This is a genomic window from Rothia sp. HMSC065C03 (genome assembly GCF_001837295.1).
Taxonomy (GTDB): domain Bacteria; phylum Actinomycetota; class Actinomycetes; order Actinomycetales; family Micrococcaceae; genus Rothia.
This window is the reverse complement of sequence record NZ_KV832006.1, coordinates 253331-294160: the sequence shown is the minus strand read 5'-3', so window position 1 is coordinate 294160 and position 40830 is coordinate 253331. Positions and strand designations below refer to the sequence as shown.

At 60.3% G+C, this 40830-nt stretch carries 30 protein-coding genes, 2 tRNA genes, 1 other RNA gene and 1 riboswitch; of the genes, 9 read left to right on the top strand and 24 right to left on the bottom strand.

What is annotated here, in order from left to right; genetic code table 11:
* Positions 1-121: 121 nt before the first annotated feature.
* The 21 genes from trpC to HMPREF2605_RS06795 form a co-directional block, all read right to left on the bottom strand.
* Positions 122-937: an indole-3-glycerol phosphate synthase TrpC gene (gene trpC / locus HMPREF2605_RS06890; protein ID WP_070634359.1), complete on the bottom strand. Its 816-nt coding sequence runs from the start codon at positions 935-937 to the stop codon at positions 122-124.
* 14 nt (positions 938-951) lie between these two features.
* The gene (locus HMPREF2605_RS06885; RefSeq protein ID WP_049354762.1) at positions 952-2562 is read right to left on the bottom strand and encodes an anthranilate synthase component I; all 1611 of its coding nucleotides are present in this window, start codon (positions 2560-2562) and stop codon (positions 952-954) included.
* A 316-nt stretch (positions 2563-2878) separates the two neighbouring features.
* A complete protein-coding gene (gene ribH / locus HMPREF2605_RS06880) occupies positions 2879-3355 on the bottom strand; it encodes a 6,7-dimethyl-8-ribityllumazine synthase (protein WP_005506244.1) in 477 nt (158 codons plus the stop codon).
* A gap of 56 nt (positions 3356-3411) precedes the next feature.
* A complete protein-coding gene (locus HMPREF2605_RS06875) occupies positions 3412-4248 on the bottom strand; it encodes a GTP cyclohydrolase II (protein WP_141762286.1) in 837 nt (278 codons plus the stop codon).
* An 8-nt stretch (positions 4249-4256) separates the two neighbouring features.
* Entirely contained in the window at positions 4257-5537 is a 1281-nt protein-coding gene (gene ribB, locus HMPREF2605_RS06870) for a 3,4-dihydroxy-2-butanone-4-phosphate synthase (RefSeq protein ID WP_070847518.1), read from the bottom strand.
* Positions 5538-5699: 162 nt separating this feature from the next.
* On the bottom strand, positions 5700-7010 hold the full coding sequence (ribD, locus tag HMPREF2605_RS06865; RefSeq protein WP_070847515.1) for a bifunctional diaminohydroxyphosphoribosylaminopyrimidine deaminase/5-amino-6-(5-phosphoribosylamino)uracil reductase RibD: 1311 nt from the start codon (positions 7008-7010) through the stop codon (positions 5700-5702).
* Positions 7011-7742, bottom strand: coding sequence for a nicotinamide riboside transporter PnuC (pnuC, locus tag HMPREF2605_RS06860; protein WP_049337701.1), 732 nt, complete (start codon positions 7740-7742; stop codon positions 7011-7013).
* A 361-nt stretch (positions 7743-8103) separates the two neighbouring features.
* Positions 8104-8301, bottom strand: a riboswitch (FMN riboswitch).
* A gap of 1333 nt (positions 8302-9634) precedes the next feature.
* Complete coding sequence (fabF, locus tag HMPREF2605_RS06855) at positions 9635-10906, bottom strand: beta-ketoacyl-ACP synthase II (RefSeq protein WP_070847513.1); 1272 nt, start codon at positions 10904-10906, stop codon at positions 9635-9637.
* A 219-nt stretch (positions 10907-11125) separates the two neighbouring features.
* Entirely contained in the window at positions 11126-11368 is a 243-nt protein-coding gene (locus tag HMPREF2605_RS06850) for an acyl carrier protein (RefSeq protein ID WP_005507475.1), read from the bottom strand.
* A gap of 204 nt (positions 11369-11572) precedes the next feature.
* Complete coding sequence (locus HMPREF2605_RS06845) at positions 11573-12598, bottom strand: beta-ketoacyl-ACP synthase III (RefSeq protein ID WP_070847511.1); 1026 nt, start codon at positions 12596-12598, stop codon at positions 11573-11575.
* 116 nt (positions 12599-12714) lie between these two features.
* Entirely contained in the window at positions 12715-13614 is a 900-nt protein-coding gene (locus HMPREF2605_RS06840) for an ACP S-malonyltransferase (RefSeq protein ID WP_070543125.1), read from the bottom strand.
* Between the two features lie 251 nt (positions 13615-13865).
* A complete protein-coding gene (locus HMPREF2605_RS06835) occupies positions 13866-14969 on the bottom strand; it encodes a tyrosine recombinase XerC (RefSeq protein WP_070847509.1) in 1104 nt (367 codons plus the stop codon).
* A 271-nt stretch (positions 14970-15240) separates the two neighbouring features.
* The gene (locus tag HMPREF2605_RS09655) at positions 15241-15585 is read right to left on the bottom strand and encodes a DprA-like winged helix domain-containing protein (RefSeq protein ID WP_246828179.1); all 345 of its coding nucleotides are present in this window, start codon (positions 15583-15585) and stop codon (positions 15241-15243) included.
* Complete coding sequence (locus HMPREF2605_RS06830; protein WP_246828178.1) at positions 15552-16952, bottom strand: DNA-processing protein DprA; 1401 nt, start codon at positions 16950-16952, stop codon at positions 15552-15554. Before HMPREF2605_RS06830 ends, HMPREF2605_RS09655 begins: the two co-directional genes overlap by 34 nt.
* A 177-nt stretch (positions 16953-17129) precedes the next feature.
* Positions 17130-18668 carry a YifB family Mg chelatase-like AAA ATPase gene (locus HMPREF2605_RS06825; RefSeq protein WP_049337706.1) on the bottom strand — a complete coding sequence of 513 codons (1539 nt, stop codon included), beginning with the start codon at positions 18666-18668 and terminating at the stop codon, positions 17130-17132.
* Positions 18668-19123, bottom strand: coding sequence for a YraN family protein (locus HMPREF2605_RS06820; protein ID WP_083324859.1), 456 nt, complete (start codon positions 19121-19123; stop codon positions 18668-18670). The genes HMPREF2605_RS06825 and HMPREF2605_RS06820 overlap by 1 nt, the downstream gene beginning before the upstream one ends.
* A gap of 304 nt (positions 19124-19427) precedes the next feature.
* Positions 19428-19754 (bottom strand): DUF2469 domain-containing protein, encoded by a 327-nt coding sequence (locus HMPREF2605_RS06815; RefSeq protein WP_005506259.1) that lies wholly within the window; start codon positions 19752-19754, stop codon positions 19428-19430.
* 80 nt (positions 19755-19834) lie between these two features.
* The gene (locus HMPREF2605_RS06810) at positions 19835-20662 is read right to left on the bottom strand and encodes a ribonuclease HII (protein ID WP_070847506.1); all 828 of its coding nucleotides are present in this window, start codon (positions 20660-20662) and stop codon (positions 19835-19837) included.
* Positions 20663-20677: 15 nt separating this feature from the next.
* Positions 20678-21847, bottom strand: coding sequence for a signal peptidase I (gene lepB, locus HMPREF2605_RS06805; RefSeq protein ID WP_070847503.1), 1170 nt, complete (start codon positions 21845-21847; stop codon positions 20678-20680).
* Positions 21848-22056: 209 nt separating this feature from the next.
* On the bottom strand, positions 22057-22404 hold the full coding sequence (gene rplS / locus HMPREF2605_RS06800; protein WP_049337710.1) for a 50S ribosomal protein L19: 348 nt from the start codon (positions 22402-22404) through the stop codon (positions 22057-22059).
* A 217-nt stretch (positions 22405-22621) separates the two neighbouring features.
* Complete coding sequence (locus HMPREF2605_RS06795; protein WP_070688165.1) at positions 22622-23200, bottom strand: single-stranded DNA-binding protein; 579 nt, start codon at positions 23198-23200, stop codon at positions 22622-22624.
* 396 nt (positions 23201-23596) lie between these two features.
* On the opposite strand from HMPREF2605_RS06795, the gene HMPREF2605_RS06790 reads away from it, so the two are divergent.
* Positions 23597-24493: an HNH endonuclease family protein gene (locus HMPREF2605_RS06790; protein WP_070688167.1), complete on the top strand. Its 897-nt coding sequence runs from the start codon at positions 23597-23599 to the stop codon at positions 24491-24493.
* A 107-nt stretch (positions 24494-24600) separates the two neighbouring features.
* Here the strand turns inward: HMPREF2605_RS06790 and HMPREF2605_RS06785 are convergent.
* A tRNA-Arg gene (locus HMPREF2605_RS06785) sits at positions 24601-24676 on the bottom strand.
* Between the two features lie 147 nt (positions 24677-24823).
* The gene (gene mptB, locus HMPREF2605_RS06780; protein WP_070688169.1) at positions 24824-26497 is read right to left on the bottom strand and encodes a polyprenol phosphomannose-dependent alpha 1,6 mannosyltransferase MptB; all 1674 of its coding nucleotides are present in this window, start codon (positions 26495-26497) and stop codon (positions 24824-24826) included.
* Between the two features lie 175 nt (positions 26498-26672).
* Between mptB and orn the strand changes: the two genes are divergently transcribed.
* From orn to def, 3 genes are all read left to right on the top strand, one after another.
* The gene (gene orn, locus HMPREF2605_RS06775; protein WP_070688171.1) at positions 26673-27359 is read left to right on the top strand and encodes an oligoribonuclease; all 687 of its coding nucleotides are present in this window, start codon (positions 26673-26675) and stop codon (positions 27357-27359) included.
* Between the two features lie 106 nt (positions 27360-27465).
* Positions 27466-27538 (top strand) — tRNA-His (locus HMPREF2605_RS06770).
* Positions 27539-27670: 132 nt separating this feature from the next.
* Positions 27671-28243 carry a peptide deformylase gene (gene def / locus HMPREF2605_RS06765; protein ID WP_049334074.1) on the top strand — a complete coding sequence of 191 codons (573 nt, stop codon included), beginning with the start codon at positions 27671-27673 and terminating at the stop codon, positions 28241-28243.
* 133 nt (positions 28244-28376) lie between these two features.
* Here the strand turns inward: def and rnpB are convergent.
* An RNA gene (rnpB, locus tag HMPREF2605_RS06760) (RNase P RNA component class A) lies at positions 28377-28769 on the bottom strand.
* A 111-nt stretch (positions 28770-28880) separates the two neighbouring features.
* Here rnpB and HMPREF2605_RS06755 point away from each other — a divergent pair.
* The 5 genes from HMPREF2605_RS06755 (at position 28881) to HMPREF2605_RS06735 (ending at position 40652) form a co-directional block, all read left to right on the top strand.
* Positions 28881-29672 carry a YaaA family protein gene (locus HMPREF2605_RS06755; protein WP_070688172.1) on the top strand — a complete coding sequence of 264 codons (792 nt, stop codon included), beginning with the start codon at positions 28881-28883 and terminating at the stop codon, positions 29670-29672.
* A 376-nt stretch (positions 29673-30048) separates the two neighbouring features.
* Positions 30049-31119 carry an S-layer homology domain-containing protein gene (locus HMPREF2605_RS06750; protein ID WP_070688174.1) on the top strand — a complete coding sequence of 357 codons (1071 nt, stop codon included), beginning with the start codon at positions 30049-30051 and terminating at the stop codon, positions 31117-31119.
* A 509-nt stretch (positions 31120-31628) separates the two neighbouring features.
* Entirely contained in the window at positions 31629-34814 is a 3186-nt protein-coding gene (locus tag HMPREF2605_RS06745; RefSeq protein WP_246828177.1) for a siroheme synthase, read from the top strand.
* Between the two features lie 251 nt (positions 34815-35065).
* Positions 35066-37129, top strand: a complete 2064-nt coding sequence (locus HMPREF2605_RS06740) for a superoxide dismutase (RefSeq protein WP_049354781.1) — start codon at positions 35066-35068, stop codon at positions 37127-37129.
* Positions 37130-37376: 247 nt separating this feature from the next.
* Entirely contained in the window at positions 37377-40652 is a 3276-nt protein-coding gene (locus HMPREF2605_RS06735; protein ID WP_070847499.1) for an S-layer homology domain-containing protein, read from the top strand.
* Positions 40653-40830 lie beyond the last annotated feature (178 nt).

Here is a 40830-nt window from a genome sequence, read left to right as displayed (position 1 = left end):
CCCAGCGCCGCAGAGGGGGCACTCCCCCGCAAGCGTTGTCCGATACGCCATCTCAAACAACTAGCCCACGGAAGCCTCACTCCCCCGCGAGCGTTGTCCGGCCGCCTTCTCTTAGCACCCCCTATCGGCTCACGGGCACCTTGGAGAATTCGCGCACGGTACCTTCCGGGTCGCCGGAGCGTACCAGCGCTTCACCGATGAGGATTGCATCCGCACCGGCGCCGGCGTAGGCGCGCACATCCTCGATGCCGGCGACACCGGACTCGGCAACCTTAATCACCGAGTTGGGCAGGTGCGCCGCGAGGGATGCGTAGTGCTCGTTATTGACCTCAAGGGTCTTGAGGTTGCGCACGTTGATGCCCACAATCTTGGCGCCGATGCGCTGGGCGACCTCAATCTCTTCGGGGGTGTGGGTCTCGACCAGCGCGTTCATGCCGAGCGACTCGGTGAGTTCGAGGAACTCGCGCAGGGTCTTCTCATCGAGGGCCGCGACGATGAGCAGCACCAGGTCGGCGCCGTGCGCGCGGGCCTCCCAAATCTGGTACTCGTCGACGGTGAAGTCCTTACGCAGCACGGGGATGTTCACGGCGGCGCGGACTGCATCGAGGTCGGCGAGGGAGCCGTTGAATCGGCGCTGCTCGGTGAGCACGGAGATTGCTGCGGCGCCACCTGCCTCGTAGCGTGCGGCAAGCGCAGCGGGGTCCGGAATCTCGCCGAGGGCACCCTTGGAGGGTGAGGAGCGCTTCACCTCAGAGATGATGCGTGCGGTTGCGCCGTTGCCGCCGCCGGGTACTTCACCGCGTAGGGAGGCAAGCGCGTCACGGGCGGGTGCGGCTGCGAGGGCGCGCTTCTTCATTTCTTCGAGGGGAACCTGCTGTACGCGGGCGGCGAGGTCTTCGCGGACGCCGACGATGATCTCGTCGAGAACGGTGCTCATGGTGTCTCCTTGGGTTACTTGGTGGCGTTGACGGCTGCGTCTGCGTCCAGGGGTGCCAGGCCGGAGGCGGTCAGCACGGCGCGCAACGGGGCGGCGGACTTGTTGACGGTTTCGAGGGTTTCGGAGTCCGGGTTGGAGTCCATGACGAGGCCCGCACCTGCCTGTACGTAGGCGGTGCCTTCCTTGAGTACGGCGGTGCGGATGGCGATTGCCATGTCCATGTTGCCGGCGAAGTCGAAGTAGCCACATACGCCGCCGTAGACGCCGCGGCGGGTGGGTTCGTATTCGTCGATGAGCTGCATGGCGCGCGGCTTGGGGGCACCGGAGAGGGTGCCTGCCGGGAAGGCGACGCGCAGCACGTCGTAGGCGCTGAACTGCGGGTCGAGTTCGGCGCTGACGGCGGAGGAAATGTGCATGATGTGGCTGAATCGCTCAATAATCATGAACTGGTCGACGGATACGGTTCCGGGCTTGGCGATGCGCGAGAGGTCGTTGCGTGCCAGGTCGACGAGCATGAGGTGTTCGGAGCGTTCCTTCTGGTCGGCGAGCAGTTCCTCGGCGAGTGCGAGGTCTTCTTCGCGGGTTGCGCCGCGCGGGCGGGAACCGGCGATGGGGTGGGTGCTGGCGATGCCGTCCTTGAGGGTGACGAGCGCCTCCGGGGAGGAGCCGACGATGTGGAAGGGGGTGCCGTTGCTGTCTTCAAAGTTGAAGAGGTACATGTACGGCGAGGGGTTGGACTGGCGCAGTACACGGTACACGTCGAGTGCCTTGGCGTTGGTTTCGGCTTCGAATCGGCGTGAGAGCACGATCTGGAAGACGTCGCCGTCGATGATGTTCTTCTTGGAGCGGTCGATGGCGTCCTTGAAGCCCTGTTCGCTCCAGGTGAGGGTGACGTCTTCGCGGACCTTACGGTCAACGTCTGCCACGCCGGAGAGAGTGGAGGTGGTTGCGGTGGCGCCGCGCTGTAGGCGGCGGAGCATGCTGTGCAGGCGCGCGACGGCATCCTCGTAGGCGCCGTCAACGTTTTCGCTGGTGCCGTTGAAGTTGATGGCGTTGGCGACGAGCAGGACGGTGCCGTCCTTGTTGTCGTGAATTGCCATGTCGGAGACCATGTTGAGCGCGAATTCGGGCAGGTTCACGTCATCGGCGGGCGGGAACGGCAGGTGCTCCCAGTGGCGCACGACGTCCCAGCCGAGGTAGCCAACCAGGCCGGAGGTGAGCGGCGGCAGGGTCGGGTCGGGTTCGGTGTAGAGCATCTGCAGGGTCTTTGCGATGGCTTCTACGGGGTCGCCGTCGACGGGTGCGCCGGCGGGGGTGCGGCCCTGCCAGTGGACTGCGCCGTCAACGGTGGTGAGGGTGGAGCGGGAGGACGCGCCGATGAAGGAGTAGCGGTCCCAGGCTGCGGATTCGCCTTCTGCGGAGATTTTGGCGGATTCGAGCAGGAAGGTGCCGTGGGCTGCATCGACGGGTTCGCCCTGGTCGTTTTGGAGTACGAGGGATCGGTAGATGCCGATGGGGGTGAGTGAGTCGGCGAGGATTTTGATGTGTACGGGAATGACGCGGGTGCCGGCTGCGCGGGCGCGGAATTCTTCGAGGCTGGGGGTGATGGTGCCCAAATCCTGCATTGCTGTACTCCTTGGTGTTGGTTTGGGAGCGCGTCGGTGCGCTGTGTCCCTTAGCTGCTGCGCGGGGTTTTTACCGGTACATGGGGTTTTACCGGTACATGGGGTTTTACCGGTACATGGGGTACCGGGACATATGTTCCGGTGTGTATCTCTCTGGCGCATACTTGCCAGATCCATAGACGCCCGATAATGCCTGATAAATCCCGGTAAGCCCGGTGCGCGGGTTGTTTCAGTTTAACCGGTACTACGGCCCAGTTCCACGGTGAAGATCAGAACGTTCTCTTCGTGAAACTGAGCCGCGTACCGTTCAGCCGTGTTAGTTGCTGAACTGCTTGAGGGTTGCTGCGGTCTGCAGTGCCGCCGCGGTCGCCTCGTAGCCCTTGTCTTCGTTGGAGCCTTCCAGGCCTGCACGGTCGAGTGCCTGCTGCTCGTTATCGCAGGTGAGCACGCCGAAGCCGATGGGGCGGCCGGTCAGCACGGACACGTCGGTCAGGCCGTTGGTTGCGCCCTGGCAGACGTAGTCGAAGTGGGGGGTGCCGCCACGGATAACCACGCCGAGCGCGACGATTGCGTCGAACTTCTCAGCGAGGCGGGTTGCTGCGACGGGCAGCTCGAAGGTGCCGGGAACGCGCACGAGGGTCGGCTCGATGCCTGCATCGCGTGCTGCACGCTGTGCACCGTCGATGAGGCCGTCCATGACCTGGGTGTGCCAGCTTGCCGCTACGATTGCGAGCTTGAAGCCCTTGTAGTCTTCGGGGTTGAGGGTGGTGTCTGCTGCGCCTACGCCGCTCATTGTGTTCTCCTTGTGGGGTTCTGGGTTTGTGAAAAGTTTAGTTTGCAGGGGTGCCGCTACGCGCTTTTGAGCACGTGGCGCATGCGCTCACGCTTGGTCTGCAGGTAGTGAGCGTTCTCAACTCGGGAGGGAATTTCATCCGGGATGAGTTCGGCGACCTGCAGACCGAGGCTTTCGAGCGCCTCCTGCTTGGCGGGGTTGTTGGTCACGAGCCTCAGCTCGTTCACACCGAGTTCCTGCAGGATCAGTGCCGCCTGCGAGTAGTCGCGCATGTCGCCGTCCAGGCCGAGCGCCAGGTTCGCGTCGAGGGTGTCGAGCCCGGCATCCTGCAGCGCGTAGGCGCGGAGCTTGTTGACCAAGCCGATACCGCGTCCTTCATGGTTGCGCACGTAGATGAGGTACCCGCCGGTGCGGCCAATGATGCGCAGGCCGTTCTCCAGCTGGGGGCCGCAATCGCATCGGAATGAACCGAAAATATCGCCGGTGGCGCATTCGGAGTGGATGCGCACCGCGGGCGCTCCCCCGTCCTCGGCGGGTACGGGGGTGCCGTCACGGTCGAGGGCACGGGCACTGAGGTGCTCGGCGCCGTCTGCGAATCGCCAGGCGCGCAAACCGAACACACCCTGCGGGGTGGGTACGGCGACCTCTTCGGTGCTTTCTACCAGCAGCGGGCTGGGGTTGGGCACCATGTCGAGGGGGCTGACTCGGTAGCCTTCAGCGAGCTGGGAGGCGATGCGCAGGGATTCGGCGCTGAGCTCTTCAACCTGCGCCTCAACCGACTCGACCAAGGTGTCCGCTGAGGGGGTGCCCGGCTCTGCCAAGGTGACAGCCGCGGGGGTGCTCAGCTCTGCGGGAGTGCCTGGCGTTGCTTGGGTGTTAGGGGTTTCGCTCATGCGTTCTCCTACGCCTTAGCTACGTACTTGATGAGGTCTTCGATAGAGATCATGGGCAGGTTGTGCTCGGTTGCGAAGGCGCGCAGGGCATCAAAACGCATCATGGAGCCGTCGTCGTGCACGACCTCGGCGATAACGCCCACGCCGGACAGGCCCGCCGCGAGGGAGAGTTCCACTGCGGCTTCGGTGTGGCCGGGGCGCTCCGCCACGCCGCCGTCAACGGCGCGCAGCGGGAAGATGTGGCCGGGGCGGGTAATATCCGCCGGGGTGGAGGATGCGTCCGCGAGGATCTGCACGGTGCGTGCGCGGTCCGCCGCGGAAATGCCGGTGCTCACGCTGGAGGCCGCATCGCAGGAGACGGTGTAGGCGGTGCCCTTGGGGTCCTCGTTGTTGGTGACCATGGGCGGCAGGTTCATCTCGTCGGCACGCTTGTTGCTCATGGGCGCGCACACGACGCCGGAGGTGTAGCGAATCATGAAGCCCATCAGCTCGGGGGTTGCGTGCTCGGCAGCGAAGATGATGTCACCTTCGTTTTCGCGGTCCTCATCGTCAACGACGACTACGGCGCGACCGGCGGCGATAGCGTCCACCGCGGTCTGCACGCTGTCGAGAACGCTTGCGGCGTCGGCGCGGCGGGGTGCAACCTGCTCAGAAGCAGTCTGCGGCACGCCAGCAAACGCGGTCAGGCGCTGCACGTACTTAGCGAGCGCATCGGTCTCAAGGTTCACGCTGTCGCCGACCTTGAGCGCGCCGAGGTTGGTTGCCTTCAGGGTTTCGGGAATCAGACCGACCTCGAACCATGCGGGGGTAACACCGGGCTCAGAAACGGCGGTGACGGTCAGGGACACGCCAGAAACAGCGATGGAGCCCTTCTCCGCGAGCAGGGGTGCCAGCTCGGCGGGCAGGTTGAAACGCAGGGTGCTCCACGCCTCGTGCGCGGTGACGGATGCGAGGGTGCCCACCGCATCCACGTGGCCCTGCACGACGTGACCGTCGAGGCGACCACCGGCGGGCAGGCAACGCTCCAGGTTGACGGTGTCGCCGGGGTTCAGGTTGCCGAGGTTGGTGCGGCGCAGGGTCTCGCCCATGGCGTAGGCGCGGAACTGGCCGGGCTGCAGCTGGTCAAGGTCAATAGCGGTGAGGCATACACCGTTGACGGCGAGGGAGCCGCCGTGTTCGAGGTCGGCGACGATGTCTCCGGCGTTGAGGGTCAGATAGGCTGCGTCGCTACCTTCGATGGGGGTGATGGATTCTACGGTGCCGAGGGCGCCAATGATTCCGGTAAACATGTGTGCTTTCCTTTTCTCGCCGTGTCCGCCGGGGCGTCGTCGTTGAGGGCGACGGGCGGCGATGGTTTGTTCGTCGGTATAACTATACGTATTTTTCGAATATTCCCCGTGACGGGGAGTTTTTGTGCCAGCATGCGAACCATCCAGCACTGCCCGTCGCGGCTAATCCAGTCTTGGTTCGGGCGCGTGGCAGGCATCCAGCTTCGGCAGGGTCCGCCGTTTGCCGGGTTCCTGCACCGTTCCGCGAGGTGCCGGCACCAGGTGCGTTGCGGTGTCATTGCCGAGCACGCGCACCGCCGGGAACATGCCCAGGTCGTCCAGCTGCAGGCGCGGTGCCTGCGCGAGGGTGTCCACGAGCAGACGGTACACGGCGCTCTTGCCTCGACCCATAATCATGGGCGCGCGGTACCAGACCATCTCGTCGATGAGGTCCTCACCTGCGAAGAGGCCGATCATGCCGGGGCCGCCCTCAATCATGAGGTGCCGCACGCCGCGGGCGTACAGCTCATCGAGCAGTTCACGCGGGTCGTGGGTGAAAATCTGCAGGAAGTTCTGCGGGTCTGCCTCCACGCCTTCGGGCGGGTTCAGGCCGCGAATCCGGTAGTTCTCCGTAATCTCGGTCTTGCCCATGACCACGCGCAGCGGCTGCTTCTCAAAGCGTTCCCCGTTGGCATCGCGCGCGTCCAGGGTCGGGTCGTCCATGAGGGTGGTTCGGGTGCCAATCATGACGGCGTCAGCGCGGTGACGAATCAGATGCCCGTCAATGCGCGCGGCGGGGCCGGTAATCCACTTGCTCGTTCCGTCAGCAGCCGCAATGAACCCATCCAGGGTAGAAGCGCTCTTTGCGGTGATGAAGGGGCGGCGTTCGGCGGCGGCAATGAACCAGCGCTCGTTCAGCAGGTAGGATGCGTTCGCGAACTCCTCCATGGCGTGCACGGTGACGCCCTGCGAGCGCAGGTAGGCGGCGCCTCCGGCTGCGTTTTCGGTGTCGTCGCTGTAGGCGTAGTAGAGTTCGCTAATGCCCGCCTCGGCGACGGCGTGGGAGCAGGGGCCGGTGCGTCCGGTGTGGTTGCAGGGCTCGAGGCTCACGTACATGCGGGCGCCGGTGAGGTCGGTTCCCGTGGCTCGGGCGGCGGCGAGGGCGTCTGCTTCGGCGTGCGGGGTGCCTGCGCCTCGGTGGTAGCCCACGTGCAGCAGGTGCCCGTGCGCGTCAGTGATGACGGCGCCGACGAGGGGATTCGCGCCGCGAATACCCTGGCGTGCCGCCTGCAGTGCCAGGGTCATGGCTTCTGCGTGGCTGAGCTCCTGCTCGGGGCTGGGCAGCTGGAGGGTGCGTGCGGCGGGCAGCCCGGCGAGGTGGCCGTACTCCGCGGCAGAATAGTCCACATCGTTGCGCGGCGAAGATACGCTCGGGGTGACGGTTACGGGCAGGTGCGCGCTCGCCAGCACCTGCTGCGAGGGGTTCTGCGGCATTTATGCACGGCCCTTCTGCACGTCGGTTACTTCAACGGTCACGTCGGGGAACTGGGTCTGCACCTGGGTTTTCTGTGCCTCCAGGTTGCGGGTGCGCCACCAGACGAAGAAACCAACCAGGGTGAAGCACCCGTAGAACACGTACATGAAGGAGGTCGCGTAGTAGCCTGCACTCCACAGCAGCGGCACGCCGACCAGGTCGACGGCAACCCAGATGAGCCAGAATTCAACCCAGCCGCGCGCCATGCCGTAGGTGGCGAGCAGCGAGCCGGTGAAGATCCAGGCGTCGGACCAGACGGGTTCGTAGGAGCCGAGGGCGCGGAAGATGGGGGTGAGTAGCAGGGTGCCTGCGACCATGGCGACAACCAGGCCTGCGCGTTCGGTGTTGGTAGCCCACTTGGGGATCACCGCGGCACCTTCGGAGGCGTCACCACCGGCGGCGCGGGTGGCGCGCCAACGATGCCAGCCCCAGATGGACACGGCAATAAACATGATCTGGCGGCCTGCCTGGCCGAGCATGGTGACGGGGTGCGGGCTGCCGACGAGGGCGCCCAGGAAGACGGTGAGGAGCAGTAGGTTGCCGAGAATGCCGACGGGCCACGCCCATACTTTGCGTCGCATTCCGCCGAGCGCCGATGCCAGGCCGAATGCGTTTCCGAGAACTTCGCGCACGAGGAGGGACTGATCCCCCACGTGAATTTGTGCGTCGAAGAGCCACCGCAGGATGTCCATTGTTTCTTTCCTCTCTGAGTTGGACCGTGTGTCGGATGCGCTGGGTGCGCATCTGCGGCGGCTCCGGGGAGAGGAACAGAAAAGGGCGGCTACCGCGGGCATCTTATGGGGTGCCCGATTTATGGGATGGCCGGTATCCGTGGTGAGGCGGGAGCGGCGATTCAGCCAACCGTAGCTGAAAACCGCAGCTGACACCAGCCGGCTGCGGTCGAGGGGAATAACGTACCGGCACCTACGAAAGATGCCTCTCCCCTGTCTCACAAAAAGCTGATGCTCTCTGAAACAACTGCGTTGGGTGCGCGATGCAAGCTGTCCCAAGGTTTCTCGGGCGGCTCGACAGAGTGCGCTCCTGCCTTTTTCTGCTCGTGCTACCTTCCATCCAGACTGTACTGTCGGCACCGGATTTTCACCGGTTCGGCCTCTCTTGCGGGCGGGCTTCTCTAGCGGAGTCTTGCATCCTGTGCGGATGCGAAGATTCGTACGATTTTTGCCTGCCTGCGAGAGTGGTTCGCGGGCTGTGACCGCCGGTTCGGAATTTCACCGACCCCGGAGCACGATGTTGATACTGATTATGCCACAGCGCACGCAGGGGGTTTAATTTGTTTTCTCTGGGATAACTTCCGTGACAAGATGACGTTTTATGACTGTACTCTCAGCGCGCCTTCAAGACCCTCTCAACAAGCCCTCGCGGTAGTCACTTGCGGGACCGTTTTGGAACCCGATTCTTCAAGTTTTCGGGGATGATTTATCACGGTTTCATAACGGTGGAGAGCACCAAACAGACCAAAGAGTTATGAGGACCTTCTGAGGGGTTACCCAGAACACATTGAACACCCGTCAATACCTTTATGACAAGGAATTATAACAATAAGGTTAAATTATTGGTTTAAGGTTTACTCCAGGGGTGATTTAAGGTTATTCTTATCTACAGGAGCTCCCATCACCGATAAACCGGTTCCGTTGAGAGCGACATGATTCGGACCATCCGAGCACTCACATCAAACCCTTAAGCTTCTGCCATTTGAAGCTGGAAGACTACTCCGTGGACTGCATTCTTTGGATAGTTTTCGACGCAGCATCTGCGCGCACTAAACTGCGCGGTTTATGCGGCACACGATGCTGAGGTGCTTCACCATCGGGAGGCAACCACACCGAATTGTTTTCTCAACGGAGCCGGCGTGGGGGCCCCGTCGAAATACTTCCGGAAGATCGTACATTGTGTACCCCTTTGTGTGGGGTGTTGTGCGTGTCGAACGGTCATAGACTCCCGTTCTTCTGTCGTCGCCTACCGTGGTGCGCGATGGGGGTTACGGGAACCTTGCGGGATGGTTGATCCCGCGCGCTCTGCATTGTCTTGTGGAGTGTGGTGTGTTTGGGTGGCGTATTCGCAGTGCCGGAGCGAATACGCCACCCGTTTTTAACCTGTGAAACCCTGCCCACCCCAAACTCGGGCAAGCTGCGCACGAAACTCAGCCCCAGACCAGCCTCATATACCCCAGACTGAGGCAAACTACCCCGAGAAGGAAACCCCGTACCAAGCCACCTATATTCCCTACCTCAAGGGATAGGCGACCTAGAGTGCGTACCGGACACGCGAAGCGGGGGCTCCGTCCTCAAGGCGCCCCAGCGCCGCAGAGGGGGCACTCCCCCGCGAGCGGCGTCCGGTTATGCCTTCTCAAACAACTAACCCACGGGTAAAACTTCATACGCAAACAGGGTCGCCCGCGATAGCTAACTATCACAGGCGACCCTGTACGTATCAAAACCGGTGAGGGTGCGTCGGGAATGCGTAGCGGGGGCTCCGTCCTCAAGGCGCCCCAGCGCCGCAGAGGGGGCACTCCCCCGCTAGCATTGTCCGACGTGCCCTTACCTATAAGGCTGTCGAAGAGTTTTTAGTCCTCTACGGAGCGGAATGCTACAACCGCGTTGTGGCCGCCGAAACCGAAGGAGTTCGACAGTGCCACAATCTCACCGGCGGGCAGCTCGCGTGCCTCGGTCACCACGTCCAGGTCAATCTGGGGGTCCTTGTTGTCCAGGTTGATGGTGCAGGGTGCGGTGCGGTGGTGCAGTGCCAGTACGGTGAGTACGGCTTCGAGTGCGCCCGCGCCGCCGAGCAGGTGGCCGGTCATGGACTTGGTTGCGGAGACGGCAATGTTCTTGGTGTGCTCGCCGAAGGTTTCGTGCATTGCGGTTGCTTCGGGCAGGTCACCGGCGGGGGTGCTGGTGGCGTGCGCGTTGATGTGCACGACGGTCTTCGGGTCGATGTTGCCGTCTTCGAGGGCTTCGCGCAGTGCGCGGGTTGCGCCGAGTGCTGCGGGGTCCGGTGCGGTGATGTGGTAGGAGTCGGCGGATACGCCGGTGCCTGCCAGTTCCGCGTAGACGCGTGCGCCGCGTGCCTTGGCGTGCTCTTCGGATTCGAGGATGAGGGCTGCTGCGCCTTCACCCATGACGAAGCCGTCGCGGTCGACGTCGTAGGGGCGGGATGCCTTTTCGGGTTCGTCGCTGCGGGAGGAGAGTGCCTGCATCTTGGCGAATGCTGCCATGGGAAGCGGGTGGATTGCTGCTTCGGCACCGCCGACGATAACGACGTCTGCCTTGCCGCTGCGGATCATTTCAGCACCGAGCTGCATGGCTTCGGTGGAGGATGCGCATGCGGAGACGACGGTCTGTGCTGCGGCGCGTGCCTTGAGGTTCATGGAGACGGCTGCTGCGTTGCCGTTGGGCATGAGCATGGGAACGGTCATAGGGAGGACGCGGCGGGGGCCCTTTTCGCGGAGGGTGTCCCATGCGTCGAGAAGGGTCCACACGCCGCCGATACCGGTGCCGAAGGCTACGCCGGTGCGTTCGGGGTCGACTTCTTCTGCGGATTCGGCGTCGGGGCCGGAGAATCCTGCGTCTTCCCATGCTTCGCGTGCGGCGATGAGGGCGAGCTGGCCCGAGGGATCCAGGCGCTTTGCTTCTACCTTGGTGAGGCGGCCGGATTCGAGGGCGGGCACAGCGAGCTGGCCTGCAATGTATACGGGCAGGTCGTATTCCTTGACCCAGGGGTGGTCGAGGGTGGATACACCAGATACGCCCTTGGTTGCGTTTTCCCAGGTGGTGGGGACGTCGCCGCCAATGGGGGTGGTCGCGCCGAGGCCGGTCACCAGCACTTTTCGAGACATTGTGGCACTTTCTCTTCGGTGGTCGATTTGGTGGTTTATCCGGTGGTGTGTGGATAAAAACCTGTTGGACCCGGGGTTTACAGTGGGCGTTTTCACGCCGTGGAGAGTGCAGTCATCGCACCCTGTGTGTTCCCGGGGGTATGTTGGATTGAAAGCTGAGTGAATAGCGATGCGGCGCGGGCCGGTGAGAGCCCGCGCCGCCTCGTTATTGGTTATAGCTTAGGCAGCGTTCGCGATGAACTCGACTGCGTCGCCAACGGTCTTGAGGTTCTTGACCTCTTCGTCCGGGATGGTCACCTCGAACTTCTCCTCAGCGTTCACGACGATGGTCATCATCGAGATGGAGTCGATGTCCAGGTCCTCGGTGAAGGACTTGTCCAGCTGAACGTCCTCAACCTCAACGCCGGTCTCTTCGTTAACGATTTCTGCCAGACCTGCGAGGATCTCTTCCTTGTTAGCCATTCAGGGGCTCCTTTGTTTTTTCGATGGTCATCGCACCCGCCGGGTGGGGGTACGCGTGCATTACCGAGTTTATCGTGTCTGCGTGGTGTACGCATGCGTCAACTCGGAGTTTGTGGGGATGCTTTCCCGCTTTCTTTTCTTTCTCGCGCACCGGCGCTGTGCCGGTCGTGAGGGGCGGGGAGCATCGGGCTCTGGTGGTTTTCCTTAGGGAAGGACGACTACCTGAGCTGCGAATGCCAGGCCGGCACCGAAACCAATCTGCAGGGCGAGCTTGCCGGAGAGTTCCGGGTTCTCCTTGAGCAGGCGGTGCGCGGCGAGGGGGACCGATGCGGCGGAGGTGTTACCGGCATCGACGATGTCGCGTGCCACTGCCACCGTGTCGGGAAGTTTGAGGGTCTTGACCATCTGGTCAATGATGCGGGCGTTTGCCTGGTGCGGGATGAGCGCGCCGAGCTCGTCGGGGGTGATGCCGGCGGTTTCGAGTGCCTGCTTGGCGACCTTCGCCATTTCCCATACTGCCCAGCGGAAGACGGAGGGGCCGTCCTGACGCAGGGTGGGCCAAATCTTTTCGCCTTCTTCGACGGGGTTTGCGACGAAGTCGCGGTTGCGGATGTCCAGCAGGGAGTGGGTCATGCCGACGGTGCCCCAGCGGGAACCGTCCGAACCCCATACGGTCGGGGCAATGCCGGGTTCGTCGGAGACGCCTACGACTGCTGCGCCTGCGCCGTCTCCGAGCAGGAAGGAGATGGTGCGTTCGGTGTTGTCGATGAAGTCGGAGAGCTTCTCAACGCCGATGACCAGCACGTGTTTTGCGGTGCCGGCGCGGACGAGGGCGTCTGCCTGGGCGATGCCGTAGCAGAAACCTGCACACGCTGCAGAGATGTCGTATGCGGGGCACTTGGAGCCGATTGCGTCGGCGACCAGGGTTGCCAGGGAGGGGGTTGCGTAGGGGTGCGAGATGGTCGAGATGATGACCGCCTCAATGTCCTCACCGGCTACACCGGATGCTTCGAGGGCGTCCTTGGCGGCACCGATGGCAAGGTCGGTTACCGACTGGTTTTCGCTGGCGCGGTGGCGAGTTGCGATGCCGGTGCGCTGTTTGATCCACTCGTCGGAGGAGTCGATTGCCTCAACGATGTCGTCGTTGGGGACGATGACCTCACCGCGGGCTGCGCCGTAACCGAGGATGCGGGAGTAGCGGTTGATTTCGTACTGCTTGAGGGTAGTCACGTATTCAATCCTTAGTGCTGATGCTCGCAAGGCACTGTGTGCCTTGCATGTCTAAAGTGCATGTCTAGTGTGAAGGGTTCCCATTGCGGGGAGGGCGGGGCGCTCTCCCCCAGTGTTTAGCCCTTCAGCGAGGCGAGATCCTCGGGAGTGTTGATGGAGGTGCCGGGCACGCCGCGCATCGCGCGCTTTGCCAGGCCGATCAGGGTGCCTGCGGGAGCGACCTCAATAATGCCGGCGACCTCACGCTCAAGCAGGGTTGCCATGCACAGATCCCAGCGGACGGGGCTGGTGACCTGGGAGACGAGGGTCTTGACGAACTCTTCACCGGATGCCACGGCGGAACCGTCGCGGTTGGTCAGCAGTGCAGAGGTCGGGTCGGAGACCTGCAGGGATGCGGCGAACTCTTCCAGTGCGGGCACGGCGGGTGCCATTGCCTCGGTGTGGAATGCGCCAGCGACCTTCAGGGGGATGACGCGAGCGCGTGCGGGCGGGTTCGCGGCGAATGCTTCGATGGCGGGGATGGGGCCTGCGGCTACGATTTGGCCGCCGCCATTGGAGTTTGCTGCGACGAGGCCTGCTGCGTCGATGGCTTCGCGGACGTTTTCTTCAACGCCGCCGAGTACTGCAGCCATGCCGGTCGGGGAGGCGGCTGCCGCCTCCGCCATGCCGTTAGCGCGCACGCGCACGAAACGCATTGCGTCTTCGTCGCTGAGTACGCCTGCGAGGGCTGCTGCGGTGATTTCGCCGACGGAGTGGCCCGCGAAGATGAGCTCTTCACCGTCGAGTTCGCGCAGTGCGAGGCGACCGGTGACGATGCCTGCAGCCACGATGAGGGGCTGGGCGATTGCGGTGTCCTTGATGGTTTCTTCTTCGGCTTCGGTGCCGTAGTGAATCAGGTCGATGCCTGCCGCTTCAGAGAGTCGTTCCAGGTGCTCACGCACACCTTCAATCTCGAGCCAGGGGCTCAGGAAGCCCTTCTTCTGGGAGCCCTGTCCGGGGCAAACGAGTGCGCGCATGCGGTGCGACCTTTCTGGTTTTTAGTACTCGTACGCGGTGCCATTATAGAGACGGAGACCACGGTTAGTCTGTTACCTATGCTACCTTGTTCAGCCGCCCTGTATAAACATCACTGTGCAGAAACTTTGGGCTGCGCGGGATATTTAGGCAGACATTGAACAGTGTATAGCTTAGATTGAACTCGTCCATTCGTACAACCCGAACGGGCAAGGTTCAAATAGAGAGACAGCTAATTTTCGGGGTGTCACCCCTATGCTCGCGGATGCGCCCGCGCGTACGTCTCCGCCAGACGCTTCATCGACACGTGCGTGTAAATCTGCGTGGTCGCCAACGACGAATGCCCCAGAAGCTCCTGCACCGAACGAATATCGGCGCCACCATCCACCAGGTGAGTTGCCGCCGAATGACGCAAAACGTGCGCGCCCGACGCCTGAGTGTTCTCCACCGTGCGCAGCAGGCGGGTCAGGTCCTCACGAATCTGGCGGGTATTCGCACGCCCGCCCCGAGGGCCAATAAACAGCGCCGTCACGCCCTGCGCACCCTCCGGAATCCACTGCGGACGACCATAGGACACCCAACGATTCAACGCCTTAAGCGCCGGGGTACCCAGCGGCACCACGCGCTCCTTATTGCCCTTACCCAGCACGCGCACCGTCTTATTCGCCCGGTCCACGCTCTGCAAATCCAGGCCGGTCAGCTCAGAAATACGCATGCCCGAGGCGTACAGAACCTCAACCACGGCTTCCAGGCGCAGCAGGCGCGCATCCCGAGGATCCTGCGCCCGACGCTCCTGCAGGGTAGTCAGCAGCTGGTTCATCTGCTCACGGCTCAGCACCGGCGGCAGGTGATTCTCCCGCTTGGGGGTGCGCATACCGCGGGTCGGGTTGGCCTGCACCAGCTCCTCCTCCTGAGCCCAGGTGAAGAACGTGCGCAGGGTCGAACCGCGGCGCGCCACCGTAGAACGAGCCGCCTGCCGCAGATGTAGTGAACCCAACCACTCACGAATCAGGGACGCATCAATGCTGTCCAGATGCCGCACACCGCGGCGCGCCATATAGCCGAAGAAGCCCTCCAAATCCGAAATATAGGAACGAATCGTCTCTTCGGAACGGTGCTTCTCATAGCGCAAAAAACGCTCAAAACGGTCCAGGACGGGGCGGAATACCTCACCGGAAACGCCCAGTGCCGACTCGGGCAGGGCAGAGTCGGGTAGGGCGGAGCTCTCTACTTGCTCCGGCGCAAGCGTGCGGGTGTAGGTCACCGGCAGGGTCGTGGAGGGAGCATCATCCCGGTACTCTTCCCGGTTTTCGTTCCGGTTTTCAGCTCGGTTTTCGTGCTGGCGGGTGGCGGTCATGCGTCCCTCCTTTCGTGATTCAGGTTCCTGACTCTAGCGGCGTTGATGCTTCTCGACGTTGTATTTCTGTCCCCCGGCACCTCTACCGATAGGGCGGCGGGGTAGGGTCCGCGCCAGTGCGCGCAAGCCTACCCCAATTGTAGAGAGGTTCTACGCTCTCCACGCACCGCCCCGTCATGACGTGCCGTCCCGTCATGACCGACCGGCGTATCCCGCTATAGCCGGGGTGTTCGGCTGAGGTGTTCAGCTGAGGTGTTCAGCGGGGGCTCTCCTAGGCTGCGACAGCCGGGCGGACCTTCCTCCAGCTCGTTCCGCTGCTCTCCGCAAGACCGCAACGGCCCAGGTGGAACAGGTCAGCCATCACGTCGCGAGCGCTCAAACCGAGAGCGGCGGCAATCTCGTCCACGCCACGGTAGGAACGCGGGCTCAAATCGTCCCAGACCCTACCCTGTCGCTCGGTCAGCTCATCCAGCGCGCTGGAGGAGGCAGCCTGATCCCACTCGCTCTCGTGCTCGGTGCCCAGCTCAAACCCTGCGGCGGCATCGTACTCGAGGATGTCGGCGGCCTCGGTGAGTGTTTGCGCTAGTCCATCGCGCAGCAGACGGTTCGTGCCCACCGAGTTCGGCGAATTAATCTGCCCCGGAACCGCCCAGAGGGTACGCCCAATCTCCATCGCGTGACGAGCCGGTTCAGGGCACCGGAACGCCAGCGTGCCTCCACCACAATGGTGTGCCGCGCCAACGCCGCAATCAGGCGGTTACGCTCCAGAAAACGCCAACGCGTCGGGGTGTTACCCACACTCACCTCGCTCATGATGAGCCCGCGGTCAACAATCATATTCAACGCATCCGAGTTCTGCGCCGGGTACAGCCGATCCAGCCCACCCGCCATGAAGGCAATGGTCGGCAGGTCACTACCCTGCTGGGTCAGCGCCGCCCGATGCGCCGCAATATCGATGCCCATCGCACCGCCAGAAATCACCGTGTACCCGCGGCGTGCCAGCTCGGCGGCAAGGTGGGTCGTCGCCTCCGTACCGTAGATGCTCGGGTCACGCGAACCGACCAGCGCCACGCTCGGGGCAGAGGCCACATCCAGCAGGTGCCGCGAATCGCCTCGGCACCACAGCCCGTACGGTCGAGCAGGCCCCAAATCGTTCAGCTGCGGCGGCCACAGCGGATCGGCGGGAGTGACCAGCCACGCCCCGCAGGTTGCCGCCATGTGCGCCTCCGCGTTCAGGGTGCGTTCCATGCGGCGGTTCCAGCGCAGGCGGCGGGTCGCGAGCGCCTTGCCGAACTTATCGCGGCTCATCTGATGCTCACCCGGCGTGTAGTAGCCATTCGCGCTACAGAACAGGGCGGACTCCCCTTCCGCGGGTGCGCCCACCGAGTGCAAATAATCGCTGAGCTGCGTATCCGGTTCGCCGTGCTCCCAGGTGTGCGCATCGGGGATGTGCCCGGTCAGCAGGTAGTGCAGGGTCAGCGGCGCTCCCAGGGTGGTGAGGGATTCGACCACGAGCTCATCGGCGGGTTCGGCGTAGCGCATCAGCTGGGCGGTGCAGCAGCGGATGTACTCGCGGCACGCCGCCTCAACCTGCTCCGCGCTGAGGGCGGGGTTGAACAGGGGTGCTGGATTGAGCAGAGGCACAGGGTCAGAACCGCTGGAGGCTGTACCCGCCGCAGGTTCGGGGTGCTCACCCTGTGGCACCTCGCTCTGCTGTTCCTCCCCCGGCTGCTCTTCCCGGCTCAGGTCCTGCAGGTTCATCTGTTCCAGGTACACCGGGTTCAGGCAGGAGGTGAGGAAACCCGGCAACCGCGCCGCGTTATAGGGGCTCGGTGAGGGTTCGTTCCCCAGCGACAGAATATGCGCCACCCTCTCACGCACCAGGGCGTGCGCATCCAGGGTGCGGCCTGGCAGGCGGATCTGCAGTTCCTCCTGCACAAAATCCTCCGCCGCGCGCTCTTCTGGCACATGCTCTTCAGGCACGCTCACTTCTGGCACACACTCGTCCGGCGCTGTTTCTCTCAGCCCATTTTCTTTCAATTCGGCCTCTTCAGCTCGTTTTCTGAGCTTCTTCTCACTCATGACGTTCTTCTCCTCTCGTGAGTGATTCCTTCTATAAACCGGCACGCTATGTCAGCTGGCCCTATTTCAGCTGGCGCATTATTTCAATTGCCCCTGCTGCCGCAGAAAAAGCGCCACATCCAGGTGCTCCCGGCTCGGGTAGGCGGCCCCCTCCAAATCGGCGAGAGTCCAGGCGATACGCAGCACCCGGTCGTAGCCGCGAGCCGTCAGCGTTCCGCGGTCCACGGCGGCGTTCAGTTCGCCGGTGAGCTTCGCATCCAGACGCAACGGACCGCGCAAAATCTTGCCGTTCATCTCCGCATTCGTCTTCAACCCGTACGGCTCCAGACGCTCCCGCTGAGCCTGTCGCGCCGCCATGACGCGCTCACGAATCTGCGCCGAACTCTCGTTCACCTGACCGCCCGCAAGCTCCGTGGACGACACCTTCGGAACCGTCACATTCACGTCAATGCGGTCCACCAGCGGGCCGGACAGCCGCCCAAAATAGGCGCGACGCTCACGCGGGGCGCACGTGCACTCCGTACCGGTGCCCACGTTCATGCCGCAGGGGCACGGGTTCGCCGCCAGGATCAGCTGAAACCGCGCCGGATAGGTCGCCGACGCGCTCGAACGATCCAAGGTCACGGTCCCCGACTCCAGGGGCTGACGGAGCGAATCGAGCACCGTGCGTTTGAACTCCGGCGCCTCGTCGAGAAAGAGCACGCCGCGGTGCGCTTTAGACACACAGCCCGGGCGGGGAATGCCGCTGCCGCCACCAAGAATCGCCGGCGCGGAGGCGCTATGATGCGGCGCCTCAAAGGGCGGCTGACGCACCAGCTCGCTCAGGTGCTCCCCCGCCGAGCAGAGGGAACGAATAGCGGTCACTTCCATCGCGGCATCATTATCGAGGGTCGGCAGGATGCTCGGCAGGCGCTCCGCCAGCATGGTTTTACCCGAGCCGGGCGGGCCTGTCAGCAGCATATGGTGGCCGCCGGCAGCTGCAATTTCCAGGGCGAAACGGCCCTGTGACTGACCGGCAACATCGCTCATATCGGAGGGAATTTCAGTCGGTTTCGCTACCGGTGCGCTCGCCTCCGTCTGCGGGGCGGGCGGGTAGGTCAGCTTCTGACTCTCCGCGCCGAGCGCGGCAAAAACCTCAGCCAGGCAGCGGAAACCGCTCACCTGCGCGCCGGGAATGAGCGCCGCCTCCTCAGCGTTTTCGGCGGGCACAATCACGCGGTGGTGTCCGGCGTCCACGGCGGCTTTAACTGCCGGCAGGATGCCCGGCACGGGGCGTAGCGTTCCGTCCAGGCCCAGCTCACCCAGGAAGACGCTATCGCCGCTGGGGTGCAGTTTCTTCTCCGCCTGTAGCGCCGCCACCACGATGGCAAGGTCGAACGCCGAGCCGCGTTTGGGCAGGGTCGCCGGGGTCAGGTTCACGGTGAGTCGGTGCTGAGTGAGGGTGATGCCGGTGTTCTTCGCCGCGGAGCGCACACGCTCTTTCGACTCGTTGAGGGCGGTGTCCGGCAGGCCCAGTAGCACGAAGCCGGGCAGGCCCTGCGAAATGTCCGCCTCAACGTCAACGATGTGCCCGCGCAGGCCAACCAGCGCCACGGAATAGGTGCGTGCGAACCCCATTACGCCACCGCCTTCAGGTGCTCGAAGGTGAAGGTTTCACAGGTTCCGGTCACCGCAATTGCGTCAATGCGAAAGCGCGGAAAATCCAGGTTCTCGCGTAGCCTGCACCAGAGAATCGCCAGGGAGCGCGTGCGGCGCGCCTTATCGCGGTCAATGGACGCGAACGGGTGCCCAAAGTCTTCGCTGCTGCGGGTCTTGACCTCAACGAAAACCAGTTCATCCTCGGGGTCGATGGCAATCAGATCGAGCTCCCCGCGGATCTGTTCGTGTTCCAGTCCGGCGGGCGGTCGCCAGTTCCTCTCCAGGATGCGGTAGCCGTTCGCCTCCAGGATGCGGGCGGTCAGCTCCTCACCCCAACGCCCGACGCTGTGGGCGCGGGGCAGGGCGTTCTGAGGCTGGTTTCTGCGGGGCGCGCTTCGGGTCGCGGCGCGGGCTGTTATTCGGGCTGTTGTCATGGGTCTCTCCCCCGGTAGATAGCGGTTGTGCTTCTACTGTGCCCGCCGCGCGCGTGCCCGGATGCGGTCAACGAAAAACTGTGGATAACCTCGGCTCCCGGAGAGAATTAGAGGTTATCCACAGTCGTTTATTTGAAATTTTGGGGCATATTTTTCAAAAATACCGCCCGTGCGCCGATTCGGCACGTCATATTTGCGCAGGTTCGCCGCCTGGTTCTGCGCGCACTTTCATCATTCAATCCCGCCGCCCGGCAACTTGGGCACCGGCGCGCCTACCCCGGCAAGGCATTGAATTGGGCTTGAGCTAAGCGTTGAAGTCCGGCATTTCCGGCACGGTGAATTCCTGGTTGGGCAGGCGCTCCTCCACGTTCACATCGCGCACCGAGTAGGCGTGCACCTTCTTCACAAAGCGGTTGGAGCGGAACACATCCCACACCCATACATCGCTCATGCTCACCTCAAAGTAGAGGGTGCCGTCCTGCACGTGCGGGGTGACGTCCACCTGGTTCGCCAGGTAGAAGCGTCGGTCGGTTTCTACCGCGTAGCTAAAGAGCGACATGACGTCTTTGTATTCGCGGTAGAGCGCCATTTGGGCGTCGGTCTCGTAGTTTTCGAGGTCTTCTGCGCTCACTACTCTTCCTTTCCTGGGCTTTCTTAGTACTCTGATTCAGCGGTGGCATACGGGCTCACGAGGGTGCCGCATCCTGCGCCTTAGTCGCGCTGTGCCGCCGCAGCCTCAATCTGCTCGGCAGTCGCCGGAAGCGACCATGATAGGCGATGCTGCGGGCTGGGGCCCTGCACGCTAATCGCCTCGCGGTGAGCGGCAGATCCGTAGCCCTTGTTCTTTGCCCAGCCGTACCCCGGGTAGCGGGTATCCAGCTGAACCATCAGTTCGTCACGTTCCACCTTCGCAACCACCGATGCGGCGGCGATGGAGGCGCACTTGTAGTCACCCTTAATGACCATGGTCACCGGCATCTGCGCGGGCTCATCTGCACCACCCTCACCTGCGCCTTCCCACGCCTGGGCGAGCAGTGCGTTGTAGTGTGCCTGCGCCGGGTCCGGTGCCAGCGCGCTGAACAGGTCTTCCTGCGGAGGGGTGAACCAGTCGTGCTTGCCGTCCAGCAGGGCGGCGTCGGCACGGTATCCGCGGCGCGCCAGCTCGGCGAGCGCACGCTGGGCGGCAAGCCTCAACGAGAGGGTCATGCCGAGCCGGTCAATATCTGCCGGTTCCACGTGCCCGACCGCCACGGCGCACCACTGGCGGATTTCGGGAACCATGGATTCGCGGCGTGCCGGTGAGAGCGCCTTGGAGTCGATCAGCCCGCCCACCTCGAGGGTGGCGTCCGGGGTGAGGATTGCGACGCCCACAGTGACCGGGCCCGCCATGGAGCCGCGGCCTACCTCGTCGATTCCGGCAACTGTGCGGGCACCGGAGGCGAAGAGCTGCTGCTCGTACTCAAGGTCGGCGGCGGGCGGGGTTGTCTTCGCGGGCTTAGCTTGAGTGGGTTTCGTTGCGCTCTTCTGGGCACTCACCATCATTCCCACGCTCGCTTATTCGCTCGGGGTGGAGGTCGGCTCAGGAATCGAGGAGAACACCGAGCTCTGATCCTGCAGCAGACCGAAGTGGTTCAGCGGCCACGCCACCACGAACACGTTACCCTGCACGTCGTCCTTGGAGATGAACGCGGTGCCGTCGCTAATGTGGTAGCGGGAGTCGGCGGAGTTGCTGCGGTGGTCGCCCATCACGAAGTACTTGCCGGCGGGCACGGTCACCTTGAAGGGCATCTCCGAGGGCGGGTTGCCGGGGTACAGGTACGGTTCGGTGATTTCTACGCCGTTGACCTTGATCTTGCCGTTGCCGTCGCTTTCGACCACGTCACCGGGGGTACCGATAACGCGCTTGACCAGGAAGTTCGAGGAGGTATCCGGCAGAATACCCGCGAAGGACAGGGCGTCCTTGAGCGGGCTGCTGGTCTTCTGGGTGGAAGGAATCCAGCCCTGAGAGTCCTTGAAGACGATGACGTCGCCGCGCTTAGGCTCGCTAAAGTAAGAGCCCGCCACGTTAATGAACACGCGGTCGTTGACCTGCAGGGTCTGCTCCATGGAGCCGGAAGGAATGTAGAAGCCGCGCAGCAGGAAGGTCTTGACCAGGAATGCGATGACCAGCGCGTACAGGATGACGGTGCCGCCTTCGCGTGCCTGCACCCAGAGCCATTCGCCGAGGCGGCCTTCTTCCTGCGCCTGGGAGTAGGTCAGCTCTGCCTGTTCGGCGCGCTTTGCCTTGCGGCGTTCCTTGGGGGTCATTTCGGAGAAGTCCTTGGTGGTTTCCACGTCTGCGGCACTCTCCTCATCTGCGATAGTCTCCTCGTTTGCGGTTTCTTCGCGCTTAGTGTTCTTTGCGGCGGAAGAAGTCGCGACGGCGGCATCTGCGGAGGCGGCGCTCGCCTCGGCGCTAGCTACCACCTCGTGATCACGCTCAGATGCACCCTTGGTATCGCTTTCGGTCGCCTCAGTAGCGCCCGCGGATGCCACCCAGGGGGCCGCCTTCTCTGTGCCCGCATTCTCTGCGGCACTCTGCTCGGCAGCAGCCTTCTCAGCTGCTGCCTTTTCGGCGGCGAGGCGCGCGAAGTATTCTTCCATTTCCCGGCGCTCGCGGCGGCTTTGAGGCTGGTATCCCTCAGGGAAGGGGCTGGTGTTCGCAGTGTTCTTGTCGTCTGCCATGCTGGAGTGAGCCTTTCGTTTGAGAGATACCTAGCTCGAGTGAAACGGTACCTAGCTATTGTATCGAGAGTGTTTGCGCTCTTGGGCTTTTATTTTCTGAGAGCGGCAAGGTTCTCAGAAAACGAGGTCTCAGAATATGCAAAAACCGCTCCTCTCCCGCGGAATGCGGTTGGGGAGCGGTTTGCAACAGAATTCTGTATCTATAAAGATTAGAACTCGCGCTTCTCGCGGATACGAGCAGCCTTACCGTGGCGGTCGCGCATGTAGTACAGCTTTGCACGACGGACGTCACCGCGGGTCACAACCTCGATCTTCTCGATGGAGGGAGAGTGAACGGGGAAGGTACGCTCAACACCAACACCGAAGGAAACCTTGCGGACGGTGAAGGTCTCGCGAACGCCTGCACCCTGGCGGCCAACGACGAAGCCCTTGAAGACCTGGATACGGTGGTTCTTACCTTCAACGATCTTAACGTGAACGTTCAGGGTGTCACCGGGGCCGAATGCGGGGATGTCGTCACGGAGGGACTTCTTGTCGAGGAAGTCAAGAGTCTGCATAGTTGTAGATCTCCAGAGCCATCTGCCGCAGGTCAAATAGACTCAGATTGCTCTGCCCCGCTGCGGGACAGAAAACTTCATGCTTCGGACAGGATTGGTGCCCGAAGGTTGACATCGTTGGTCGCTCTTCCCCCTGCGGCAGGGGCGTGCCCGATGTCAACACAATGCTCCATTATCCCAATGCACCCGCGTTTATGCAAGCATCCGGGGAGCACTTTTAGAAGGGGGGTTCGTCACTCTGCGCTCCCCCGCCCTGGGATGCGCCGTTCTGGGATGCACCGCTCTGCGCCGGAGCACCCGGAGCGGCCACACCCGACGCCTCCGCGTTCTGCTGGGGTGCGTGCGGCGGGGCATACTGCTGCGTGTACTGAGACATACCCAGCTGAGGTGCGCCCTGCTGAGGCGCGCCCTGCATGGATCCCTCGTTGACCGTGCGCTTCTCCACGGTGCGGGCGAAGGTGCTCGTACCGTAGTTCAGGTCGTGACCGATACCGAGGGCATCCACCTCTACGGTAGTGCCCTGCGTGCCGTCTTCGCGGTTCCAGCGGCTAATGCGCTGGCGGCCACTCACGACCAGCGGTTGCCCCTTCTCAATGGAGGTGGCGATGTTCTGGGCGAGACGGCGGTAGGCTTTCACGGTGTACCAGTTGGTGGTGCCTTCTTTCCAGGTGCCAGTGGCGTCCTGCCAGCGCGGGGTGCTGGCGAGGCGAAAGTTCACGACGGGCACCCCGTTGGGCAGGGTGCTCAGTGCCGGGTCGGAGGCGGTGAATCCGCGGATCAGGATGGTGTCACTCATGGTTTCTCCTTAGAACTAGTGAGTGGGTTCCTTCACCTTGCCAGCGCTGAGCCGACCCTGCACCCGGCGGTTACCGCTTCTGTGGATAACCTCGCGTTTTGCGGTTTTGGGTGCCGCCTGTGGATAGAGTTTTTGAACTTTTCGCCTCGTTTTTTCAAAATTTGCTCGCGGTAGCACGCTCCCCGCAGAAATATGACGGCCGCTCCCCCACGGCTAAGACCCCCATCCCCCCTCACCAATACCTCCGCAACCCCTACCCCACCCGGCATGGTGACAGGTATCTCAGCGTCGGGGCGACTATTTTTACCCTCAAGTTCACTATTTCAGCCCCGCGCCCTCTATCCTTGATGATGCGGTGCACTCAGCCGCATCCCGTCTACCCGCCTTGGAGAATCCGTGAGCAAAAAGCCCGCGAACAACAACCTGCCTTCTTTACAGGAACTTCAGCAGCTACAGCGCAACCTGCCCAAGCTGCCCGACTCGATGGACCCGCAGAAGAAGCGCCTCATTTACGGTCTGCTCGCTGTGCTTGCCGTGATCGTGCTGATTATTGGCCTGGTCTATGTGAGCAAAAACGGTGTGGACGGCCTGCTCGGTTCGGATGCGACGACCTCCGCCACCGACGAGGAAGAAACCACCGTTGCCACGGAAACCCTCGCTGAGGTCAAGAACCCGTACAAGGCAGTTGACCCCGCGACCGCGCTCGCACCGGATCTGGCGACCGCGAAGAGCGAGCTGGCATCCCTGCAGGTGAAGGAACGCGCGTCGAAGGCTGGCTACTCTCGTGAACAGTTCGGCCCCGCCTGGGATGACGTTGACGGTAACAAGTGCAACACTCGCGACGACATTCTGCGCCGCGACCTGACCAATCTTCGTTTCAAGGTCAGGACCCACGCATGCACCGTAATTAGCGGCACGCTGGATGACCCGTACACCGGCAAGACCATCGAGTTCAAGCGCGGCAAGAAGACCTCCTCGGCCGTGCAGATTGACCACGTGGTGGCTCTTTCGAACGCATGGCAGACCGGCGCGCAGGATCTGACCGCAGAGCAGCGCCGCCAGCTGGCGAACGACCCGGAGAACCTGCTCGCCGCGGACGGTCCGGCGAACCAGCAGAAGTCCGATGCGGACGCCTCCGAGTGGTTGCCGAGCAACACCGCCTACCGCTGCACCTACGTGGCACGCCAGGTGCACGTGAAGGCGAAGTACAAGCTGTGGGTTACCGCGGACGAGAAGAAGGTCATGGAGCGTACCCTTAACTCCTGCAAGGACACCAACCCGGCTAAGAAGTAATCCCAGCCAAGAAATAGCCTCCCGGCACCTCGCGGCACACCAACGCAAAAAGCATAAAGAAAACCGCCTCGCACCCTGAGTTTTGGGTGCGAGGCGGCTTTCTTATGTGGCGCCCCAGGAGGGAATCGAACCCCCGACCAAGAGATTAGAAGGCTCCTGCTCTATCCTCTGAGCTACTGAGGCCTTCCTCTAGGGTACATGAGAATTTATGCTTCTCATGCACCGCGCCTCTCACGCGGGGGCTGTTCCGTTGGGCAGCTCATCCGGCTGGCGCGGCATCCATCGAGCGCGCCGGGAGCTTACACCGGGAGTTCGCGCTGGGAATTCACGCTAGGAGCCTACCTTGGCGGCTTCCCTCTCTGCCTTCTTCACATCGCGGCGGCGTGCACGGCGGCTTGATGCGCCGGGGAACAGCTGCCACCACAGGCGGATGGTGGTGCGGCGAATCTGCGTGGGGTGCAGGCTCACGTACACCAGGCGGCGGGTTGCCGGGTCGAGGGCGACCAGGTAGATGATGTAGCCCAGGCAGATGACCGTCGCGATGAGTCGGCCCATGTCCTGGTTGAAATCGCGCAGGTAGGGCGACACGTTCAGCTGGTCGCTCACACCGTACGCCATGAAGAACAGCGTGGTGATGAAGTACCACATGAGCTGGAAGTGCGAGCGCAGACCGGTTGCGGCGAGCATCGGGATGGCCCAGAGCAGGTACCAGGGCTGAATCATGGGGCTGCACAGGAGCATGAACAGAATCGCGAGGCCGGCGTGGCGCACGATGTTGCGGTCGCGTCCGACGAATGCCATTGCCACGGCGCCAAGCATGCCGATGCCCTTGCCGACGGTTTCGATGAGCTTGCGGATGACTTCGAAGGTGTCGCCCTGAACGAACAGGGAGGCGGCGCCAATGACCAGGCCGAAGGGGGTGTACCAGATGTACTGACCGCCGGTGGTGGACAGTGCCTTAATCCAGCCGAATTCCAGTCCGGTCACCCAGCCCATAAGCGCCATTTCAGCGAACAGTAGCACGCCGGAGAGGCCCCAGAAGATGAACTTGCGCGGCCAGGAGGCGTTCTTACCTGCCCAGAGCAGACCCACGAAGGGCAGCACCACGAGGGCGAGCGGCTTGACGGCAACGCCGAGGGCTACGAAGGTCACACCGAGCGGGCCACCCCACCAGGTGTCGCGGTAGCGCTTAGCGTAGTAGAGGCCGCCGAGCATGAACATGGTCATGAGCGAGTCGTTGTGGCCGCTGGCGATGAACGATGCGATGAACAGCGGGTTCGGGCCGATCTGCCAGAGGGCGCGGACCTGGTTGAAGCCGTGTGCCTTGGCAAGTTTTGCCACGTAGAAGAGGATGCCGATGACCGCGAGCACGGAGAGCAGGCGGAAGTAGAAGAGGGAGAGGTCGATGTTCTCCCCCGCCAGGCGCACAATCCACTCTTCGAGCTTGAGGGAGACCGGGCCGTACGGGGGCGGGGATTCCGCCCACATGGGGTCCGCGCCGTTCTGCATGAAGTTTGAGATTTCGGAGACACCGTGCTTGTACGGGTTGAGGCCGTGCGCCATGACCATGCCCTGACCGTAGTAGGAGAACATGTCACGGCTGTAGATGGTGAAGGCGAAGACCTGCGGCAGGGACCAGCTGGTGATGACTGCAATCATCCAACGCATGGTGTTGGGTTCGTTCCAGTCGCCCATTTTCTGGTAGATGCGCAGCCATTCGCGGCACATAATCATGGCGCCGAGGGCGAGCATAATAATGCCGGTGATGACCCATGCGGCTTCGAATCGGATGGCGCGGATAATGTCGTAGCGCCAGAAGCTGGAGCTGTCGGCGAGCCAGCCGACGGCGTAGGAGCCGAGGGTGACCATGATAGAGCCGATGGTGCCAATAATTACCGTGCGCAGACGGTGATTATTGACGTAGTCCAAGAGTTTGGGTGAGAGAGGTGCGTCGTGTGCGCTGGGGGTGGTGAGCCGGTGTGTTAGCTCCTTTGGTGCGCGCATAACTCCCTTTCTGTCTGCATCGTCGTTCTGGCTTTTATCATACCGGAGCCCTTGGATGCACTTGTGAGAATCACTGTTGCGAAAGCGCTTGTGGACACGCATCGACTCCCCTACCTGTGTGTTTTTATGACATCGTGGGAGTCCGGTCGGCGGCGTTTAGGGGTAGAGTGGGAGGGTGAGTATTTCTAGTGAACGTATTGTATGGATTGACTGCGAGATGACCGGCCTGGACGTGGAGAACGACGCTCTCGTCGAGGTGGGCGTCCTGGTCACGGATGCCGATTTGAACATTCTGGGTTCTGGCGTTGAGTTCGTCATTAAGCCCGGTGATGAGTCTCCTGCCGGTGCGCTGGAGAACATGAATGATTTTGTGCGTTCGATGCATGAGGCGTCGGGTCTGCTGCCCGATATTGAGCACGGTGTGTCGATGGATTACGCGCAGGAGCAGGTGCTTCGTTACATCAAGAAGTATGTTCCGGTGGCGGGCAAGGCGCAGCTGGGCGGCAACTCGGTGGGCATGGATAAGCGCTTCTTGGAGCGTTACATGCCAGAGGTCATGGCGCACCTTCACTACCGCGTGATTGACGTGTCCACCATTAAGGAGCTGGCGTCGCGCTGGTATCCGGCGGCTCGTCATAGTGCCCCGGCGAAGACCGGTAACCACCGCGCGCTGGGCGATATCAAGGATTCGATTGATGAGTTGAAGTATTACCGCCGCGCCATTTTTGTGCCGCAGGGCCCGGATGCAATTGCTTCGGCGCAGATTGCGCGTGAGGTGGAGGCGGAGCGTGCCGCACGTGAAGCGGCTGAGCGTGAGGCTGAGGCGTCCTCTTCTGAGGCGACTGAGGCATCCAAGGCGTAAGCACAGTATGTAACGAGCATCACAGCTTTTCAACTTGGCAGGTTTCTGAATCTCCTGTACAGTAGTATCCGTTGCATATCGCAAGGGAAACCAAGCGAAGCACATGGTGGTCGTAGCTCAGTTGGCAGAGCGCCTGGTTGTGGTCCAGGAGGTCGCGGGTTCAACCCCCGTCGATCACCCCGATGGAAAGGGTCGTTATGGTTATCCGTAACGACCCTTTCGCTTACCCTCAATCCGGTTCACCTACGCACGGTGTACCCGGCAAGTTCCCGTTCAACAGTTCCCATTCAACACAAGCAAAGGATAATTCCGTGGCTATTCGCCCCATCGTTATTCACGGCAACCCCGTTCTGCACCGCCCCGCGGCACCCGTCACCGAGTTTAATGATGAGCTCAAGGAGCTCGTGGCTGACATGTACGAGACCATGGACGCATCCAACGGTGTGGGCCTGGCGGCACCGCAGATTGGTGTGGGTCTGCGCATCTTCACCTACAAGATGGAGAATGAGGACGGCGTTCCCCCGCGCGGCTGCATCATCAACCCGGTGCTGACCCTGGGCAAGATTTCTACCGCTGACCCGGACCCGTACGAGGAGGAAGAGGGCTGCCTGTCCTTCCCCGGTTACGGCTTCCCCCTCAAGCGCGCCGAGTGGGTGACCGTGAACGGTCTTGATGAGCACGGCAACCCCGTCCACTTTGAGGCGACCGGCTGGTTCGCACGCTGCATGCAGCACGAGACCGATCACCTGGACGGCAAGCTGTACGTGAACCGCCTGAACAAGAAGTGGACCAGCAAGATGAAGAAGGTCGTGAAGAAGGAAGGCTGGACCGTCGACGGTAACTCGTGGATGCCCGGCGTGGATCCGGATCCGTTCGGCCACTAGACACGAGCTCTTCTGAAGGTCAGAGACCTTTCGAGAAGTTTAAAACGAAGACCGCGAATGCACTCTCAAGGCGCATTCGCGGTCTTCGTTTTCCCATCAGCCGATGATGTTTTCCATCAGCCAACGGTAGCGTGAAACGGGTCATCCTATGAGCCGGGTTCTGTCTAAAACGCCGCCCGAAGGGGCGTTTCGAGGCAATCATCTATCTAGAACGTACGTTGCCGCACGTCTCAAGCAGCCTACCCGAATACGCACCCCGATTAAGCGGGGATCGGGCGCACTACCCTACCATGGCGTATTCTGTTTGACCTTGCTCCGAATGGGGTTTACCTAGCCGGGCACGTCACCGCGCCCGCTGGTGGTCTCTTACACCACCCTTTCACCCTTACCGCGGCGAACCGCGGCGGTTTACTTTCTGTGGCACTGGCCTGCGGGTTACCCCGAGTGGATGTTATCCACCATCCTGTGCTGTGGAGCCCGGACTTTCCTCGAAGCACGTGTGCCTCGCGATTGCCCGGACGGCCCGTTTCACCTCACCCATTATACGCATACCCCTGGCGGTGGCTATTTCGCGGGTTCCCTCACGGTCACGCCGAAGCCTCGCAGGTACACTGCGCCTCGCGGGTACACTGGAGAGATGCTGATTCTTCTTCCCCCTTCCGAAGGTAAGACCCCCGCCCCGGCTGGCAATGCGCCAGTTTCTTTCGCTGACCTTTCGTTCCCTGAGCTGACTGCCGAGCGTGAGAGCGTCCTGGAGGAGCTGACTGCGGTCAGCTCTAGCCCCGGCGCCCTGGCAGAGCTCAAGGTGGGCGCATCCCTCGAGGCAGAGGTGGAACGCAACACGCGCCTGCTCACCGAACCGGCGCAGCCCGCGATTCACACCTACACGGGTGTGCTGTTCGAGGCGCTGGATTATGCGAGCTTCTCCCCCGCCGAACGCGACGCCGCGCACTGGTCGCTGCTGATTTCTTCGGCGCTGTGGGGTATTCTGCGCCCCGAGGACGCGATCCCCGCCTATCGCCTGTCCATGGGCGTGAAGCTGGGTTCGATTGGTGCGCTCGCCTCCTTCTGGAAGGGCGCGCTGGGTACTGCTCTGGAGTCGACTGCGAAGGACCAGCTGATTCTGGACTGCCGTTCTGCCGCCTACGCGAAGTCGTGGGTGACTCCCCCGTCGCAGACTCTGGCGGTTCGTGTGGAGCGTGTCGCGGCTGATGGGTCGCGTAAGGTTGTCTCGCACATGGCGAAGCATTACCGTGGCTTGTTTGCGCGCTACCTGATTCAGTCGGGTTTGGCGGCTCGTCCTATTGATGGCTCCACGGCGGGTATTGCCGAATTTTTGGAGGCGGTCAGCGAGGACTGGTCGGTGGAGTGCACCCTGCCGACGGCGCGTAAGGCGGGTGTTTTGACGCTGCTGGTGCATGAGCAGTAGGTTGCCCAACTATTTATTTCCTCTTATTTTTTGCATCATATTGAAAATTTTTTAACTATTTTTCTAGGGGCTTAAATCTGTATTACCCCTTGTAAAACCACATTTCCCCACATTTTAGGGGTAGCTTTTGATGAGCAGAGAAGGCGGTTAGTGTCTAGCTATCCGCCTTCTTTTTGCGAGTAAAAATGTTTATAGTATTAAACGTCTCGCCATTGGTGGCGGGTATTTCACTCACTAACATTCACATTTTCAACTCAACACACATGGAAACACGTCACGCCACGTACGTATAGCAAACGACTAGAGGCTTACCCAATGGTTATTGGTTTGCTAGCGTAGAAGTAACCACTCAGAAACACATCGATGGGACAACGTTATGTCTACTTTTTCCTCTCGTCGCGCCCTCATTAAGGGTGCGGCAGCACTAACAGTCGCCGGCGCGTTGGGCGCACACCACGCCGGTGAGCAGGGCGCTCAGGCTGCCACCTTGGACGTTAAGACCACCCCGCTGACCTTCAAGGTTACCGAGGCGTCGTTTGATATTAGCGGCTTCAACCTCAGCTACGAGATTACCGGCCTGCAGGCTGTGCTTGATACCGGTCTGTACACCCCGTACATTGAGGTTGGCTACTACACCAAGGAGAAGGGCTTCACCCAGTTCTATTTCTTCTCTCTTGAGCCGAAGAAGCGCATCGAGAATGATGTCTACATTAGGCATCACGTCATTGATTCTGAGATCACCGGTGGCCCGAATGGAAACTACGGGGTTCGCTTGTCTCTTCGTCCGCGCCGTCAGCAGTACACCATTCTGCGCACTCTTGAAGTTCGCCCCAAGATTGACACGGAGTTCGCGTGGGCACCTTTCATTGTGGACATTGATATGGATGGCGAGTACGCCCCCGATATCTACAGGTCATGTAAGGCAAAGGTTCTGCTGCTCGATAAGGAACGTTGCTTCTACCCTAAGCGTGCGGTGACCCGCGGCGACCTGATGGATGCAATCTACCGAGGCGCCTGCTCGCCGAAGGTGAAGCTTCCTGCGCGTTCTCCTTTCCCGGATTTGTCCCCGAAGGATGAGCGTTACCCGGCGTATATTTGGGCGTATCAGAACGGTCTGACTTCCGGCTGGTCTGACGGTAAGATGCACCCGGAGGCGGTGGCTAGCCGCGCTACGATGGCTGCGTTCTTCTACCGTTACTTTATGCTTACCCCCGGTCGTCGTTCTTATTGGTTCCGTCCCACTACCCCGCAGGATATGAAGCCGGGTGCCCCGTTCTACACCGAGTCGGTGTGGCTGCACTCGTCGGTGAATATCGATACGAGCTATCACTATAAGAGCAAGGATTTCCGTCCGACCAAGACTGCTACCCGCGAGGAGCTGGCTCGTGTCCTGTCAATGCTCGACATGCTTGACACCATCCCCAACAGCCCCTATATCGATGACTAAGATTCGGCAGGTGCCTTGAACCGGGTGGTTGAGCCCGCGTGTTTTAGCTTGGGTTGACCTCTGCGAACAGCAGCTGAAGATAGTGGCCTATAGCCTATAGAAGGGGCGGTGAGAGTTTTTCTTTCACCGCCCCTTTTCGTGTGCCCGTTTTCTGGTGCGGGCGCTGCTGGTGCAGTCGCTGCTGGGTGCCGTTTTAGTGCTGGTGATGTTTCCAGTTTTTATTTCTCTATGTGTGGTCTTTTTGGGGGGTTTGGGCTTTATACAAAGCCGGGGCGTAGTTTTTGATTTTTTTGTCTTATAACTCTCATCGGCATGTTTTTCTCGTGTTTTCATTGAATGTTTAAGGGGCGGGTTGGTAGGCTGAAATTGCACTTCAGCATGCCGCCGCTACGGCTCTTCTACGATATGGATTCGGGGCGAGTTCGGTGCGGTGGACTGTCACTCATTTATCCTCTCAACTTCTTTTCTCATTCGCCCTCTTTCATGCAGAAAATTCAGATTGGATAATGATGTCCTCGTTCTTTAAGCCTGCTCGTGGCACGCGCCGAAAGGTTGCGGGTGCTTCCCTGGTTTTGGGTTTGTCTCCGCTGCTGGCTTTGACGCCGGTGGCGGCTCAGCAGGCGGCACCTCAAGAAAAACCCGCGCAGAACGCACCCGTACAGAACGAACCTGCGCAGGGCAATCAGCAGGATGCTTCCCTGCCGACCCTGCGCGTATCCAGCGGCTCCCTCGACATTCTTCACGGCGGTACCGTGCACGTGGATGGTACCGGGCTGTCCCCCGAGTTCTTGGCGCATCATGAGCTGCGTAGCCTCACGGTCGCGCCGAAGGGCTCTTCAACCTACGCTAACCCCTACCAGAAGCTTGATCACCGCGGCCTTGTCTTTGACGCCCCGAAACCGGCTGCTGACGGCAGTTTCAGTGCCGACCTGACGGTTCCAGCGAATAGCCTGCCAGCAAACCTGGAGTATGAGGTTATTCTGACCTACCGCCCCGTAGATGATGCGCACCCCTATGCGTGGAACACTGAGGACCGCGTCCGTACGGCGCTGCCGGTGGAGTTCAATCTCCCGAAGGCGCAGCTCCCCTCCATCACCTATGATGTTTCGGCTATTTCTGAGGAGCAGATTGCTTCCGGCCAGCCGATTGAGGTGACGCTGACGGGTACCGGTTTTCAGGATGTCAGCTCTGTAAAATTCACCTTGTCCGAGCATGATGAGCAGGGAAAGGTCACGAACTCTAATGTGGCTTCGCTTGGTGAATTGAGGGCATCAGATACGGAAGAGAATCAGCGCATTTTCAAGGGCCTGATTCCGAACGGCTATTTCCAGAAGAAGATCACGATCCCTGCGGGAGTTCTGAAGTCCGGCAAGGGGTATTCCCTGGGTGTTTCCGGTGTAGAAACCCACGGGTGGAATAAGCTGACGCGTAAGTTCCCCTTTGTCCCTGTGGGCAATAACCCTGCGCGCATGGCGTATCAGGATAATTCGTTCAGGAATACCCTGCCGAAAGTATCTGTTGCCGCGCAGGATTTTGATCCGGGTCAGGACCGCGTCTATAAGGTGACTATTTCTAATATTTCACCCGAGGTTGACCTGGGGTACTACCTTGACTCTGTGTCGATTTATAACGCTACCTCTGGTGAGCAGGCATATTTTGCGAGGAATGATGTAGCGGGCCAATACTATAAGCGTGACGAGCTGGTAACCCGCAATGCTGACGGTACTCTGACCGTGGAGGTTGAGTATAAGGTTCACGGCGATTCCTCCTACAGGCCTTCTTCCCGCGGTTCAGTGGCTGAAGTGCGGGCGGTGTTCTCGGACTCTGAGTATTCGTACGGTAGCCATAAGTTCACGGTGAGCGCGCAGCTTCCGATGGCCCCTCTTGCCGCTGATGCTGTTGATTCGGAGAACCCGGGGAATGTTGAGTTGAAGGTGACTTCGGGAACCCTCAATATTTCTCAGGGTGGCACGGTGTCGGTGACGACTTCCCCGTTGAGCCCCGAGTTCCGTAAGAAGTACACTTTCTACGAGCTGGCTCTGGTGCAGCGCGGGTCGGTGTACGTGTATGCGGAGCACAATAGTTATGAGCCTCTCGACGAGTACGGCGGAATGCTCAAGGATTTGGTGCATCAGGTGCGGGAGAACCCGGACGGTAGCCTCACCTACACGTTTAAGGTTCCCCCGCAGTACGTTGAGGCTGCCGAAGGTGAGCTCTTCGATGTGGTGATGACGTACTACCCGTCGGATGAATTTGAGCCGGAACCTTCGAGTAGGTCGAACCGTTTGTATGCCCGCGCGCATATTGATACGGTTCAGGATGCGCAGCCGACCCGTGGAACCTACACCTTCAGTCAATCCGCTATCGATGACCCGTGGAAGGATACGACGCTGCGGGTTGAGGGACGCCATATCCTCTCCCAGGCTAGTGAAATGGTTGGTAATGATTGGCCGGTCATCGCTATCTATGAGGCTGACCCTGCAACGGGAAAGATGGTGGGTGAGCCTGTGTTCACTCAGCGGGATGACTACACGTACTACGGGGTTAACACCAGGTGGTTCCGCAATAACTATTTCAGTGCGGAGCTGAAGATTCCTGCGGGTACGTTGAAGCCGGGCAAGCTCTACTTTATTGGTATGTATGGGAACGGGTTGCCTTACCCCGGCATGGAAGATTCTCCGGGTTCTATGCTGAATGATGTTGCGGAGTTCCTTCCGGTGCATTCTCCCGAGCAGGACTCTGCGGGGCCCACGCTGCACCTTGGGTCGGTGGGCCTGAGCCCTTATGCGCAGACGAACTTGTTTACGGCGCGCGCTACCGGGCTTTCTGATCCGGGTGAAGGATCGTACCGTCTCTCGGTGCAGCATGTTGATGAGCAGGGGCGTTTGACCGGTCAGACGGTGTTCCAGCAGGCGATTCCGGCTGACCTCATCAAGGATGGCAGGGTGGAGCTGAATCTGACGATCGCTCAGCAGCTGAACTATTCGGGTGCTTATCGTCTGGTCTTGGAGAAGGTCACCCCCGGTAAGGATGGTGCCGGCGAGTCGGTGGAGCAGCTTGCTTTCGAGGATATTCCTCTGAAGCTGACGCGTGAGGATGAGTTGCAGGCGGCTGAGCAGTGGTTTGCTGATCGTGATATTTTGCCTAATCCTTCGCCGATGTCCTGGCATAGCGGTATGACGCGCCACGATGTGACGGTGTCGCTGTACCGCCTGGCGGGTTCCCCGAAGGTTGAGCTACCTGCTTTTAGCCCGTATGCGGATGTGGCAACGAACGACCCGGACTACGCCGCGTACATTTGGGCTCGTCAGAAGGGTATTACCTTCGGCTGGGCGGACGGCAAGTTCCACCCGGAGGCGAAGCTTTCGACCCCGTCGACGGTGGCGTTCATGTACAGGTACCAGAAGGCGATGGGTCAGGTCACGCCGAAGGCGCCGACCTCTGCCTCGTTGCCGCGTAGCTTGTCTGTGCCGGGTAACCAGGATGCGCCTCGGAGTGCTAGCGGCTGGCAGCATAAGGTTCGTCAGGGTAGCGCTTTTTGGCGTGAGGCTCAGTGGGCTGTTGATCACCGCATGTGGGGTTACCGCGTTGATGGGGAATACGTCTATGAGGACTTTGATAGGTCTTTCGTTTCCTCTGGTGATTTGAAGTTGATGCTGTACCGCTTGGCGCACGGCGGCAGCCACCTCAAGTAGCGCCGGGTCGTGGTGAGTGAGGTAACCGGTGGGCTGGGATGCTCGACGTAGTTCGACTTTTCAGCCTGCCGGTGCCACCCCGGTTTTTCTTCCCTGCCTCTGCGAGTTCTTTTGCCTAGCACCAGGCTTTACGGGGCTACTTCTCCTCTGTTTTTTTGGGGGGGTCTTTTCAGGCTTTATCCGCTCAACTTTTTCACTCACTTCATCTACTCACTCGTTTCAATCACCGTATAAATTTTGTAGATGGGATAATGATGTCTTCATTCTTCACACCACGAGGCGCCCGGCGCTGTTCCACCTCTCCGCGCCATCCGGCAAGCGCCCGTGCGCTCAGCCTGTCGTTGCTGCTGGGTTTGAGCCCGCTTGCCGGTATCACCCCGGCGGCGCTGGCGGCTCCCGAACACCCGGCACAACCGGCACAGGTTGCACCTGCTCATGCAGACCCGGAACAGGCGACCCCCGCCTCCCCCGCCGCAGCTCAAGAAGATGCTGACGAAGCCACGTCTTCGCTTCCGAAGGTAGATGAATCTCGCCATCCTGAAATGGAAGGGTTTAAAGTCTCTCCTGAGACTCTCAACATTTCTCGAGGCGGCACAGTAACGCTGACGACGCCTCCGCTCAGTGCTGAATTCCGCCAGAATTACGAATTCTACGAATTTTCTCTGGTTGACCGCGGTTCTTCGTACTTCAAAGCCGCGTATGCCCGCATTGACGGATATGCCTACTTTGGCTACCTCTTTGACCGTGATCCCAACCCGAAGCAGATGGTAGAAAACCCAGACGGGAGCTACACCTTCTTTCTCAATATTGGGCCGTACATTATTGAGGCTAATGAAGGCACTCTTTTCGACGTCATTTTGACGTACCACAAGAAGGGCCACCGGGAGGATTCTTGGCCGTCCGAATTCCGTTTTGTGGCGCGTGCACCTATTAATGTTGTGCAGGACCCTAAGCCGACTGAGACGACGTACATTTTCAGTGTGCCCGCAATTGATGACCCGTGGAAGGATACGACTCTGACGATTGAGGGGTTCCATATCCTTACGAGCGGTAGTCGAGAGGGCAAGGATGGCCCCGCGCTTCTGGCTTTTTATGAAGTCGACCCGAAGACCGGAAAGATTGTAGGCGAACCAGAATTCACCACTCGGATTCCGTACCCGGCTTCCCGTAGTGGAGAGCGCGTTTATTTCCTGAATTGGCATTTTAAGACGTCTATTACGATTCCTGGGGGAACGCTTAAGCCGGGTAAGGTCTATAAGATTGGTTTCTACGGTAAAGACCGTCCGGAGGATGAGAATTACCCCGGTGAGTTGCTGAATGATGTTGCAGATTTCATTCCGGTACGTTCGCTTAATAAGGAATCGGCTAGCCCTGAGATGTTTCTGAAGGCTACGACGGTGAGCCCTTATGATGAGGAAAATATCTTGCCGGTACGCGCCGTCGGTTTGAAGAAGCAGCCTGGGGTCTCTTACCGTTTCTCGGTACAACATGTTGATGAGCAGGGACATCTGACCGGTCAGAAGACGCTGGTGCAGGAGATTGCTGCTGAGAGCATCCATGACGGCACGATGGATGAGAAGCTGACCATCTCCGGTGCGCCGCTGAATTATGACGGCTCGTACAGGCTCTTCTTGGAAAAGGTGACTGCCGGCAAGGACGGTACGGTTGAGTCGGTTGAGCAGCTTACTTCGAAGGATCTACAGCTGCAGTTTACGAAGAATAAGGAGGTCAACGCCGCCTGGGCATGGTTTAAGCGCCGTCAGGTTCTTCCTGAGTTTTCTGATTCAGGTAGGAACAGCTATATGACGCGCCGCGATGTGACGGTGGCGCTGTACCGTCTTGCGGGTTCGCCGAGAGTGGAGCTTCCGGCGACGAGTCCTTATGGAGATATCACTCCGGATGATCCGGACTACGCCGCGTATATTTGGGCTCGTCAGAAGGGCATTACGTTCGGTTGGGCGGATGGGAATTTCCACCCGGAGATGAACATGCACAATTATTCGACGGCGGCGTTCCTGTACAGGTATCAGCGTTCGCGCGGTATGATGTCTCCCGGCTTGCCGACTGCCGCACCGCAGTCTCGTAACGGTAGCCTGCCGGGGTCGGATGAATCTGAGGTGAGCGCTAACCCATGGGTTCTGGATTTGGAGGAGGGTAGTGCTTTTTGGCGTGAATCTCGGTGGGCTGTGCAGCAACGCATTTGGGGCTACACCAGGGGTTGGGAACACGAACGCTTTTTCATGGAGACAACGTCTGTCTATGACTTGGCGTTGATGCTCTACCGCATGGAGCACGGCGGTAGCCATCTCAAGTAGCGCCCAGTTGTGGTGAGGGGTAACCGGTGGGCTGGAATGTTCGGATTAGTTCGACTTTTCAGCCCGCCGGTACCGTCCCGATTTTTCTTCCCTGCCTTCTGCGAGTTCTTTTGCCCGGCACCAGGCTTTACGGGGCTTCTTCTCCCCTGTTCGGGGTTTTCTTTTCACGTTTTATCCGCTCGACTTCTTCGCTCGCTTCATCTACTCGCTCGCTTCAATCACCGCACAGTTTTTTGTAGATGGGATAATGATGTCTTCATTCTTCACGCCACGAGGCGCCCCGCGCCACCCGGCGAGCGCCCGCGCGCTCAGCCTGTCGCTACTGTTGGGTTTGAGTCCGCTGGCCGGTATCACCCCGGCGGCACTCGCAACACCGACCCAGGCGGCACCTGAGCAGCAGGCGCAGGCGACCCCAGCCTCCCCCGCTGCAGCTTTGGTTCAGAAACAAGCAGACAATCAGCAGAATCCTGTAGCCCAGGGCGAGCAGACCAGTTCGCTACCGACTTTGCGTGTCACCAGTGGCACGTTAAAAATTGAGACTGGTGGCACGGTGCATGTTGAGGGTGCCGGCTTCACTCCCGAATTCTTGGCACACCATGAGCTACGTAGCCTCATTATTGCGCCCAAGGGTTCCTCTACCTACGTGGGTCCTCACCAGGAGCCAACATACCAGGGGCCGCGCTTTGACGTTCCGGCGCCTGCCCCAGACGGGACTTTCAGCGCTGACTTGGAAGTATCTTCCAACGGCATACCTGCGGGCATGGAGTACGAAGTTATTTTGACCTACCGCCCGCTAGATGAAGCGCACCCCTATCAGTGGAATACTGAGGATCGTATTCGTACGGCGCTCCCTGTGACGAATGATTTTCCGGCGTCTGTTCTGCCTTCTATTACCTATGATGTGGATTCTATTTCGGAGGAGCAGATTAATTCCGGAAAACCGATTGAAATCAATATGACGGGTTCGGGTTTTGACGGGATGAATAAGCTAAGTTTTACTCTCGTAGAATATGACCCGTCTGCAAATGTTACCCATAAATATATCAAGGAGCTGGAACCTTTTGACCCTTCGGATTCTCCGTATTCTAAGCGTGTTTTTCATGACCTAATTCCTAACGGTCATTTTCAGCATAAAATTACGATTCCTGCCGGTCTTTTGAAATCAGGCAAGGGTTATTATCTGTCGGTACAGGGAGACTCTCCTTCAGGCCCGATTGCTATGAGGCGTGCCTTCCCCTTCGTTCCTGTGGGCAAGAACCCCATGAAAATGCCTTACCAGAGCAATACGTACCGCAATACCCTTCCGAAGGTTTCGCTGTCTCCTCAGACGCTTGATCCGTACCATGCAGGGAAATATAAAGTTACTATTTCTAACATTTCTCCGGAAGTTGATTTGGGGTATTACGTCAAATCCGTCGACATTTATAGTAAAACCGCTCGAAAGACTATCGTCGGAATTACTGACATTCCTTACTTTGATTATGACATTATTGTTGTCCGTAACCCTGACGGTACCCGCACCGTAGAACTTGAAATTGACTCTGCAGTCATCAAGGAGTTGCAGAATGTGTACCTTGGTTCTGAGGCAGAGCTGAGGGTAGCTTTCTCAGATTCTCTTTATCAGAAGGGTAGTCACATTTTTACGGTCACTGCGCCCGTGCAGCTGGCTGCTCCTCCGACCCCGATAAATCCTCCCGCATCTGATGAAGTGCGTTTGAGGGTCACTTCAGGTACCCTCAATATTTCTGAGGGCGGCACTGTCTCTGTGACGACTGCACCGCTGAGTGCTGAGTTCCGCAAGAAGTACACGCTCTTCGAGTTCGGCATTGTGGAGCGAGGGAAGGACTACGAGTGGTCAAGCTACGGCAGTAAGCTACCTGAAGCCCAGTACGGTAAGAGAGTCGCTACCCTTCGAAATCAGGGGAAGGTTCATGAAAACCCTGATGGAAGCATTACGTTCACCTTTGATGTTCGCAAGCAAATCTTTGATGTACCCGAGGGCACTCTCTTCGATGTCGTGTTGACGTTCTACCCGTCTGATGAAGCTGAGCCGGATTTGCGTTGGGAGTCGACAGACCGCCGTCTTACGGCACGAGCTTCTCTGCCGGTAGTGCGTGACCCTGAGCCTGTTCAGCCAACGTACCGCTACAGCATTTCGGCGATCGATAAGCCGTGGCAGGATACCACTCTGACAGTTGAGGGCTACCATATCCTCGATCCTCATGCGGTAGGTGGTCATGAATCGGTTGCGCACCTCACCCTCTACGAGGCTGACCCGGCCACCGGAAAGATTATGGGACGCCCTGTTTTCTCCGACATGATTCCGCTGACAAGTTGCGGACAACTTTGCGGCGGATTCCATAATCGTTACTTCAGCACGGAGATGACGATTCCGGCGGGTACGTTGAAGCCGGGCAGGCTCTACATGATTGGTATCTACGGTTCTAATCTGCCTCGTCCTGGCGAAGAGGAGTACAGCGGTAGCCTGCTGACCAGTGTCGCTGAGTTCCTTCCCGTCCGGTCTACGCAGCCTAACCCTGACCAGCCTGTAGCGCGTCCGGACTTGTACATTCTGAATAAGCGCATCAGCCCGTACCAGGAGATGAATACCCTCACCGCACGCGTCTCGAATCTTCCGAAGCTTACCGATGGCCATTACCGTTTCTCGGTTCAAGCGACGGATGATTCTGGCGAGCCAACCGGCGAGAAGGCTCTGGAACAGGTTATCCCTGCTGAACACCTTCTGAATGGTTCTACGGATGAGAAGCTGAATATTCCCGGTAGCGCGCTGAATTATGAGGGGTCTTACAGGGTTGTTCTGGAGAAGGTAATCCCTGGTAAGGACGGTGCCGCGGATGCGGTCGAGCAGGTCACTTCTGAGGGCCTTGAGCTCTTTGTAAGCTACACTGCGGAGCGGGAAGCGGCTGTTGAGTGGGTTAAGCAGCAGGTTCTTCTGGATGAGCATAAGGCTGTGCTGAGTCGCCGCGATGTCACGGTGGCGCTGTACCATCTTGCGGGCGCGCCTCATGTTGAGTTGCCTGCAACCAGTCCTTATGCGGATGTAACCCCGGATGATCCAGACTATACCGCGTACATTTGGGCTCGTCAGAAGGGTATTACGTTCGGTTGGGTCGATGGTAAGTTCCACCCGGAGGCGAACCTTTCGATTGCCTCGACGGTGGCATTCCTGTACAGGTACCAACGAGCGCTAGCCCCTGCGTCTTCGCCGGAGTCGAGCAGTTTGCCGTCTTCATCTGTACCGAAGAGCGATACGTCAGATAGCAGTAATGTACCGGAGGAGTCTCCCACACGGGATTCACGTTCGCGCGTACACTGGCCCGAGTATGAGCGTATGGATACTGCATTCTGGCGGGAATCATTGTGGGCTACCCAGCAGATTATCTGGGGATACGCAGAATATTATCGAGGCCACGGTGAGAATTTCAGCTCGGATACTGTTTCCTCTTGGGAGTTCTCACTGATGCTCTACCGCATGGAGCACGGCGGCAGCCGCCTCAAGTAGTTGCCCTGAAATAGTTATTCCTGAAGTAGCTATTTGAGAGTCGTCCCCTGCGGCCACACGGCATGTTGTTGTGTTGCTTTACAATCGGTGTGATGGCGGGCTGAAAATTTCGGGCTAATTCGCCCGGCTTTTCAGCCCGCCAACACTTTCACTAAGGCCCCTGGTGCCCCCCCCCCCC

Coding starts and splice junctions, on each gene's coding strand:
- trpC (WP_070634359.1), bottom strand. CDS start 937: ATGAGCACCGTTCTCGACGAGATCATCGTCGGCGTCCGCGAAGACCTC.
- HMPREF2605_RS06885 (WP_049354762.1), bottom strand. CDS start 2,562: ATGCAGGATTTGGGCACCATCACCCCCAGCCTCGAAGAATTCCGCGCC.
- ribH (WP_005506244.1), bottom strand. CDS start 3,355: ATGAGCGGCGTAGGCGCAGCAGACACCACCCTCAACCCCGAAGACTAC.
- HMPREF2605_RS06875 (WP_141762286.1), bottom strand. CDS start 4,248: ATGAGCGAAACCCCTAACACCCAAGCAACGCCAGGCACTCCCGCAGAG.
- ribB (WP_070847518.1), bottom strand. CDS start 5,537: ATGTTTACCGGAATCATTGGCGCCCTCGGCACCGTAGAATCCATCACC.
- ribD (WP_070847515.1), bottom strand. CDS start 7,010: ATGCCGCAGAACCCCTCGCAGCAGGTGCTGGCGAGCGCGCACCTGCCC.
- pnuC (WP_049337701.1), bottom strand. CDS start 7,742: ATGGACATCCTGCGGTGGCTCTTCGACGCACAAATTCACGTGGGGGAT.
- fabF (WP_070847513.1), bottom strand. CDS start 10,906: ATGTCTCGAAAAGTGCTGGTGACCGGCCTCGGCGCGACCACCCCCATT.
- HMPREF2605_RS06850 (WP_005507475.1), bottom strand. CDS start 11,368: ATGGCTAACAAGGAAGAGATCCTCGCAGGTCTGGCAGAAATCGTTAAC.
- HMPREF2605_RS06840 (WP_070543125.1), bottom strand. CDS start 13,614: ATGCGCGCACTCGTTTGCCCCGGACAGGGCTCCCAGAAGAAGGGCTTC.
- HMPREF2605_RS06835 (WP_070847509.1), bottom strand. CDS start 14,969: ATGACCGCCACCCGCCAGCACGAAAACCGAGCTGAAAACCGGAACGAA.
- HMPREF2605_RS06825 (WP_049337706.1), bottom strand. CDS start 18,668: ATGGGGTTCGCACGCACCTATTCCGTGGCGCTGGTTGGCCTGCGCGGG.
- HMPREF2605_RS06820 (WP_083324859.1), bottom strand. CDS start 19,123: ATGACAACAGCCCGAATAACAGCCCGCGCCGCGACCCGAAGCGCGCCC.
- HMPREF2605_RS06810 (WP_070847506.1), bottom strand. CDS start 20,662: ATGGTGAGTGCCCAGAAGAGCGCAACGAAACCCACTCAAGCTAAGCCC.
- lepB (WP_070847503.1), bottom strand. CDS start 21,847: ATGGCAGACGACAAGAACACTGCGAACACCAGCCCCTTCCCTGAGGGA.
- rplS (WP_049337710.1), bottom strand. CDS start 22,404: ATGCAGACTCTTGACTTCCTCGACAAGAAGTCCCTCCGTGACGACATC.
- HMPREF2605_RS06795 (WP_070688165.1), bottom strand. CDS start 23,200: ATGAGTGACACCATCCTGATCCGCGGATTCACCGCCTCCGACCCGGCA.
- mptB (WP_070688169.1), bottom strand. CDS start 26,497: ATGCGCGCACCAAAGGAGCTAACACACCGGCTCACCACCCCCAGCGCA.
- HMPREF2605_RS06755 (WP_070688172.1), top strand. CDS start 28,881: ATGCTGATTCTTCTTCCCCCTTCCGAAGGTAAGACCCCCGCCCCGGCT.
- HMPREF2605_RS06750 (WP_070688174.1), top strand. CDS start 30,049: ATGTCTACTTTTTCCTCTCGTCGCGCCCTCATTAAGGGTGCGGCAGCA.
- HMPREF2605_RS06745 (WP_246828177.1), top strand. CDS start 31,629: ATGTCCTCGTTCTTTAAGCCTGCTCGTGGCACGCGCCGAAAGGTTGCG.
- HMPREF2605_RS06740 (WP_049354781.1), top strand. CDS start 35,066: ATGATGTCTTCATTCTTCACACCACGAGGCGCCCGGCGCTGTTCCACC.
- HMPREF2605_RS06735 (WP_070847499.1), top strand. CDS start 37,377: ATGATGTCTTCATTCTTCACGCCACGAGGCGCCCCGCGCCACCCGGCG.